The organism is Algoriphagus formosus (assembly GCF_002807035.1).
In the GTDB taxonomy this organism is placed as follows: domain Bacteria; phylum Bacteroidota; class Bacteroidia; order Cytophagales; family Cyclobacteriaceae; genus Algoriphagus; species Algoriphagus formosus.
Map to the genome: position 1 here is coordinate 954,938 of NZ_NIUC01000002.1, position 57,671 is coordinate 1,012,608.

Here is a 57,671-nt window from a genome sequence, read left to right on the forward strand (position 1 = left end):
TTACCCAAACATACCTGCCTGAGTTATGATCCGGTAAAAACACCGTATACTCTCCTTGCTGCTCTGTTCTTCCCTTCAAAATTTCCAGCTTCTCATCCGTAGATGCATTCACCCATTGGCTTTTCTCTTCGGAAATCAAAAGCAAACTATCCAAAACCGGAAATGAAACTATTGTCTTTCCGCTCTTTGGGTTAAAAAAATGACTGTAAGGTCCAAGATTGGGATCATCATAATACTCTTTGAGCTTATCTGGAAAAGAAAAAGTAATGTGACTGCTAGTCTGATCATCGAGATTATATCGCAAGATCCAATTTTGATAGTCCATAATTTCCTCCTTCAAAACGAAAGGTACATCTGCGATAAGCAATTCATTTCCGATTTTGGAAATTGGATTATTGGGAACGGTAGTATAATTCACATACAGCCTTTCGGAGGGAACTCCAGGTAACTGCCATCGAGAAATGACTTCTCCTTCGAAATTTGCCTGAATCAACTTTGTCTCTGCATCTATGATAAAGATCCCTTCCTTGGTAATGACATGCTTGAAGGGACTATCTCCTACTCCATCCGGACCTTCCCGCATATAAAACTGCTCTGATACTTTTTTACCCTCCGGAAAGCTCCATCCAAGCAATTGCCTATTTTGAAAATCGAATAAATAAGCTCCCGAGTCTGTATCCATATAGGTCAGTGACTGAGAAATATTGGCGACGCCCTCATCCTTTTCCAGAACCAAAGTATCGACAATCAGGTCCTTAAAACTGAAAACCGGACTTTCCTTTTCTGGCTCCGAACATGAAAAAGCAATGACCACACATATCGCACCTACTACTTTCCCTTTCATCCTAAAGTTTGATAAACTCAAAAACTGACCAATTTTCCAATACCCTCAGGTCTGTATCACTTCCAAATAATGGATCTCTTAGCATCAACTTTTCCACTCGAATCTGATATCGACCAGGACTTAAATAACTTACATCAATAAGTGATTGATAAACCCGTTGTCCCGATCCAGCCAGCCGATACTTTGCCCAGCCATTCACAGAAATAAGCGAATCATTCACATAAATCCGATGCAGATCCGCTGTTTGATTTAACGCATGCCATTGTAAGGAATCAAGTGTTGAAGAGAAATCACTCTTAATCAATTCCATCATTTTTTGATCCCCTTCGTATCTGGCAACTCCTAATCTCAAATGCTTATCCGACACCTCTTCACTAGATAAAAAAGCCCGTGGAAATCGTTTATCTGATTCATGCTGAGACTCAAAATAGAGATTTTTTGCCGGCCAGTCTACTTCATGATCGAGCATATTTCGCTCATTAAAAAACAAGGTAAAATCTCTTACATCAGTCACGATGATGGGAGCTGCAAGCATAAAAATCAATACTATATACCCTATGGAATACCATTTGCCCAGGTTACTTTGATAAATCGCGGAAATGGAAGAAACGATAGATGTGGAATACCAGGATTTAAATTTTGTCTTCTTTTTGCTGAGCATCAATAGGGCAAAAAGAACCAATGTGATCATAAAAAAGAGATAAACCTGTAAAAATGTAAGGTCCAACCAAAGGTAAATAGCGACCAGCAAACCCAGATATAAGGTGATGGCCAAGAATGTTATAGATAGTGAAACGGGAAAGGCAAAGGTAGAACTACAGATTCGTTCTAATCGAAGAACCATAGCATCAGGTGAATGATAATCAAAGCCCTGGCCGGACTTAAATAGCTTTTCTTGAATGACCCCTTTTGGAAATGCATAGCTCAAGCCTAAAAGTCCAGCCCACATAAAGCGCAAACCAAGATGGACTACAAAAAAAATTTTGAACACACTGATAATGGCAGTCAGGTAGATTAAAACCAACCAGCTAAGCATACTACCTACTCCCACTTCCTGAATCAGAAATGCAGCGAATTCATAGACCCTAGAAGGAAACGCGAATAAAAAGGCGAGGATTATACCCGAAATAATGACCTCCGGCTCCCAGCTATTACGCTGCAATTGTTCGAGCCAGCTTAGCTCTTCATTCTTTCTGCTACTATCCGAATTGGAATTCATTTTTAAAAGTTAAGTCCTAGACTCTATATATCCCAATCATTGATCAAGCCAAGCCTTAAATTCACTCACTTTTTCCCTACTGACAAGAATATTAGGATCTTCACAACCCTGTAATTTAATCTTAAGGCGACTGTTGGAGTAGGTGAATACCGCTTCGATCGCTTCCAAAGAAGCGAGGTATTTGCGATTCAGCCTGAAAAAGCGAGTTGGGTCGAGTTGACTCTCCGTTTGCTCCAAAGTCTGATCAATGACATACTTTTTCCCAGCCCAGGTTTGCAAAAAAGTCACTCGCTCTTCACTGAAAAAGAATGCTACCTCATCTAAAGGCACACTTTGTATTTTGTCTCCAAAACTCACCAAAAATCGGGATTTGAAGCGTATTGATTGGGGTTTGAGTAATTGCTCGAGAAGTCGTCCGTCTAGCTGACTAGGAAGCTGGTTTTTCCGATATTTATCGACCGCCCGAGCCAATTCTTCCGGATCGATAGGCTTGAGCAGGTAGTCTACGGCGTTTACTTGAAATGCTTTAATCGCATACTGGTCAAAGGCCGTGGTGAATATTACAGGTGAAGAGACTGGGTTTTTCTGAAAAATCTCAAAACTCAGTCCGTCCGCCAATTGAATATCACAAAAAATCAAATCCGGCTCTGAATGTTCAGATAACCAACTCAGCGCCGAACGAACGCTATCCAAATTGCCTTCAAATTCTGCTGAAGGAAAATGGATTTTCAGCAAAGAAAGAAGCCTCTTCGCCGCAGGATTTTCATCTTCAATGATAAGTATTCTCATTGCTCAATCTTTATCAAAGGTAGGATTACTAAAAATTCGCTTTCACCTTTTTTGATGGTAGGAGCCTTTGCATTAAGAAGCTTATAGCGCTTCAAAATGTTTTCTAAACCTATTCCTGTGGAGCTTTCCTCAACTTGATTTTTGAGTTGTAGCGTATTACTTACCCATAGTTCATTCCCCTTTTGGCGAATATCGATAAACAAGGGGTTTTCCTTGGAAGCCACGTTATGTTTGATGGCGTTTTCGAGAAGCAACTGAAGAGATAAAGGCGGTAAATAAAACTGCTGTCCCTTTTCCTCCTTCATTCTAAATTGGAGGTTTTCTTCAAAGCGGATTTTCTGTAAATCCAGAAAGTTTTTAGCAAAGTCCAACTCCTTTTCCAAGGAGACTAGCTCCTCTTGCTGCACTTCTAGCACATAGCGGTAGATTTTGGAGAGTTTTTGGATAAAAGCAGCAGATCGATCGGCATCTTCATAGACCAGATTGGTGAGGACATTCAAGGAATTGAAGAGAAAATGAGGGTTAAGTTGATCCTTGAGACTTTGATATTGACTGGCAAAACGCTCCGCTTTCAATCTCTCAGCTTCCACGGCTGATTTGCGCCACTCACCCAGCCAAGACCAAGTGGTAAATATTGCCATGATGATCAGAGCCACTTGCATGGGGAAAGCAGTCAAGCGGAAAATCTCACCCCAAGGGATATTTTGTATCGCTAATTGCCCAGTCAGCCAGGCAAAGACAAAAACAAATACGAAGGAGACCACGAAGGAATAAGCCATGTAGATGCCAACCGTGGCGAAAAGCCTTCCAAATGGATAAACCACCCAAGGGATCTTTCGATCAAGCCAGCGAATAATCACCGTCCCTCCATAGCTTAAGGCGGATGAAATACAAAATGAAAAAGCAAAATCGGGAAATATTTGCTTTAGTCCCTCCAGAGATAAAAAGCAACTGGGGCAGGTGCTCGCCATCAGTACGAATGCAATGAGCAAGTTGATCCAAATAAAAGGACCCACTCGGGTAAAGAGGTCTTTGTGTGTCTCTGGTTTGTTTAGCTCGATTTGCATTGGTGGAAATTAAGAATAAAACCCAAACCAATGAACTGCTGGAGCATATTCATCAGCTTGGGTATTGTGGCTGGTTCTTATTGGCAGTTTTCAATTAGTGCTTTCGCAGTATTTGCTCCCCATGTTGGCAACAAGTAGTTTTCATCCACTTTCTGAGATTCTTTTCGGAAAAGCTCATCGGCCATCCGAGCCATACCACAGGCTTTTTCTGGACCTTGACCAAAAAACTCAGCCATTCCCAATTCCATCTGTGCCATCAAAACCACTGCACGTGGGTTTGCCCGATCTTGGTTGATTGCTGTGCCGTAGAGTTGCATTACTTGTGGGCTGAGGTTTTGTCCTCTGGAGACGGGGTCGACGGATACTTTTCCCATCAAGGCATATCCATGCAGCGCAGTCAACTCAGAATTATTTGGTGATACTTCCTTTGCTTTTTGTACGAGGTCTATTGCCTCGTCAAAGTATGCGTCCTTGTCCACATCAAAGCGGAAGGCAGTTTCGATTTTTGTCAGCGCAGCATAGTAAAGGGGTAACCATTCTCCGGATTCTGCCTCTGAAATTCTCAGAAAGGAATTGCTCACTTCCTGGGCCGATTCAGGGCTGTCGATTTGCTGCATAGCCTGAATTTGCGATTTGATAGCAGTCTCAAAGGCTCCATTGGATTGAGAAAAGGCTGAAAATGAAATAAAGACGAAGGCGAAGATTAGATTAAAGATTTTCATAAGAATTAGATTTAGAGGTTATTTAATTGATTAGCGTTTTTGTCTTTAGAAAGGGTCAGAAATAGGCCTAAGAATAGGAATCTTGGGGCAGGCTGACCGATAGCTCGGGATTCATAGACCCCTTGAGCATTGGGAGTGGCTGAGAAATCATATCCGAAAATATTTTCACGCCCCAGCACATTGGTGATCGCACCGTGGATAATCAGATTAGGACGGGGCAGGTAGCTCCAACTAAGGCTTAGATTTTGAAATCCAGGTGTTTTACTATTCATCTCACCGGGTAGATTAGGATTGGTATAAGCATAGCCGTCATTCACTGCGAGACTGGCTCCCAATTGAGACTTAAGACCGGTGACAAAGTGCTTTACTACCACAGAAAGATTATGCTTGGGAGCAAATCCAGGCTGAACTTGGGTGGTGAATTGCTCAAAGCTTCGCTTGCTGTCTACAAAGCTATAAGTCACCCAATAGTCTGTATTCTTTAGGGTTTGACGATCACGGAAGAATAAATCAAAACCTCGGGCGAAACCACTTCCTTCATTTCGGAGGTTCACAGGAGCCATGGGTACACCTTCAAATCGGATCAATTCAGCGTATTCTTTGTGAAAAGCTTCTGCACGGAAAGTAATCCCATCCTTATTCCAGAAATAATTCAAAATCAAATGATCAGCCTGTGTATTTTTCAAGTCATTGTTTAGGGCTCGATAATTCTCCAACGGAGCTTGTGAAAATTTTCCTGCTGCCAAGGACACCTGTCCATTTTTTGAGACCTGATAGGCAAAAGAGACTCGCGGATCTAGCCACTTTTCTTCGGAAAGCGAACTTAAGCCCCCTCGAAGCCCACCGCGTACCACTAATTTTTTGCTGAGATACCAATCCCACTCGGTGTACAAGTAGGTCTGACCATCCTGAAAGTTGCGCTCCAGACCTTCCAAAGGAAGCCCTTCGGCATAAGTGTTGATAAAGTGCTCCACTCCCAGTTTCATGGATACCCGATCTGAAAAATCCCGGATGGTAGATGCTTTCAAATGTGCCAGTTTATTGTCTCGAGTGGTCTGAATACTATCAAAAGCAATCTCATCTGAATTGGCGGAGATAGAAGCTCCCAAAAACCAAGTCCAACCATTTGGGCTAATTTTAGACCAATTACTTTGAGCGTAGCTATACTGATTTCGAAGATCAATCAGTGCACCGGCCCCTTCCTGCCCTGGCTCAGGCTGGCGGATTTTCATACCTCCCGATTCTGTCCGGCCCAAAACCTTCAAGAGTCCATCTTTGCCGAGCTTCTTTTGAGCCGCCACTTCTAAGTCCCATCCGAAAGGAGCCCTTTCGAAGTCAAAATCCTGCTTGACCAATCCTTGATAAGGTGACAGATCAAAATAATTTCCCGTGAGGGTAATACTCTGCTCCTCATTTGCTAAGGTGTGCGAATAGCCTCCACCAACCGACATCAGGCTTAAATCACCCTGATCGCGAATAGAAAGATCTTTTGTATTCAAAGCTAAAGCCGAAGAAAGCGCCTGTCCATATTCTGCAGAATAGCCTCCTGTGGAGAAAAATGTGCCTTTGAAAAGATTGGGATTGAAACGGGTACGAGTCGGAACATTTCCAGCGGTAGTGCCATAGGCATTGGCCACTCGAAGGCCATCAATGTAAATTCCCACCTCGCTAGCATCTCCTCCTCTTACAAAAAGTCGTCCGTCATTTCCTACGGAGCTCGTACCAGGCAAGGTCTGTAGGGCTCCGACAATATCTCCGACTGCACTAGGTGTGGTGACGATATCCAAGGGACGAAGTACAACCGACTTTTTCTCATCGGAAGCCTCCATAGCTCCAGCAGAAATAGTTACTCCACTAATGTCGGTGATGGATTCTCTTAATTCCTGATCAGGTATTTGCAAGGTTTCCCCTTCAACCGCTACCGGGATTTCTAGGGTTTTGAAACCCATCAATCGAAAAACCAATACCTGCATTCCGCTCTTTTCGGTACTGAATTCAAACTCTCCCTCCACGCCAGAAGTCGTCCCGTCATAGCTGCCTTTGAGCAAGACATTGACTCCAGGGAGAGGTATGCCTTTTTCATCCAAGACTCTTCCTGAAAGAACTGTCTGTCCAAAAGCCAAGCTTTGAAGTAGAAACAGGTAGCAGAAAAGTATAAGTCGAAGTTTCATAGCGAATCGTATTTGATCCAAAAATGAACTCCGAGACTGAGTTCAGGAAATCAACCTGACTGAAGTGTAGAAATCTTAGACTGAACTGTCAAAAATTGAGACTGAAAAATATCACTTTTAGGCATTTACTGTTTCAAAAACCTCAAAAGCACCTATCATTAAAAACAAATGCTTATCTTTAACGTTAGTATCTCTATTCGTTAGCATGATTGTTTCATTTGGTTCAAAGGATACAGAAAAAATATGGAACGGAGAGCGTGTCCAAAAAATCCCAGCTGAAATACAAAAAGTCGGTAGAAGAAAATTGAGAATGATCAATAACTCTCAAAACTGGTCTGACCTGAGAATTCCTCCATCAAATAAGCTTGAGAAACTGAAAGGTTCAGATTTTTTTAGTATTCGAATAAATGACCAATGGAGAATTGTGTTTCGTTGGATAGACAATGGTGCTCACGATGTTGAGATAATGGACTATCATTAAAAAAGAAAATTAAAATGGAAAGACTACCAAATATTCACCCGGGAGAAGTTTTGCTTGAGGAGTTTCTACGTCCACTAAATATCACAGCGTATCGACTATCAAAAGACACAGAAATCCCTCAAACCCGAATTTCACAAATCATCAAAGGTAAAAGAAGAATTACTGCTGACACCGCACTTCGATTAAGCTCCTATTTTGGAAACTCTGCGAACTTCTGGCTAGGGCTCCAAGATGATTATGATATCGAGGAAGCACAAGTAAATAATGAAGACTTATTGGAAAGGATTAAGAAAAATGCCCCAAAACAAATGGTTTAATCCGGAAAAAGCGATGAATCCATCCCAGGTACGATCCTCAGCGCATTTTTATAATAGACCTTTTTGAGTACCTCATCAGGAAGATTCAGACCATACATTCGCCAGAAGGCATGATACTTTTTGTAATAGGGGAAATATTCGTCAGCTGTCTCCAAAACTCGGAAGTAGGTATGAAATTCCTCTGGATTGTACGCGTCTTTTCCAAATAACAAACGATCCTGATTTTTAATAAAAAACTCCCGGGCTCTTCTCGGCTGTCTTCCGAATTCGGCGATGACAGCTCCAATGCCAAAATTGACATTAGGATATTTTGCCAGATGAGCTTCAGCTTTGTCCAGGTCATTAGCCATCCAGCCCATGTGAGCATTGATAAAGGTCGTATTCGGATGCTTTTCGAAGACATGGTGCTGCTCAGCAATGATTTGCTCGAATGGGGCAGGGTCTGTAGCAGATCGCTGACGTCGGGGATGCGTCTTGAGTTCAAGCCAACGCTCATTATTCGCATCCATCGGCTGCCAAAACTGAGCGGGATCCGCAGAGTGAATCAATACGGGAATTCCAAGCTCACCTGCTTTGGCCCAAACAGGATCCAAATCGGGATGATCGACAGGTACACGGTTGCCTTGGATGTCCGTCACATTCAAACCTAGACTCTTGTAAATCTTCAAGCCTACCGCTCCGGCTGCTACATCTTCTTCTAGTTCCTTGACGGCAATTCGGCTCCAGTTCTCATCTCCAAACCCTGCAAAATTCAAGTTGGTGAAAACCATAAATCTTCCCGGTGCGTGAGTTTCAAACTCCTTGAGCATCCCACGGATATACTCTTGCTGGCTATTGGAATCACCTCTGCCAAATCCTCTACCACTCAAATTGACTAGAACCCCCATGTTCAATTCCTTCATGTCCGAAAGAAGCTGATCAATTTTCTCCTTGTTGACACCGCCCTGATGGCTGTGGATATCCACGAATGGAAACTTGGCCCGGGTGACGATGGTCTCCTCTACTTTTAAGGTGGATGGCGGATTATATTCTTCAAAGCTCATCTCTTGCCCCTGAGCAATTCCAACAGCACTTGATAGAAAGATTACCGAAAGCAGGATTCGAAAGATTTTTTTCATGTGTTTATAATTTGATTTTCAAAAGCCACATGGAATCTTTGACGATTAAAATAATCATTTCCCTGTGTGTTTAATGATGATTTTAATCGTGTCGATTTCATAATAGTTTCAAATGGATTTGGGGAAAGAGTTAAAAAAAATCCCGATCTCTAATTGAAATCGGGATTTGAAAATTTTATCGAGTAGTACCTCCATTGATCACCTGACCAAAGAAGATTGCGTTTAGATACAGCTTATTCGTACCAAACCAGAAAGCACGGAAATTCATATTATCAGCAAAGGCCACGACTCTTCCTCGCCCGATACCCCGAACTTGGATTACAGATCCATTTTGTAGTCCAGGCAGATTGCTTGGGTGCAAATAGCCAGAAGCAAGCGGGTTTGAAGTATATACCAGTGGGTTTGCATATGGATTTTCGGCAGGCTCCAAAAACAGATTATCATTTCTGAAGGTATGAATCGCCGAATCGGTGTAGCCATATCCCAAAGGATGAGTTAGGTCCAGATTAGCATTAAATATGGCTCCTCCGGTCACCTTGGCTCCGGTGGCATCTCGGTAAATCGCATAAGGCTTCTGAAGTCCTTTTTCATCATTATCCACCGATCGGAATTTGATGTCAATGACTTCATTTTGTGCTAGAAAGCGAAGCGCTCCGCCTTTGGCTACAAGGGTATTTCCTCTAGCAGCCCAAGATCTCAAGGTGCTTGCACCGGATTTGCCTAAGCTTCCGTAATTGCCATCAGGCATTAAAATGACATTGTAGCGATCAATAACACTGGAGCTGACTCGATCTACAGGCAAAAGTGTGATAGGCATTTCGATTCGCTGATCCAGCAGGTGCCAAATTTCTCCTGCTTCGTATCCATCTACGCCATTTTCCACCAACAAAGCAACTCTCGGAATTTCCAGAGGTGTGATAAAGGTAGATCCCATATTGATACCTGCTGTATATCCAGTACTGATAGCATGAATATCCACAGTAGACGAAGAGGCAATTTCTTGTAGCTTTTGAAAGAAAGCTGCATCAGACAAATCAGTCTCTCCCTTATCGATTAGAATAGTGCCTCTGCCAAAGCTTTTACCTTCAGGTGTGGAAAACTCTGCATTGGCCACCCGCACACGGAAGCCTTCCTTCATCAACTTGTAGGCTGCTTTCGGAGCGTAGTAGTCTGTCCACTCCATGGCATATTGGTAGGCTCCCACCCCACCCATGACTTGGCCAGGCTTAAGCTGAAATTCATTCTTATTGATCTCACGTACGTTTGCCAAATTCAAAATTCGGCTATTCAAAGCCATGTAATCCAAATTGAAAGCCATCGGATAAGTCCAAGCTGAAATGTCATAGAAGAGTGAATCCTGAAACTCCGTTCTAGTTTCAAACATGGCTTTGATCAATCGGTACTGCGGCTGATCTACGGGGACGATGTAGGCATTTTCCTTTTTGAAATCCTTTCCATTGACCGTAATATCTTCCTCTAGGCTAAACACCTTAATGTCATGCTGTAGAATCAAATCTGCTAAGTGAAAGCTACGGGCATCATCCTTCTCTGAACCAAAAATGTACGCTTTGTTGACATCCGCCGCAGTTTCCTCAGCTATTCCAACATAAAAATCACGCATCCACTGGTTGAGTTCTTCACGCATCTCTTTTGCAGCTTCGTAAGAAGAAAGGTTTGCGGTGAATTGATTTCGAATCGTGAAAGGAAAACTCAACATCCCATTGGCTGATTCTTGAAGGTGTCCTCTAGAACTTGCCTGCTCAAAGAGAATACCTATCGATCCCTGCACATCCGGATAGGTAGAGCCTTTTCCGTAGTAGAAATCATCGTAGTTTTCTTGATTGTAATAAAGCGAACCGATCTTGTCGAGAGCCTTGGCGTGATAGGTTCCTATTTTTTCGGTTAGCTCAAAGTTTTTATCCGGGGTAAGCGGATGGGTACGCGAAGGAACACCAGGTTGGAAGAAAAAGGTACTGTTTGTTCCCATTTCATGAAAGTCCAAGTGAATATTAGGCAACCAGCTTTGAAAGACTTTTACCCGATTTCTTGACTCTGGATGTTGCACAGGCAACCAATCCCGATTCAGATCAAACCAATAATGATTCGTCCGGCCTCTTGGCCAGGCTTCATTGTATTCCCTTCCATTAGGATCGCCATTAAGATTGTAAGACTTGTGGGAGTTGACCCAAGAAGCAAATCGATTGAGACCGTCAGGATTGATCGCTGGATCAAGAAGCAAAACCACATTTTCCAGTTCAGCTTCTATTTCATTTGCCGCAGCAAAATGGTAAGCGGCCAAAAGGGAAGCATTTGCCCCACTTGCTTCATTTCCATGCACGGAATATCCCATGAACATCACCACCGGCATAGACCCTATGGAAACACGCTGATTGGGATCCCGGAGTTTTTTACGATCCGCCTTGATTTGGTCCAGTCTCGCTAGGTTGGCAGGAGACGAAATGGTCAATAGTGTCTGAGGGCGCTTTTCATAGCTTCTCCCCGTCTCTTCAAAGACCACTCGGTCCGATGCTTCAGCTACTTCCTTCATATACATCACTAGCTGGTCATGCGTGACGTGCCATTCACCTACTTCATAGCCAAGAACCTGCTTGGGAGTAGGTATGGATGGATCATAGGTATAGCCTTCCGGCAAATAGTAACTGAGATCAACTTGAGCCGTGGCCCAGGAAGACATAAATGTGAAAATCAGGAGAAATAGGATTCTTTGCATGTAAGTATGATTAAAACTTTCGGCTAAATTCTTATTTATTTCTCGCAAAAAAAGCTATTTTGGAACAGTGGTAAAAATAATTGAAGAGAAGCAATGGATTTAATTACGCCCGGACAAGGACTATGGATTTGGCAAGCTGGAGGTGCTTTTCTTTTATTTGGTTATGCTGCTTTTTGGCTTTACGCCATGATAGATTTGATCAAAAGTGATTTTCGTGCTCACAATGAGAAATTGATGTGGTTGTTGATCTTGCTCTTTACTACCCCATTTGGAGTTTTTCTTTATTTGGCTTTAAGCAAAAATCATAAAGAAAAGCGAAAATTTAAACCAAATTTTTCAAGTAGACTTCAACGATAAAAACTTTGCATATGGTGTTCATTCAAAATATGGGCGGTGGATTTATCATCCTCTTTTTATTTAGTATTCTTTATTTCATTTTCTGGGTTTACTGCCTAGTTGATGTAATTCGTTCAGAATTCAAAGACCCCAATATGAAAATCGTATGGGTCTTGATTCTTGTCTTTGCCCAAGGAATTGGGCCTATTGTGTACCTAATTTTAGGAAAAAACGGAAAAAAAACGATTTATTAAATGTTTGGACTAGGAATCATCGGGCTAGCAATCTATGCATACACCATTTACGATGTGGTGATTAGTAATTTTGCCAATGAAACGGACAAATTGATTTGGCTCCTGATCGTTGTGCTTGTCCCTTTCTTGGGCACGATACTTTGGTTTGTGATAGGGAGGACGAAAAGGCTCTGAAAATTACTTCTTAAATAAATCCAGTAGTGCACTTTTTAGATCCCCAAATTCAAACTCAAACCCGGCTTTCTGGATTTTTTGACTGGAAACCCGATTTCCACCCAGGACCATATTGGCCATTTCCCCCAACATCAATCGGAGCACAAAACCCGGAACGCCTATACCCAAATACGGCTTTCCCTTTGCTCTTGCCGCTTCTTGGGTTAGGTGTTGGTTGGTGGCAGGATTGGGTCCGACTGCATTATAAATCCCCTGCAAGGTTGTTTTCTCCAGGGCAAATACAAACAATCTCGCCAAGTCTTCGATATGAATCCAACTCATCCATTGGTCTCCATTTCCGAGCGGAGCAGCAACAGGCGGCTTGAGCATTTCGCCCAGGGCTCCACCTTCGGCGTCTAAGACGATCCCGATTCGAAGCAAAACGGTTCTGAGATGCAATGATTCTATCTTCTTGACTTCCTTTTCCCAAGCTATCACCACATCAGCTAAGAAATCACTCCCGGCCGGACTGTTTTCATCGAGTAATTGTGAACTGGTATCAAATCCATAATATCCAATCGCAGAAGCAGAGATAAAAGTCGTCGGTTTTTCTTTCGCAGATTCAATTGCTTGGTAGAGCAATTGAGTACTTTGGGTCCTGGATTCCAGAATCTCTTTTTTCCGCTGAGGAGTCCATTTTTTGTCTGCCACTCCAGCACCGGCCAAGTGAATCACCGCATCAGCCCATTCCATTGGCTCTGCATCAATTTGCTGATTGGGAATATCCCAGGTAAACGATTTTCGTGATTTTGCAGATCGGCTCAGCCAAGCGACTTCCATCCCCTTTTGCTCCAGCAATTGAGTGATGCGCTGCCCTATCAGGCCTGAGCCACCGGTGATAAGTATATTTTTCATTTTAATGGATTTTTTAAATAACCACTCCCTCCCATGAATAGTTGTAAGCGATCGGACTGTGCTTCAAAATTCAATTTCTATTCCTAATTTGCCCATCCCAAGAACAAAAATCTAAATTGACTTTCAAATCATTTGGCATTTACTTTTTTCAATGGCTCCTAGGAGGGCTTCTGATAGGACTTATGACAGGTTCTGCTTCCGCATTTTTCCTGATATCCTTGGAATGGGCTACCGATTACAGAGAGTCTCATCGATGGATTATTGCGCTCCTTCCACTTGGTGGTTTTTTGATCGGTTGGACTTATCACAAAATTGGGCAAAACTCCCTCAAAGGAAACAACTTGCTTCTAGACGAACTGAATGCCCATAAAAGCCCCATCCCGCTTAGAATGACTCCTTTGGTGCTTTTTGGAACTATCTTGACACATTTTTTTGGTGGCTCGGCCGGGCGAGAGGGAACTGCCGTACAGATGGGGGGATCTCTTTCCGATCAATTGACCAAATGGTTTGGACTAGATCGTGAAAATCGGCGTTTAACGCTCATAGGAGGGGTTGCAGGTGGATTTTCGTCAGTTTTTGGGACTCCACTGGCAGGTGCTATTTTTGCGCTGGAATGGATGCATACAGGCAAATTTCGTCCTCAATCTCTTTTCCCAGCTTTTTGGGCGGCTTTTGTAGCTGATTGGACTTGCGAGTTGCTCTGGGGAGTGGGGCATACCCAGTATTTCATTCCCGAAGTCGCTGCTCATTCTTTCACCAATTTACTGTGGATCATCCCAGCTGGAATAGCCTTCGGCCTCTCGGGCAGATTATTTGCGGAGACCACTCATTTCTTTTCAAAATTATTTTCAAAGACCTTCTCCTATCCTCCGCTGAGACCGGTCATAGGCGGACTGGTGATCGCCGTTTTTGTATGGATTTCGGACAGCACCACCTACATTGGATTGGGAATTCCCCGAATTGTGGAGGCATTTGAGCAGCCTCTTCCCTGGTACGACTGGCTCGCCAAAACGGGCTTGACCGGATTTACCTTGGGTGCAGGGTTCAAGGGCGGTGAAGTAACTCCCTTGTTTTTCACAGGAGCTACGTTAGGAAATGCTTTGAGTAGTTTTATTCCTTTGCCTTTAGCTCTACTGGCAGGGATGGGCTTTGTTGGTGTATTCTCAGGGGCCACCAATACCCCAATGGCCTGCACGGTAATGGGCATGGAGCTTTTTGGCTGGGAAGCTGGAATTTTCCTGGCGCTTGCCTGTGGAATCGCCTATGTATTCAGTGGAAAAAGAAGCGTTTATTCCTCTCAGGATTTAGGCTGGAAAAAGAGCTGGTTTTATTGATTTTCATGCATTAAAAAATAGGCTGAAAATCCACTGGAGGACTTTTTTTCTTAGTAAAGTCCAGATTGTGGTAAACTGAAAGACGGATCAAATCTCGGTTGTTATAATTGATACCAGAAGCTCGTTGCTGCCAACTTTTAGCGTAGCCTACCTGAAACTGAATGTTTTCATTCAAAATATATCCCAAGCCTACAAAAGCCCGGTTGTCCTCAAAAGGATTGCGGATGATCGTCTTACCAGTCTGGATAAACACTTCATTATAAACCGACAGAAAGTAAGTCCCTGGCTGAAATTTATAGGAGTTCAATGGAATGTAAGAGGAAATTTTATAGCGCCATCGGTAGGTAAGTTCGAAAGGTGAATCGACATAATAATCCCTCCTCCACCGCTGCTCGGTTCGGATCTGATGGTAGAGTTTTGCCTTTCCGATTGGCTGGATGAATAGTGCTTGCTGCCAGAATCGGAATTGATTGACGATATTGTCATACGGTCTATCCTGATCGGCATACTCGGGTGGTGCCCAATAAAATGGGGTGACGATCCCCCCGGTAATTTCCAAATTTTTATTGATGATATAGCTAAGGCCAAACCGGAGATAGATTTGTCCCATATTTTGGACCAATTGATCTCTGGTCCGAAGGTGATACTCTCCGTAGTAGAATAGTTTCTCGCCTATTCTATACTTTGTGTAAAAGCCATTCCAAAGCTCGGAGCGACGAGCGGTGATCCGCTCCTCTTCTTCGGAATCTTCCTGAGACTGGGCCGCAAAAGGCCAGCCTATCAGAAACAAAAACAAGAGAGGCGCCTTCATCCTGCTTAACAAAGCTTTTAAAAAGTCAACCCTCATATCGATAATAATTTTTTAAGCTGATTGATATTGCCAGAGACTTTCCTGATATTTCGCTCTAGTCTTTTGGTGTTTCTGCCTTTCAATTCCAAAAGGCGGGACTCAAGGGCATCTAGGTTAAGTAAGTGAACCTGAACATCCCGAAAATCTTCCGAGCGCATAATCAAATCAAGCTCATAGTCAATAATTGATTCTGCTGCTTGAACAAGTCCCGGCTGACGCAGCACTTCAAAGTCCGTCTCAAAGGTGAATGGATCCAAGGTCTTTTCGGTAAATTCCTGACGCAGAGACTTAGAAAGATTTTCATAGCGCTCCAACTCTGGCAGATTGTTTTCCAAGAAGCGAAACAACTCGATCAGTTCATCCCCGATCTCAGCTTTTTCCAAGAAACCTTCCGTCTCATTATACGCATTCAATAGTCGCTGGTAATTTCCGGAACTGAGATTCTGGTAGACCGAATCAATAAGAACCTGATGCCGTTCATTGCTGATTTCGAGTGATTTCCATAGACTGGCTACCCGTTGTTTCTCCTTGAGAATTCGATCTTCCAGCGCATCCAACTCCGTGGTTTGCCTGAAATTGACTTGCTGTTTTTGGATATAGGATTGAACCGACTCAAAGATCTCCAACTCTCTTTCAATGTGTGTAAGTAGATCCGTCGACAGCTTTTTTGCTTCGGAAAGTGCCGGAAAATCCAGAGTCTTCTGGAGCAAATCGGTATTATAGGTATAACTGATCTGCTCCTCCTGATTCAGGAAGTTCAAGCCATCCCGAAGGTAATTTTCTGTGTCGAAGTATCGGATTTCACCATTTCTCAGCAGCTGGATGACTTGTTCGTAGTTTTCGATTTTCTGTGTGAGGTACTCAAAATAAGCTCCGCTAAAGGCCAATGAGTCAGACGTGTTCTGATTTAGCGATAGAAAATCTAGAGTGGCTTTTTGATTGGATTGGATTTTCAACCGGTCGTATATCTCAATGATTTCATCATATCGACTTTGATCCTCCTCCGAAATGGCGTAGACAAACCTTCGGGTAGATAGGGGGAATTTTTGGAGTTTACCCTCTTCTGAAAAGAATCCTTCTTCAAACTGCAATATTCGACTCAATGCATCTTCCAACAAATAAGTACCTAAATATTGCTCCTGAAACTCGTCACTTTCTTCTGCGTAGCCATCATTGAATATTAGTCCAAATGCCTGATCCGAAACACGGTAATCCACTTCAAAGCCCTGATTAAGCGAATCGAGTTTGACGATAGCGTTAAAAAAGACTACTTCATCGATTTTCTGATTGGTGAGGCTGTTCACCTTAGACAAGCCGATCAAAAAACCTTGTTCGTACCGGCGAGTCTCATGAATCGTGAGACTGCTATCCATGGGATAGAAAAACTCCCAATTCCCCACCATCAGGCCTTCCTTATTCACCTGGCCAAAGATTTGATAAGGCTGTCGGGGATCTTTGGATTCAAATTTGACTGCTCCTCGAAGGCTGTCATTCTCAAAAGTCAAGCTCTTTGCTTCAAATACATCCAAGTATTCTTCCTCTAGCCATTTTTTCTCTGAATAAGCCCAAGAACCCATTAGGGCTCCTTTTTCATAATTCGCATTGAGCTGGATCAAATTAGAAGCAAGCGAAGCTTTTATCTCCCGATTTAATACATCCTGAATAACAATTTGGTGGATTTCTTGCTGATAATCCCATTTACCCGTTTTTTGATCTTCGGCATAGTTTCCTGACACCTCTAGCTTTCTAAACAACCCCCTTTCCAGGCTATCCATTTTGCTGTAAGAAAAGTTGAAAGGGCCGTTCAAAACAGGCTCCATTTCATCATCTAGGGAGTACTCAAGCTCGGCCGTTCCCCGAAATCCCAAAAAGGTAAACCCTCCTTTGTAGGGTCTGGTATCTTGTGAAAAGACTCCTTGAGCGTACAGGAGAAACGTAAAAAAAACCAAGATGCTATTTTTCATAACCATGTGCGTGTGTCCAAAAGCCTGCCAAAACAAATTCAGTTAAAACGTTTCGGCAGGCCATGAAATTTCCAAATTTTGAAAGAGCCTACAATACCAAAATATTCTTTGGTATTCCAGAATTCTCGCTAAAATCAAACTTTATTTCTGGAATTTCCCCCTATAGAATTTTTCTCAAAAATCTTATCTTAGGGAATGGTAAACTATTAAAAAATGAAACTTTTCAGAGCTTTTTAGCCTCATTCCAAAAGACATCCATTTCTGCTAATGTCATATCAGCCAGATTTTTACCGGATTTTTGGGCTGCCGATTCCAGATACTGGAATCGCTTAATGAATTTCAAATTTGTCCGCTCCAAAGCTTCTTCAGGATTGATATCGATAAAACGGGCATAATTGATCATTGAAAAAAGCAGATCCCCAAATTCAGCTGTAGCTTTCTCTTGGTCTATTTCCTGGGCATCAGAAGCATTAAACTCCTCCTTAAATTCCTGCATCTCTTCCTCTACCTTTTCCCAAACCTGATGCTTTTCTTCCCAGTCAAAGCCCACACCTCGGGCCTTTTCCTGAATCCGCATCGCTTTAATCAAGGCAGGAAGAGACTTAGGTACTCCCCCTAGGACAGATTTATTCCCTTTTTCCTTCAGCTTAATTTTCTCCCAATTTTGACTGACGGTTTCAGCATCATTTGCTTCAGTATCTCCATAGATGTGAGGGTGACGGCGGATGAGCTTTTCGCAAAGCGAGTTGGTCAAAGTGGCTATATCAAAGTTGCCTTCCTCAGAACCGATTTTGGCATAGAAGACAATGTGAAGAAGTATGTCCCCCAGCTCTTTTTTTATTTCGTCGGGGTTTCCTTCAAGGATAGCATCCGAAAGCTCAAAAGTTTCCTCAATGGTCAAATGCCTGAGACTTTCCGTGGTCTGCTTCTGATCCCAAGGACACTGCGCACGCAGCTCATCCATGATGGTCAACAATCGATCGAAAGCAGCCAACTGCTCGGCACGGGTACTCAAATTAGACATGATTTGGGAAACTATGTGGAAATGATAGTCGTTTTCGAAGTAAAGCTTTAAATTTGTACAAAATTATCCGTTATGGCAACCCTACTTATTACACTTGGCTTTCTCGCACTGTTCTTCGTACTGATGTCAGTCAGGTTATTATTCTTGAAAAATGGGGAGTTTAAAGGCACTTGTGCTTCTCAAAACCCTTACCTCAACAAGGATGGTGGGACTTGCAGCTATTGCGGCAAGACGGTGGATTCCAACAGTAGTTGTGGGAATCCCGACAACGAAGTCGATAAAGTACTCGCAAAATTCAAATAAATCTCAATCCTGCCTCTCGGCGGGATTTTTTTAGATTTTTCAACAAACAAATTACTGTACGTGTCACTGATTAAATCAATTTCTGGAATACGGGGAACTATCGGTGGGAAAGCCGGAGAAGGTCTCACCCCGATTGACGTAGTGAAGTTTACCGCCGCCTATGGCGCTTGGGTATTGGAAAAAACCGGAAACTCAAAAATCGTCATCGGAAGAGATGCACGACTTTCTGGGGAAATGGTATCCAAATTAGTTTCTGCTACTCTTCAAGGCCTTGGGATTCACGTGATCGACTTAGGGCTAAGTACTACACCGACCGTAGAGCTTGCTGTTCCAGCTGAAAAAGCAGATGGAGGAATCATCCTGACTGCCAGCCACAATCCGATCCAATGGAACGCACTCAAACTCTTGAACGCAAAAGGAGAATTTATCTCCGATGCGGAAGGAAAGGATATTTTGGAAAAGGCAGAAACAGAGGACTTTTCCTTTGCAGAGGTAAAAAAACTGGGGGCCTACACTGCCATTGATGATTACCTTGATCGTCACATTCAGCATGTATTGGATTTGGAATTGGTAGATGTAGAGGCGATTAAGGCCCGTGGATTCAAAGTGGTAGTAGATGCCGTGAATTCTACCGGAGGGATCGTGGTGCCAAAGCTTTTGAAAGCGCTGGGAGTAGAAGTAGTGGAAGAAATGTATTGTACACCTGACGGTCATTTCCCGCACAATCCCGAACCACTCCCCGAAAACCTTCGCGACATTTCTCAAAAACTGGAAAAAGGAAATTTTGACTTGGGAATCGTCGTAGATCCCGATGTGGATCGCTTGGCCCTGATCAACGAAGATGGGTCTCCTTTTGGGGAGGAATATACCTTAGTAGCCGTGGCAGACTATGTCTTGTCACACACCAAGGGAAACACGGTATCCAACCTTTCCTCCACTCGTGCACTCCGAGACGTGACGGAGAAGCGAGGCGGAACCTACACGGCAGCAGCAGTGGGAGAAGTCAATGTAGTCAGTCAGATGAAGGCCGTGGATGCAGTCATTGGGGGTGAAGGAAACGGAGGAATTATCTATCCAACCTCTCACTACGGACGAGACGCCTTGGTTGGGATTGGGCTGTTTTTGACTCACTTGGCCAAGTTTGGGAAGTCCATCTCCAGACTTCGGGCGACCTATCCGAATTATTATATTTCCAAAAATAAAATCGAACTTACCCCGGAGATCAATGTGGATAAAATCCTCTCAGAGATCCGTGAGAAGTATAAAAAGCAACCAATCAATGATATTGATGGTGTTAAAATTGAATTTGAAAAGGAGTGGGTGCATTTGAGAAAGTCAAATACCGAACCGATTATCCGAATCTATGCGGAATCTGATTCTGAATCCAAAGCCGAACACCTGGCCAAGAAAATCATGCAAGACATCAAAGAAGTCGTCAGCGCTTCCTTGATTTAAATAACCCAAAAAGAAGAAAAGATGAAGGTCTATTTGGACAATGCTGCTACTACAGCCATGGACGATCGAGTCATCGAAGCCATGCTCCCGTTTATGAAAAATCACTACGGAAACCCCTCTTCGGTTCATAGCCACGGAAGAGAAGTCCGTACTGCCATCGAACGGTCACGCAAAAAAGTGGCAGAACTGCTCAATGCAAGCCCTTCAGAGATTTTCTTCACTTCCGGAGGAACTGAGGCAGACAATACCGCCTTGGTTTGCGGAATCGAAACACACGGGATCAAGCATGCCATTACCTCTCCTATCGAGCACCATGCAGTATTGCATACGCTGGAAGTATGCGCCCAAAAAGGAAACATTCAGCTACATCTATTGGATGTGAATGAAAAAGGAGAAATCGATTTGGGGCAATTGGAGGAATTGTTGAAAACATATCCAAATGCGCTCGTTTCCTTGATGCAAGCCAATAATGAAATTGGAAACTTAAACGACCTCAATCAAATCGGTCAGTTAGCTCAGGCTCACGGGGCTTTTTTCCACTCGGATACCGTACAGACTATGGGGCATTATGTGCATGATCTGAAGAGTTTACCGATCGATGCTCTTGTCGCTGGCGGGCATAAGTTTCATGGTCCAAAGGGTTCCGGGTTTTTGTATGTGCGAAAAGACAAAAAGATCCACCCATTTATTCATGGCGGAGCTCAGGAGCGAAATATGCGGGGTGGAACGGAGAATGTGATCGGAATCATTGGGATTGCCAAGGCTTTGGAAATAGCATACGAGGATATGAGTGGCCATGAGGCACACATCAAAGCCTTGAAAAAACATTTCATCGAATCAATCAAAGCAAGCGTTCCAGGGGTGGAGTTTAACGGAATGTCTGGAGATATTGACCACTCCCTCTATACGGTCCTTAATGTGAGTTTACCTCCATCTGAGGCCAATGCGGGGATGTTGCTGTTCAATCTGGACTTGGCTGGAATTTCCGCATCCGGAGGTTCTGCCTGCAGTTCGGGCGCTACAGTTGGATCACATGTACTTCGAGCATTAAATCACAATCCCGAACGGGATTCGGTAAGATTCTCTTTTAGCCGATTCAATACTATTGAGGAAGTAGACTACACCGTGGAGAAATTGAAAGAGTTATACGCGGTGGAGGTTTGATAAAAAGACTTATCACTCAAAAAAAGCTCATTTTCCTAGCAGATCAACGCAGAAGAAAATGAGCTTTTTTATTTAGAATTTGTAAGGAAAACTTCAATCCTTTTTCGCCCCGGGATACCCGATCGCGTAAGGGGTCCAGATTTCATAGATTGGGTTTCCCGTAGAGCTTAGCCCGCTGTGATGCCACTCTCCGTCAATGACCTCATAATCAAAACCCAAACTTGCTCCCACACGTGAATTGTCTCGGGAGAAAAAGGTGATATTCTCGGTATATTTTCCATCTTTTGCCGTGTAAGTACCCCCTCCAGAACCACTAAATTCCTTAGTCTCCGAATTGAAGGCTACCCACTGAAATCGCCCTCCGGAAAGAATCTTGATCGTCCTTCTGGCTCCTGGAGTAGATCGGCGAATTTCATCATCTCGCTTTCTACCTGTGATCACCCAATTGCCCGTCAAATCATCCTGTGCATCAGAAACTCGCTCCCAAATTTCTACGAGCATTCGCCCGTTGATTTCCGATGAAATGACGATTTTCCCATCTACCCAATCCAATTGGTACTTATTAACTGTCCCAACCTGAAAGGGATCTAAGGTAAAAAAATCCAAAGTCTCTGTGTATGTATTTCCATCCAATTCAAAAGGACCTCCACCTGCGCCAACAAAGGCATTATCAGCGATCTTTTTAGCCCCAAAGGCAAAATAATCATCCTGATAAATCTTGATATATTCTACATCTGTAACTTCCTCACCATTTTGATGAGTCATCTTCCAAGCTCCCTCTATGGATTGCGCCTGAACCCATCCGAAGCAAAATAAAAGAGCAAAAGTGATTAGAGTTTTCATACGTTTCGAGGTTTGGAGTAAGTTACCACTTCTTACCCGCTAAATCCAAAATTTTATTTTGAAGGGTAAAAATCTGATTTTTACACTGCTATGAAGAAATTTCAACTAGGTCAGACAAAGGAAGGTGCCATCGATCTTTTCCCAGAAAAAGTCATCAAACGAGTGAAGCTTGGCAACAAAGAAATCGGGATCGTCCGGGTAGGGGATCACTTTTTTGCATTTGATAGCCTCTGCCCGCACCGGGGAGCATCGCTTATTCAAGGCAGCATCAATGGCTATGAGGAAATTATCTGCCCACTTCATCAATACCGCTTCGACCTGAAAACAGGTGCACTCCAATCAGGCTCTTGTTCCGATTTGGAGGTTTATCAGACGAGTCTCACCGATGAGGGACTGATCATTCAGCTCAATAGCGGAAATTGAATTTGGCCCCGAAATAGACATTTTGTGACGGTGCTGGCTGATAAAACCTGCCTCCAAAGGGATTCAGGTCATTTCCCAAGGAGTAATCCACATCAAACAAATTATCCAGACCAAAGTAGATTTCCATATCAAGCTTTTTGGAAATCTGCTCGAAAAAGCCCATTCGGAGATTCACTAGGTTAAAAGGATCCTGATAAACCGTATTGGCGTCATTCAATGGAATTTCATCGGTAAACTGGTGGGTCAAATTCAGGTAAACATTTCCGGCAAAGCGGAAATCCAGGGTTTGAACCACAGTGTTGGGAGCCACTCCCGTCAACTGGTTTCCGGAAAAATCCTGATCTCGTTTTTGGTATTCTCTAAACTCAAAATAATGTCCGGTGTAAGCTACTCCGTAATCCAGACCCCGTAGAAAACCACCCATTCGCTGTACCAACTGATAATCCAAAGCCAACTCGATTCCTTTTTGATCGGTAGACCCGGCATTTCTAAAGAGAACTACGCCCTGTTCATTGGTGAAAGTGGTAATGGTCTGATTGAGTCTAAAGTAAAAGGCTGTCAGATCGACATTCAATCGATTCTTACCCAATCGATACCCCAGCTCAAAATTTGTTCCCCGCTCAGCCTCCAAGTCCAAATTCAGGCTTCCCTCATTGGTACGAACCTCATCGATAGTGGGCGGAGAGAAACCACTACTTACAGATGCTCTCAAAGCCGAAAAATCATTTAAACTGAAATTGACTGCGGCTCGGGGAATTAAAATAGGATCGAATTGTCTTTTCTGAAGGCCTGTAGGACCTCCACTTGCATCAATCAAACGATCGATTTCAAAAGAGGAAAAATTCTGACTCAAACCTAATGTCAGCAACCAGCGCTCAGTAAACTCCCATTCGGCTTGCTGGAATAAAAATGCTTGGGTCGCCCGTAGCTTATCAGCGAAGCGAACGGTATCAGCCACTCCACTTCGGTTCCCGAAATTTTGAGCATCGGTGAGACTGGTTTGATATTCCCCACCGACTATCAAGCGAAGTGGTCTCCCGCCAAGATTCCAGTCAAAGGTAAATCGAGTCCTTCCTCCACTCCCAAAGCCCAATTCCTTTTTGTAGTCCAAAATGAAGGGATTCTCAAAGTCATTGGTGTTTACATAAAATGTCGTGTTGTTTTCAATCTTATCAGAAAATCGATAGCGGTGACCAAAAGTCGCTAAAAGCGCTCGCTGTGAAATAGAGCTATTCTGATCTACCGATCCGGGACGAGCCTGAGTGGGGTCTTCCGCTAGCTGCTCGGCATTCAAAGCACCGGGAATTTGATAATCTAGATCGGATAATAAAATCTGTGTACGTATCTCCTGTTTTTCATTGACAGGAAAGTAGCCTCCTACCTGTAAAACTGTCCGGTCCATAGCCGAATGCTCACGGTAGCCGTCACTTTCCTGATTGACGATCGCTACTTCAATGCCTCCTTTTCCGATTGGTTGGGTGATGGCAAACCGTCCCTTATTTAATCCAAAAGATCCGGCAACCCACTCCGAGGTCAGTTTACCGCTTTGTAAGTCCGCAGCACTGCTAAGGTTGATGACCCCACCATTTCCAGCTCCGTAGATACTTCCGGACGGTCCTTTGATCACCTCGGCTGTACGAATATTGCTAAGGTCCAGCAAATTCAAAGCAGTCGTCCCATCGGGAGCCGTAATCGGCACTTCATTCCAATAGACCTTGACATTTCTGACTCCAAAAGGAGCTCGAAGAGAACTCCCTCGAATGGATACCCGGTAGCTAGCCGGTGCTCGTTCTTCGATTCGCACACCCGGTTTGGTGTTAAAGGCATTGACTATGGAAGTTTCATTAAAGCGATACAAATCGGACTCCCCGATCAAACTGATGGAGGCAGACTGCTCCAAGAGTGGTCGCTCTGTTTCAAAAGCCTTGACAGTAACACCCGAGAGTGAAATACTTTTTGGGAAAAGAAAAAAGGTGCTTTCCTCCGCATTCACTGTAACCTCGAGCGATTCATATCCAGGCTTGAAAAGAATGACTGAGAAAGGAGTCTTTTGATCAAACGTGGCCAGCCCAAGTCGATCTGTCTGAAACTCTTCGCCTGTTTCTAAGCGAATCAAAACCTCTGATAGCGGATCATAATTTAGCCCATCCCGTACCGTGATTTCTACTTGAGCTTTTAGAGAAAGTGAGCCCAAAAGCAGAGCGAAAAGAATAAAATACCTCATACCTCGAAAATACAATGAAAGTGGGGTAATAGTTTCCCGTTTTTTCCAAATGGCAGAAAAGCCTTGCTGAACAGGACTTTTCTTTTCCAATTCCATCGAAAATTCTTAGAATGCTGCTTCAAATTCGACTTATGAAAAAACTGCTCGCCCCACTCCTTTTAGTTCTTTTTTCACAATGCAAGCAAAAAGCCGCTCCACCTGCGCCTGTATACCCGGTTCCCCATGAGCGACAGGTTGCATGGCAGGAACTGGAGTTTTACGGTTTTGTCCATTTCAATATGAATACTTTTTCAGACCGGGAATGGGGATTTGGAGATGAAAAACCAGAACAGTTTAATCCCACAGCTCTCGATGCAAGGCAGTGGGCAAGGATCGCCAAGGAGGCAGGAATGAAAGGGCTAATCATCACCGCCAAACATCATGATGGCTTCGTGCTTTGGCCATCGGCCTATACGGAACATTCGGTGAAAAACAGTCCTTGGCGAGATGGAAAGGGCGATTTGATCCAAGAATTCGTGGATGCCTGTCGGGAATACGGGCTGAAAGTCGGAATTTATTACTCTCCTTGGGATCGGAATCATCCCGACTATGGCAAGCCTGAATACATAAGCTACATGCGTAATCAACTGACCGAATTGCTGACGAATTATGGGGAGATTTTTGAAGTATGGTTTGACGGGGCCAATGGAGGCACCGGTTGGTACGGCGGTGCCAATGAGGAGCGAAAAGTCGATAAACTGACCTACTACGATTGGGAAAATACGCATGCCTTGGTTCGAGAACTCCAACCCAATGCCATGCTATTTAGCGATGCGGGACCGGATGTACGCTGGGTTGGAAACGAGCATGGCTTTGCCTACGAGACCACTTGGTCCAATCTGATGCGAGACTCGGTCTATGCAGGCATGCCTGAGTATTCGGAAAAGTGGGCATCTGGACAGGAAAATGGTACGCATTGGGTGCCTGCTGAGTCTGATGTGAGCATTCGGCCGGGATGGTATTATCATGCCTATGAGGATCACAAAGTCAAGACCCTCCCCCAACTGATGGAGATTTTTTACAAAAGCATAGGTCGGAATTCTTCTTTGCTAATCAATTTCCCTGTGGACACTCGCGGCTTGATTCATGAGAATGATGAAGAAGCCATCTTAAAAATGGCAGCAAAAATCAAAGAAGATTTTCAAACCAATCTAGCGATTGAAGCGGCCATTTCATCCAGCGCAGATCGGGGCTATGGCTACGAAGCAAGTAGGGTGATTGATGGAGACTATGAAACCTATTGGACTCTTTCTGATGGAGCGGGACCAAAAGCCAATTTGGAATTGGACTTTGGAAAAGAGGTTTCTTTTAATCGCTTGCTTCTACAGGAATACACCCCTCTTGGACAGCGGGTGAAAGCCTTCACACTCGAAGCTGAGATCAATGGATCTTGGGAAAAAATTGCGTCTGGCACTACCGTCGGTTACAAGCGGATTTTACGGTTTCCGGATGTAAGCACACAAAAAATCCGAATCGCATTTGAAGATGGAAAAGATATTCCCCTGATTTCAGAGCTTGGAATCTACTATGCCCCAAAATTACTTTTGCCTCCTCTGGTCGAGCGGGAAAAGTCAGGAAAGTTAACCTTGCTTTCTCCTGACGAAGGCTTGGAAATCCGCTATTCCTTGGATGGATTAGAACCATCGGAACTTTATACCAATCCTTTGGAAATTCAAGAAGCCTCCACCTTAAAAGTTATATCCATTGATCCAAAGACAGGCGAAAATAGTGACATGCTTCAAAAAGAGCTGGAAATCGCCAAAGCAAAATGGAAGACCGAAGATGAAAAAGCAATCGACGAAAATGCTAGCTCTTATGCCACTTTAAGTTCCTCCAAAATTCAGGTAAACCTGGGAGAAGCGGTAACCCTAACTGGCTTTACCTACCTCCCTATGCAGGCGCGATACCCAAGTGGCCATATCACTGAATTTGCTTTCCGCATCAGTCAGGATGGGAAGAACTGGACAGAAGTCGCTAGTGGTGAGTTTGACAATGTGGTCAATAGCCCAATTGAGCAGGAAATACGCTTTGACGCGATTTCAGCCAAGTGGATAGAATTGGAAGCAATCAAGACCGCAGATGGTAATCCTGCTACCTTGGCTGAAATAGGAGTCCTGACCCGGTAGATTTTCACTTCAGATTATTCAACCACTAATCGCATCATTTCCTCCAAAAGCATGGATAAGGTGGGATTTTGAAAGAAAAATCCCTACTTTTTAATCCAGTTGCTTTAAACCCATTAATACCCATGAACAGAAGACACGCATTGCGGCATATTGCCCTGATTTCAGGGGGACTTGCCTTGATTCCTTCCTGCGATTTTGGAAAGGAAGATATCCTCGCTGCCTACGATAAACTCCAAATCACACCATCACTCAAAAAGCTTCTTGCAAGTATATCCGACACGATCATTCCCGCCGGAGAGATCAAAGGTGCTTTAGACCTGGAAGTCCATGATTTTATTTTAGTGATGGTCAACGATTGCTTCAATGAAGAAAATCAGAAAAAATTTTCTCAAGGCTTGCAGTCCTTTTCCAGCTATGTAAAAGAAAGCAGTGGCAAAGCTTTTGATCAGTTGACCACCAAAGAAAAGGAGGCAATGGTGCTAGAAACGGCCCAACTCAAAGGAGATGATTCCGAGGAAGGTCGCACCAAAGAATCCATCGCATATTTCGTCAATACCGCCAAGCGATTTACTATACAAGGATATATGGCTTCCGAATACATCCAAACCGAAGTGGTGCCTTACTCCCTCATTCCAGGTGAGTACAACGGGGCAGTCTTGATTTCTGACCTTCAAAAACCTCGAGTCAATGGCTAATCTAAATATCAAAAGTAAACAAGATCGAACCTATCAGGCCATCGTCATCGGCTCGGGTATCAGTGGAGCTTGGGCTGCCAAAGAGTTTTGTGATTTGGGAGTCAAAACCCTGATGCTGGAGCGAGGTAGAAATGTTGAGCACATCAAGGATTACCCGACGACTAACATGCTTCCATATGAATTCCCGCATCGTGGTCAAATTCCGGAAGATATCAAAAAAGAAAATCCCGTCATCAGCCGATGCTATGCCTTTCGGGAAGATGCCATGCATTTTTTCGTGAAAGACACCGAGCACCCCTACGTTCAGGAAAAGCCATTCGATTGGATTCGGGGCTATCAGGTCGGAGGAAAATCCCTTCTTTGGGCCAGACAAGTACAGCGCTGGTCAGACTTTGATTTCGAAGGACCGGCTCGGGATGGATTTGCTGTGGATTGGCCGATTCGCTACAAGGATATTGCGCCTTGGTACAGCCATGTGGAGAAGTTTGCAGGAGTCTCAGGCAACCGAGACGGTATTCCTCAATTGCCAGACGGCGAATTTTTACCGGGATACGAACTCAATGTGGTCGAGAAACACTTCGCCGCTCAACTCAAAAAGCATTACGGAAATGACCGCCACATGATTTCTGCCCGATGTGCGCACATCAACGGAAACTTAGATTTCTATGCGCAGCAAGGCCGGGCCAAATGCCAAAATCGAAACCTTTGTCAGCGAGGTTGCCCTTTCGGTGGATACTTCAGTTCTAATTCCTCCACCATCCCTTGGGCTCTGAAAACCGGAAACTTGACTCTTCGCCCTGATTCCATCGTTCATTCTATTATTTATGATGAAGAAAAAGGGAAAGCAACGGGAGTCCGAATCATCGATCGCCTGACCAAAGAAATGGAAGAGTTCTACGCGGATGTGATCTTTGTAAATGCAGCTGCCTTGAATACCAATGCCATTTTGTTGAACTCGACGTCCAGCCGATTCCCTAACGGTCTTGGCAATGACAATGAGCTACTTGGTAAATATGTGGCCTTCCACAACTACCGGGCACGTGTCTCCGGAGAATATGAGGGACATTCCGAATACACCACAAGCGGCGGAAGACCGACAAGTGGCTATTTTCCGAGATTCCGAAATGTCTTCAAGCAGGAGACGGATTTTCTCCGAGGCTATGCGGCAGGATTCTCTGCCAGCCGTGGTGCAGGCGCAGATACAAGCGGCGTAGGAATGGATCTCAAAAACAGCCTACTCAACCCCGATCAATATGGACCTTGGAGAGTAGGTTCGCATATGATGGGCGAAACCATTCCGAAGGAAAGCAATTACGTCGTGCTTGACCCCAATCTCAAAGATGAATGGGGAATGCCGCAGCTCAAAATCTCGGTGGACTACGATGACAATGATGAAAAAATGGTCAAAGATTACATCGAGCAAATGACGGAGATGTTTACCAAGGCAGGATTTACCAATATCCGATCCAGCGATAGCAAGCAAGCGCCAGGTTTGGATATTCATGAAATGGGGGGCGTGCGAATGGGCAAAGACCCCAAAACTTCCCTGCTCAATGCCAACCATCAATTGCATGCCGTACCCAATGTCTATGTGACCGATGGCGCCTCGATGACCTCTACTTCGACGCAGAATCCATCATTGACTTATATGGCCTTTGCGGCGAGAGCAGCACACCATGCGGTGGCAGAGAGTAAGAAATGATAAATTGAAAATGTTGAATTGAGAATGGCCCAAGTCGAGAGATTTGGGTTTTTTCATTTTGTGCCAACTCAAACTTGGAATATCAATTTCTATCCCTTCCTCCCCCAAATCAATAAGTTTCCTTAATTTTGCGCCCTATGGCAAAGACAGCGACTCCGGCGGAAAACGCCCAACTGAAAGATATTATTTCCCATGCTAAGGAGTATGGGTTTGTGTACCCAAGTTCCGAGATCTATGACGGGCTGCAGGCGGTCTATGACTATGGGGCTTATGGGGTTGAGTTGAAAAACAACCTGAAGCGCCTGTGGTGGGAAACCATGACTCGCGTCCACGAAAATATTGTGGGAATCGATGCGGCGATCTTCATGCACCCAACCACCTGGAAAGCTTCCGGTCACGTGGATTCGTTCAATGATCCCATGATTGATAACAAGGACAGCAAAAAACGCTATCGCGCCGACGTCTTGGTCGAGGAGCATGCTGCCAAGTTAGAGAATGAGGGAAAAGTAGAAGAAGCCAAGCAACTCACTGCTGCTTTGGCGAGATTACTGGAAGCAGAGGACTTGGCTGGAGTTCGGGACTTGATCGTGAATACCGGGATCACCTGCCCCCTCAGCGGCACGACGAATTGGACCGATGTGCGTCAGTTCAACTTGATGTTTTCTACTCAGGTAGGTTCTGTAGCCGAAGATGCTTCTACCATTTACCTACGCCCAGAGACGGCTCAAGGGATTTTTGTCAACTTCCTGAATGTGCAAAAAACTGCCCGTATGAAGGTTCCTTTTGGCATCGCCCAGATCGGGAAAGCCTTTCGAAATGAGATCGTAGCCCGCCAGTTTATTTTCCGGATGCGTGAATTTGAACAGATGGAGATGCAGTTCTTCGTGCGTCCTGGCACCGAGTTGGATTGGTACAAGCAATGGGCAGAGACTCGGATGAACTGGCATTTGGCTTTGGGTACTCCAGCGGAAAAGCTCCGAAAGCATGACCATGAGAAATTGGCGCACTATGCCAATGCAGCCATGGATATCGAGTACGAATTCCCCTTTGGTTTCAAAGAAGTTGAAGGAATTCACTCACGTACAGACTTTGACTTGAAGTCTCATCAGGAATTCTCTAAGAAAAAGCAGCAGTACTTCGATCCAGAGGTCAATCAGAATTACATTCCTTATGTGATCGAAACGTCAATTGGAGCGGATCGCCTTTTCTTGCTGACGCTATGCAATGCCTATACAGAAGAAAAATCCGAGGAGAAAAGCCGAACTTATTTGAAATTCCACCCGGCGATTGCTCCTGTGAAAGCAGCGATTCTACCAATTACCAAGAAAGACGGATTGCCTGAGAAAGCGCAGGAAATCGTGGAATTGTTGAAATATGATTTTAATATCATTTATGAAGAGGCGGCATCTATCGGAAAGCGCTATGCGAGACAGGATTTGATCGGGACGCCTTTCTGTATCGCCGTGGATCATCAGACTTTGGAAGACAATACTGTCACCATCCGTCATCGGGACACTACCGAGCAGGAGCGTGTGGCTATTTCTGAATTGCATGGGCGAATCGCTGAGGCGACGAGCTTTAGAAGGGTTTTTGAGAAGATATAATGTCGGATGCTTGATGTCCGATGACCGTTGAAAAAGCCTTGAGAAATTATTTCTCAAGGCTTTTTGGATTTATGGCTCAAGTTTCTTCGAATTGGAAATCCCTCAACAAGGCCTAGGATTTATAAAATAGGAGGAACTGATGTCCGATGACCGAACGCTACGCAGCCTCTGGAGAAGCAGCATTTTTTTTGTTTTTGGGCTTTTTCCAATTTTCTACCAACTTCCCGGCCGATTGTGTAGTTTAGAAGCAAAACAGTATCCATGTCTCAAAAAGCCCTCATTGTAGGTTCCGGTATAGCGGGTATCGCCGCCTCCATTCGCTTAGCTGTCCAAGGCTATCAAGTCGAGGTCTTCGAAGCGAATCCCTATCCGGGAGGTAAACTTTCCGAAATCACCCTAAAAGGCTACCGCTTTGATGCAGGACCCTCGCTTTTCACCTTACCCGAGCAGGTGGAAGAACTATTCCGATTGGCAGGAAAGGATCCCAAGGATCATTTCGATTACGAAAAACTGGAAGTAGCCTGTCATTATTTTTGGGAAGATGGGAAGCAAGTCAAGGCTTGGGCAGATATCAATCGCTTTGCAGAAGAAGTAGAAACGAAATTGGGTGAACCTGCCAAAAATGTGCGGGAAGCACTGCGGAGCTCAGCCTTTATTTATGAGCATTTGGCGCCCCTATTCATGCACAGATCCCTGCATCAACTCGGTACCTGGACTAATCCGCAGGCGCTAAAGTCCTATTTGAAAATGGGGAAATTGGGGATTTTCTCCACCATGAATCAAGCCAATGAGCGGCAGTTCCAGAATCCAAAATTGGTTCAGCTTTTCAACCGCTATGCTACCTACAACGGTTCGGACCCCTATCAGACTCCTGCTACACTGAATATCATCCCTCATCTGGAATTCAATATCGGAGCCTATTTCCCCAAAAAAGGCATGCACGATATCACCATGAGCCTTTATCGGCTAGCTCAAGACTTGGGTGTTGAGTTTCACTTCATGGCCAAAGTGGAGGAAATCCTGGTAGAAAAGGGACGGGCAGTTGGAGTAGAAGTCGATGGAAAAACGCATCAGGCCAACATCATCGTGAACAATATGGACATGGTGAATGCCTACAAAAGTATTTTGCGCAAGCAGAAGCAGCCCAAGAAGTTGCTAGAGCAACCCAAATCCAGTTCAGCATTGATTTTCTATTGGGGAGTAAAGAGGGAGTTCAAGGAACTGGGACTTCACAACATTCTTTTTTCGGAAGATTATAAAACTGAGTTTGAACATATTTTCAAAAAGGGAAGCATCTACGAAGATCCGACGGTTTATATCAATATTACCTCCACTCACAAATCCGACGATGCTCCCAAAGGCTGTATGAATTGGTTTACGATGATCAATGTCCCCAATAATCAAGGCCAGGATTGGGATAGTTTGATACAGGAAGCGCGGAAAAACATCATCTCCAAAGTCAATCGGGTGTTAAAAACTGATTTGGAATCCTTGATCGAGGTCGAGGAAATTCTAGAACCCCGAACGATTGAGTCCAAAACTTCCAGTGCGAATGGGGCGCTTTATGGCAACTCTTCCAACAATCGATTTGCGGCTTTTCTTCGGCATGCCAACTATTCCTCCGACATCAAAAACCTCTATTTCTGTGGGGGATCGGTACATCCGGGTGGCGGTATTCCGCTTTCCTTGCTCTCAGCGAAGATTATGATGGGGTTTGTGAAAAATTAGAAAATTGAAAAAATGAAAAATTGTCTCAAAATGAGTTGAAGTACTTTAGCTTTTGGTTGGAAGGTTGTAAAGTGGAAAGTTGGAAAGTTGGGCAAAGACTCGCAAATCCACTTCAAATCATACTCTGCCGCTCGTATTTGGTACTTCTTACCTCGTATTTCAAAAATAGCGACAATCCAAAATCGCCATTCATATTTCGTTTCTGCTACATCCTACCTCACAATAGTGAATCTATTGCTTCCTGAACTAGATCTTGCTCAAATCCCCGCTGCATCAAATAGCCGACAACCTTAAATCGCTTTTTGTACAGGTCGGGTTCTTTGGTCTTCTCCCATTTCTTTTCTGTCTCTGAAAGAAGCGTGTCATAGTACTCCGTTGGGTCAATTTCCAGCAAGCCTTTTCTGATTAGATCCTCAGGAACTTGCCTCATTTTTAGCTCCATTCGAATCCGGTTTTTACCCCATTTTTTCAAGCGGAATTTTCCCCGGGCAAAAGCCCTAGCATAGCGCCCCTCATCAATAAATTTCTCCCGAAGAAGAAAACCTATCAGCTTTTCAATCTGCGCTTCAGCGATCCCTTTTTCATAAAGTTTACGCCGTACTTCCCAGATACATCGCTCCTGATAGGCGCAGAAAGCGGCGATTTTTTCCTCAGCCTCCTCGACCGTCCATGTGGTTTTTCGGACTTGCTTTGGGTTATTTCTTCCCCAACCAGACATTTTGATTAATTTTATAGAAAATTTTGTCCTTAGTTTTTCTCAAACCTAATAAAAACTCTTACGATGCGAAAGAAAATCATAGCCGGAAACTGGAAAATGAACATGACCTACGAAGAAGGTCAAATACTTACTTCTGAGATCGTGCAAATGGCACAGGATGAACAGTTGAAAGATGTCAGCCTTGTGCTTAATCCTCCCTTTCCTCATCTTCACGTAGTGAAAAAACTGATCGGCGGGGCACCCAATGTTTTTGTGGGAGCTCAAAACTGCTCTGATAAGGAATCAGGAGCATACACCGGTGAGGTTTCGGCACCAATTTTAGCTTCATTTGGAGTGAATTTCGTCATCATTGGACATTCGGAGCGAAGAGAATATTTCAAAGAAAATAATGAAATGCTCACCGAGAAAGTAAAGCAAGCCCTGGCAGCTGGACTTCAACCCATCTTCTGCTGCGGTGAATCATTGGATATCAGAGAGGCCGGAACCCATGAGCCTAATGTCAAGTTTCAGCTCACGGATAGCCTTTTTGAACTTAGCGCTGAAGAAATTTCAAAAGTCACCATCGCATACGAACCCATTTGGGCAATTGGTACAGGAAAAACAGCTTCCGCTGAGCAAGCTCAGGAGATGCATGCGGCTATCCGAAAGCATTTGGCCAGTAAGTATGGCAAGGAGGTGGCTGATTCAATTTCCATTCTTTACGGTGGAAGTATGAAGCCGTCAAACGCTGCCGAACTTCTTGCTAAGCCCGATGTGGATGGAGGACTTATCGGAGGGGCTTCTCTGAAATCCCGCGACTTTATCGATATCGCCAAATCCTACTAAGCTTGGATGGACTACCGGGAATTCAAATTCACTTGCTCCGAAGATTTTCGAGAGATTTTAATTGCTGAGCTTTCTGAGATAGGTTTTGATGCCTTTTTGGAAACAGATGAGGGCTTTGAGTGCTACTCGCCCTTGGATTCGTTCGACCGGGAAGCCTTTGATGAGATTCTGAATCGCTATCAAAGTCATGCAAACATCAGCTTTTCGGAGAATCTCACCAAAAAAGTCAACTGGAATGAGGAATGGGAGAAAAACTACGACCCCATTGCCGTCGGTGACTTGGTATTCGTCAGAGCATCTTTTCATGAGCCAAGACCAGGGTTTAAATACCAGATAGTCATCAATCCCAAAATGTCTTTTGGGACGGGTCATCATGCTACTACCTTTCAGATTCTCCAGCTTCAGGGAAAAATCGACCATCAAGGTAAGCGCGTCCTGGATGTAGGTTCAGGTACCGGAATCTTAGCGATTATGGCTCACCTCCTCGGAGCTTCATCCGTAGAAGCCTTTGATATCGATGACTGGTGTGTGGATAATGGGAATGAAAACTTTCAGCTCAATGAAGTCCCGGCAACCATGGGGCTAGGCAGCATTCGGGATGTAAATCCCAAGGGGCCCTTTGATATCATTCTCGCCAACATCAACAAAAATGTGCTTTTGGACGAAATGGAGATATATTCCCGTCTGTTGGCACCTCATGGGTACTTACTTCTGAGTGGTTTTTACACCCATGATATTGCCGATATCCAATCGGCTTGCGAAAAGCTTGGTCTGGAATTGGTCAATCAAAGCCAAAAAGATAACTGGGCCGCGTTGGTCTTCACCAAAAGCTAAGATGGAGGAACTCTTGATTTATGCGGTTTTGTTTTTACTGCTCTTAGGGCATACGCTCTTGGCAGGAAAAATGTACCGGACTGTTCACGCAAATTCCCATCTTTCGATCAAGGAAAAAAATGATTGGAAGCTCAAGGCATTGATTTTTCCCGCTTACTATTGGTTTCAATACCAAAAAGAAGTTAAACAATCCTGAAAAGGGGTATTCACAATACACGATCGAACCCGATCGTCAAATTCTTTCGTAATTTACACCCATGGAGTACGTCTGGAAACCTAAACCAATAGCATCTCAATCTGCACTCGAAAAACTCAGCAAGGAGATCAATGTCAATCCGACTTTGGCCAATGTGCTGATCAATCGGGGCGTTGAGAGCTTTGAGCAGGCAAAGGATTATTTCCGACCAAGCCTTAGTCAGCTTCACGACCCTTATCTAATGAAGGGGATGCAGGAAGCTGTCAATAGAATCGAAGAAGCCATTCAGTCAGAGCAAAAGATCCTAGTTTATGGAGACTATGATGTGGATGGCACCACGGCAGTTTCGCTGGTCTATGGCTTTCTAAAAGGCATTTATCCACACGTTGACTTTTATATCCCTGATCGCTACAAAGAAGGCTATGGGATATCCGAAAGAGGGGTCAGATATGCCTCAGATGAAAATTTCTCTTTGGTCATTGCCCTAGACTGTGGAATCAAAGCCATCGAAAAAGTGGCATTAGCCAAGGAACTGGGCGTAGATTTTATCATTTGTGATCACCACACACCCGGGGAAATTCTTCCGGCTGCAATCGCCGTTTTGGATGCCAAACAGACGGACTGTCAATATCCCTACAAAGAATTGAGCGGCTGTGGGGTCGGTTTCAAGCTGATCCAGGCAATTGCCAAAAAAAGAAATATAGATGAATCCGCACTTTACGGATACTTGGACTTAGTCGTCGTCAGCATTGCAGCAGACATAGTACCTATCACAGGTGAAAATCGAATTTTAGCCTACTATGGTCTCGATCGAATCAATAATACTCCCAGACCCGGACTCAAAGCCTTGATCCTTCGCAGCAAAATCGAAAAGGACATAGGCATCTCTGATATTGTCTTCAAAGTCGGTCCAAGAATCAATGCTTCCGGTCGCCTAGAGCATGCGAAAGCATCTGTAGAGCTTCTGATCTCTACCGAACTGGACGAGGCTCTTGAGCGCGCCAAAGTAGTAGATGAAGTCAATGCTACCCGCCGAAATTTCGATGAAAACATCACCCGAGAAGCATTTGAAATGATTGCGGCTAGGGAAGAGGAGCAAACCTGGAACTCGACGGTTCTATTCAAGGAAGACTGGCACAAGGGTGTCATCGGGATTGTAGCGAGCCGTTGTATCGAAAAGTACTACCGTCCAACCATTATACTCACCGAATCCAATTCCAAAGCAACCGGAAGTGCGCGGTCTGTTGTAGACTTCAATATTTACGAAGCGATTGCAGAATGTAGCGATCTCTTAGATCAATTTGGAGGTCACAAGTATGCTGCAGGTTTGACACTTTCGGTGGATAAGGTTCCTGCCTTTCAGGCAAAGTTTGAGGAGGTAGTTCGAAACCGAATCGAGGAAGTTCATCGAAAACCAGTCATCGAGATCGATGGAGAACTCCTGCTGGACCAAATCAATTATCGCTTATACAATATTCTAAAGCAAATGGCCCCTTTTGGCCCTGGAAATCCCGAGCCCATTTTCAAGATTTCCAATGTGCAGGCCGAGGATGTGGTCGTTTTGAAAGAAAAGCATCTTCGGTTCAAAATTGTGCAGGATGGCCAACTCACCACTCCGGTTTGTCTTGGCTTTGGAATGGCAGATCGAGCTAAGGACCCAGATTTGACTACAGTGAATTTCCTTAGATCCCGAATGCGTTTTGACTTAGTGGCAGAAATGCGAGAAAATTTCTTCCGGGACAAAAGTAGTTTGCAACTCTACGTGAAAGATATCAAATTCGACTAGTATGGAACTTCGAGCAGAGCATCTCATAAAAATATACAAAAGCCGAAAGGTGGTCAACGATATCTCCGTTGAGGTAAAGCAAGGGGAAATTGTCGGGCTTTTGGGTCCAAATGGAGCAGGAAAAACCACCTCGTTTTACATGATCGTGGGCCTGATTCAACCGAATGAAGGCAAAATCTTTTTAGATAAGGAAGATATCACCAGCCTACCGATGTACAAAAGGGCTCAATTGGGTATCGGTTATTTGGCGCAAGAAGCATCTGTTTTTAGAAAGCTTTCCGTAGAAGAAAATATTCTGGCAGTCCTCGAAATGACCAATATGCCAAAGCAGCAGCAAAAGGAAAAAGTGGAAAGCCTACTTGAGGAATTCAGCTTAACCCACGTCCGAAAAAACCTCGGAATGGTCCTTTCGGGTGGAGAAAGAAGACGCACGGAGATTGCCCGCGCATTGGCAGTTGATCCTAAATTCGTATTGCTCGATGAGCCATTTGCCGGGGTAGATCCGATTGCCGTTGAGGAGATCCAAACCATCGTAGCCAAGCTTAAAACCAAAAATATCGGGATATTGATCACCGATCACAATGTAAATGAAACCCTATCCATCACGGATCGGGCCTATTTGATGTTTGAGGGAAGACTTTTGAAGGCAGGTACTGCTGAAGAGTTGGCTGCCGATGAACAAGTAAGGAAGGTCTATTTGGGCAGTCAGTTTGAATTGAAACGCAAAACTTTTTCAAATTAATGGAGGTAATCAACAGCTTTATGACCTGGGTCTTCAAAAGCCGCCTGGGACAAATCGAATATTTCAAAAAAGCCCCACATGCGGCTCAGGACAGCGTGTTGAAAGACCTTATTGAAGCTGGAAAACAAACCAAATTCGGAAAGGAATTTGACTTTTCAAGTTTTAAGAGCTACCAAGATTTTGCTAAAAATGTGCCTCTAAACGATTATGAAGGCTTCAAGCCTTACATCGACCGAGTCATGAAAGGAGAGCAAAATTTGATCTGGAATACAGAAATCGAATGGTTTTCCAAGTCATCAGGTACTACTTCCAGCAGAAGCAAATACATTCCCGTCACTGAAGAAAGCCTTGAAGAGTGCCACTTTAAAGGCGGAAAGGATATGGTCACTATTTATGTAAATAACTATCCGGACTCCAAGCTTTTTTCGGGTAAATCCCTGACAATCGGAGGTTCTTTGGAATCCAACCCACTTAACTCAAATGGCAAAGCAAAAGCGGGTGATATCTCAGCTGTCATCATGCGCAACCTTCCCATCTGGGCACAATTCGCCAGAACTCCCTCGCTAGAAGTCGCTTTGATGAATGAATGGGAAGCCAAAATCGAAAAAATGGCTCGCGAAACCATGGACGAAAACGTCGTGAGCATTGCGGGTGTTCCCACCTGGACCATCGTCTTGCTGAGACGAATCATAGAGATCAAAAAAGCAAAAAACATCCTGGAAGTCTGGCCTAATCTGGAGGTCTTTTTTCACGGAGCGGTAGCCTTTGGCCCCTATCGCAACCTTTTTAAAGAACTCATCCCTTCTGACAAGATGCGGTACATGGAAACCTACAATGCATCGGAGGGATTCTTTGGATTGCAAGACCAAATAGATTCGGACGAATTACTATTGCTTTTGGATTATGGGATTTTCTATGAGTTTATCCCCATGGAATCCTGGGAGGATGAGAATCCTACCGTACTTCCGCTATGGGAGGTGGAAGTAGGAAAAAACTACGCCTTAGTCATCTCAACAAATGGTGGGTTATGGAGATACAAAATCGGAGATACCGTCCGATTTACTTCAACCAAGCCCTACCGATTCAAAATTTCCGGAAGGACCAAGCATTTTATCAACGCTTTTGGAGAAGAAGTCATTGTGGAAAATGCAGAAAAGGCGGTAGAATTTGCAGCTGAAAAGACTGAAGCTACCATCGAAAACTTTACCGCTGCCCCTGCCTACTTTGGAAATAATGGTGAAAAAGGAGCACATGAATGGATCATTGAATTTGCCAAAAACCCGACTGACCTTGCTAAATTCGAAGAGCTATTAGATCAGCACTTGCGGGAAATCAATTCCGATTATGACGCCAAAAGGCACAAAGACCTAGCACTGGTAAAACCAATTATTCATATAGCCGAAAGTGGCCTTTTCCAAGAATGGTTGCGCAAAAAAGGAAAGCTTGGTGGCCAAAATAAAGTCCCCCGACTATCAAATAGCCGCGACTATTTAGACGAGCTTTTAGCGATTATGAAGTAAGCTTAATCAGTGCGCCAAAACTTCCTCGACAAAAGCCCTAATATCCTTTGCCAAGGCTTCAAAGTCCTCTCTGCGATTGTACATCATGTGGCCTGCCTCGTAGTACTTCATCTCAATACGGTCTTGAGGAAAATCATGTCTCGCAAAAGTAAATTCTGCATCAAAGAAAGGAGTAATCAAATCATAATAGCCATTGGCCACCATTACTCTCATCTTTGTATTTCTATGCATCACTTCGCTAAGTGCTCTCGCAGTACTGACATAGGAAGGCTCCCAATAGCTGCCATCTGGAACTGGTCTCCAGCGCCATTTACCGCCAATTTCTCTGTTGGAAGACAAATAAGGAATCTCCAGCTCCACACCCAATTCATTGAGTAAGTATGAATTGAAGGCTGCGGTGTAAGCTCCTTCTGTCATGTAGTCACTCGGATCTCCTAGTACCGGACCTTCTGCTACTTGATCGGTTTCTACTGCTGCAAATCGTCCATCTAAGGTCCCTATTGCCATCCCATCTTCTCTCAAAAGCTCCTTTTTGAAGCGATGCATCAAAATCTGATTATCAGACCTAAGAATATATTTTTGATCTAATCCGGTGAAATAAGAAAGCTTTTCCGCAATCTCCTCTTTTCTCTCTTTGGATAGATTTTGACCTTCGAAAAGAGCAGGAAGGTATTCTTGATAGGCAAAGTCTCGGGCTTCTTTGGCAAATTCCTCTATGCTTTTTCCCTCTCCGGCTTTCCCATGATACCGGGCTGTCACAGCCATGGATGGCAAATAGGTAAAAAATGAGGTCAAATTATCTGGCCAAGAAGATGATCCTGCATAATCCAATGCCTGAGAAATCAGAATTAGGCCATTCAAAGCAACGTGCTGACCATCTCCCTCCAAAACTTCAGCGACTTTGGCGGCACGTGTTGTACCAAAGCTTTCCCCTGCCAAGAACTTGGGAGCCTGCCAACGATTATTTTCACGAATCCAAATCCGAATGAAATCAGCAACTGACTGTGCATCTTCGACCAAACCCCAATAGTCTTCTGCTTTCCCTTTTTCTGATACTCGACTGAAGCCTGTTCCGATAGGATCCAAAAAAACCAGATCAGCCAGATCCAGCAAAGCCATTGAATTGCTTTCAACAAGGTATGGAGCAGCTCCATCATCCGCTTTGGCCTCAGAGTCTACCCGCACTACCTTCGGCCCAAAAAATCCCATGTGAAGCCAAATAGAAGCTGAGCCTGGCCCTCCGTTAAAAATAAAGATCACAGGCCGATTTTGGTCAGCTCCCTCCTTGATGTAGCTAGTACTCCAGAATGAGGCCGTCACTTCTCCCTTTGAATTCTTGAGAAATGTTTCTTTGACAATGGACTGATAAGAAATTCTTTGACCATCAAACACCCCGGTGTGGCTTTTTACAAATTGGCGAGGGCTATGCGATGCAGTATCAGACTCTTGGGCGAAAGAGGACTGGTAGGTAAATAAAAATACAACAAGGAGAATAGATGAGATTTTTTTCATGATTTAATATAGTTTGGCTCCGTTGGCAACAATTCGCTCGGTAGAAGTAAGAACTACCCGTCCTTTTTCGTCTGGAAATCCAGTGATCAAAACTTCAGACATAAAATCCGCAATCTGTCTAGGTCGAAAATTGACTACACATACTACCTGCTTACCTTTCAGCTCGGCTTCTGAGTAAAGATCCGTAATTTGTGCAGATGACTTTTTCACACCGATTTCAGGTCCAAGATCAACCCAAATTTTATAGGCAGGTTTCCGTGCTTTTTCAAAATTTTCAGCTCGAATAATGGTACCAACACGAATATCTAATTTGGCGAATTCTTCGTAGTCAATCGTTTGCATAGTGATTTTTTTTACTAATTTTATGAACCTTTTAAAATGCCCTAAGTTTAAGATAAGGTAACGAACTCAAAATGCTTAATAAACCTACATTTCCTTTTGGTAAAATTGGCTTCATTCTGACCTCTGTGTTAGCATTATGCCTTTTTTCAGGTGAATCACTGGCGCAAAATGAGCAAGAGAAGCCAATTGAAGTCCCAAGACAATCAGACCGACCTGTTGTAGAGGAAGATGGATCCTTTCATCAGAATTTTAATTCGGATCAAAATGATATCAAAGCTAACGCTGAATTAAAAGTTAATCCAGTTCCAATTCCTACCACTCCTATCAGAAGAGAAGTAGTCATCGGACCTGAAGGAAAAAAATCCAGTGAGCCTTCATCAACATTATCATTTAATATCTTTCTCTATGTTTTAGAGAAATTCAAAGCAGACTAATTTGTGTTTTCTTTTAAAAGCAAAAAGGGACTTTTTAGAAAGTCCCTTTTTTTATGATTCTGCTAGAAATTTTTCCAGATCTTGTACACTAATCATTCCTTCATAAAAGGCTCGTCCAAAAACAGCAGATTGTACTCCTACGTCTCTTAGCGCCTTGAAGTCGTCAATCCCTCTCACCCCGCCACTTGCTGCAATATGCAACTGGGGAAACTTCTCCTTCACCGTTTTATAAAGCTCAAAATTGGGACCTTCCATGACCCCATCTCGAGTGACATCCGATACCTTGAGATATTTGAGGCCTCGCTCATAAAAGAATTCAATATGTTCGTAGAGATCAATACTTGTTTTTTTGAGCCAACCACGGATTTTAATTTTATTATCTGATGGGTTGGTATCCGCTGCAAGATTGATTTTTTCACGCCCATAGGACAGGATAAACTGAGCGAAACGCTCCGGGTGATTTGCCGCCGCAGAAGATATCGTTACCGTCTTTGCCCCAAACTCTAGGCATTTGATCACATCTCCATCAGTCGTAATTCCTCCGGTGAAATCAACCTTCAAATCGGTATATCCGGAGATTGCCTCCAAAATATGGTAGTTTTTTGGCTCACCCCGTCTTGCACCATCCAAATCCACCAAGTGCAAGCGCTTAATGCCAATAGACTCAAATTGCTGAGCAATCGCGAGAGGATTATTGGAAATGACTTCCTGAGTGGAAAAGTCTCCACGCTTCAGGCGGACACATTTGCCATCAATAAGCCATATTGAAGGTATTATTTCAAACATTTTAATTTCGATAGAGGTGTCTAGTAAAATAAGCAGAAAAATCTGAATCCTAAAGATAACACAGAAGACTACTATCTCTCCAAGTAAAGTGGCAAAACTTTACAATTTTTTAAATTTACTCAAGGATTCAATGCAAAAGATGAAATTAGAATATGAACTTAGGCAATTCATCCAGCACCCTAATTTTCTTTGCTAATTGAGCTGCATACTTCGGTTTCGCTCAGTACAGGCGTCGAAAGAATGAGGGCATAAGCATTCGAAATCTAAACCTCTAAGCTTATTCTAGCCGGTATTTTTTTTATTTTGCGGAAAAGCGAATAATCGGAAATTCAATATAGCAACTTCGCTATTTTTCCATCTGGACCAGATGCCCAAATACTTCCTGTTGACGTACTCAAAGAAACTGCATGAAAGGACATGTCTGAAAAGCGTTCCCAAGTTTTGCCACTATCTTTAGAAAAATCTGATCCGCTAGGTCCAACAGCTATCAACCATGAAAATCTCGGGAAGTATTGTACACCGGATCGATAGCCACTTGGCCCTGTAGTATTTTCTTCAGACCAGTTCATAGTCGGAGTCAAAAAGAGTCCAATATTCCCTTTTTCTGAATCGGGCTCTAAGTAGTCCCCACCCACAGCTACCAATTCTCCCTTTTTCGTATAAGTCATTGAAAAAATTCCCTGCGAGGACTCTCCTTGAATGAGTGGACTCGGATGAACCATCCAGGTTTTCCCACGATCCGGTGAGTGGTGGATATTTGAATAACTACCGCCACTCCCGAGCCAAATATTATCTTCTTGTGCAAGGAGTGAACTAGCCGATGCCGCAAAACCTGCTTCGCCTTCCTTGGCTTGCGGAAGGGAATCCAATAGACTCCAAGTTAAGCCTGCATCTAAGGTTTGATAGATCATCCAAAAGCCATCTACAGGATCTCCGAAGACATAACCGCGCTTTTCATCTGCAAAGTTGATTCCATCAAAAAATGCCTTTTTGGACTCTTCTAACTTCAACTCCCAACTTTCCCCACCGTCTGAAGTACGATAAATCCGAGCTGGTTGTCCAGCTGTCACCACTATGGCTTCTTCAGCATTAAAAGCATGAATCGAACGGAAATCTACCGAATCCAAGCCGTCAATAACGCCAGAACTCCATGAGCTCCCTCCATCAACTGATCGAAGCCAAATGCCCTGTGAACCGCTTGCCCAAATTATATCAGAAGTGACTACACTGAGACCACGAAGAGATGATTCGGTTGGTGTATTGACTACTTCCCAAGCCAATGGTTTTTCTGGAGGCTCCTGACCTGATTTATTTTGACAAGCAGAAAAAAAAAGTGAATAAACGATGGCAAGCGTGAAGCTCAGCCGATTCTTGAAATTGAAGTTTTGCACAAATACTTTTTTATCGATAGAATTTCAGACTAGGCCAAATGTAAGAAGCTAAAGCCTTAGAGCCTTATATTTTTATGCTGGGATATGAAATACCCCAGCACATGACTCTGAATAATTTCCCTAAACTTTCACGTCTACTTTTCGATACGCTTCAATAAGTGCAAGCTCACCTTCTTTTCCAGGCATCGCATTGCCATGCTCCATTCCCATTACCCCCTTAAATCCTTTATCATGAATGTATTTAAATACATTTTCAAAATTGATTTCTCCAGTTCCTGGTTCTTTTCTTCCCGGATTGTCACCGATTTGGATATAGGCTATTTCATCCCAGCACTTCTCCATATTAGCGATTAGATTTCCCTCATTTCGCTGCATATGGTAGATATCGTATAGAATCTTACAAGCTGGACTATCTACTGCCTGACAAATCATAAAGGTCTGGTCAGCATGTCGAAGAAAAAGATCCGGATTGTCGCTGAGAGGCTCCATTACCATGGTCAATCCATGTGGTTCGAATATCTCAGCACCCCGCTTCATCGCTTCGATGACATTGGCAGTTTGAATTCCCATCGGCAGGTTTCTATCAAAATACCCTGGTACAACCGTCATCCATTTGGCATTGACCCGCTTGGCCACCTCCACTGATTCACGACAGGTTTTGAGAAAAGTATCCATAAATTCCTGCTTTCCTGTTGCTAAAGAAGTCTTCCAATTATCCCCACCTTCGATCACAAAAACACCCATTCGCATCCCCAGTTGATCTAGGGTCTTTCCGATTTGCTCTTGCTCCTCAACAGATCGCTTGAGCATACCATTATCTTCCAGAGAGCGAAAACCCTGATCAGCCATAAACTTCAGCTCATCGATGATTCCTCCCGGGGCGTGATTTCTAAACATCCCGAAATGCGGAGCAAAGTCCATGTTAAAAGTTGGAGCCGTCTGGGACTCTTTGCCCATGGCCTGAAAACTCATCCCTCCGGTAAGCCCTAAAAAGGTACTTCCAAGACCTACTTTTTTTATAAATCCTCTTCTTTCCATAGCTTAGATCACTTTAGTTTTACCGGGAACGGCATGTGGATAAAACCCATCCTCATTAGGAAGTATTTTTGGAAGGGCATCCCAGGCAAGTTTTTCAGGGAATAAATCTACAGATCCATTCAAAGCCTCATCCCAAGAAATGACTTTTCCCGAATAGGTCGCATACCTTCCCATAATGGAAGTCATGGTACTTTTTGCTGCATTTTCAGCATCGGCAAATTTATAGTCTCCTTTTACCAAAGCCGCCCAAAGTTCGTCGTGCTCGACCTGGTAGGGATTGGCATTGTTTTCCCGATCATGGGTATAAATGGAATTCCCTTTCCAATCACTCAGATTACCGTGATTTCCGGCACTGAGATAGACTTTCCCTTTCGTGCCTTGGAAGGTTTCATCCACCCGATTAGCTGCTCCGGGGAAGTGCCTGCATTCACTGTGAATCACCGAGCCATCTTCGTAAGTAAAAGTGATTACATGATGGTCAAAGATTTCACCATGATCTTTTCCGGTACGAACCTGACGTCCTCCTGTACCTTCCGCTTTCACGGGATAGCCTTGCTTGACCCAATTGGCCACATCGATATTATGCACATGTTGCTCAGTGATGTGATCTCCGCAAAGCCAGTTGAAATAGTACCAATTCCGCATCTGATACTCCATTTCAGTCTGGCCAGGTTGTCGTTCTCTCACCCATACTCCCCCATCATTCCAATAGACCTGTCCACCTACAATATCTCCTATTGCTCCATCGTGAATCCTTTTGATAGTTTCACGGTAGTTGGCTTGGTAGTGCCGCTGTAAACCAACCACTACATTCAATTTTTTTTGTTTTGCTACCTCTGCAGCGGCTAAAACTCTGCGGATTCCAGCAGCATCGGTGGCGACAGGCTTTTCCATAAAAATCTGTTTGCCTTGCCTTACGGCCTCTTCAAAGTGACTGGGGCGAAAACCAGGAGGTGTCGCTAAAATAACCACATCTGCTTCGGCTATTGCTTGTTTGTATCCATCAAATCCTACAAACTGTTTCTCTTTAGGAACCTGAACCTTTTCTGGACCATATTTATCCAAAATAGGCTTCAAACTTTTATCTAATCGATCCTGAAATGCATCTGCCATTGCAACCAATCGAATGGGATGTCCTGTCTCAAAAGCCTGGAATACAGCTCCCGTACCCCTACCTCCGCAGCCAATGAGTGCCAGCTTGAGATAGTTGTCAGAAGAGGCATAAGCCCCGGGTACGACGAATGGGGAAGTCAGGACACCTCCGGTCAAAATGGCGGAAGTCTTAATAAAGTCCCTGCGAGAATTTTCGGTTTTCATATTTTGGGTTGTTTTAGGTTTAATAGTCATCGATTGGTGCCTGTCCATAATAGGCTTGAATCTCTTCTTCAGATGGAGTTTCTAAGGGTCTAACCAGACGAATCCCCAAAAATGGCGCTTCAGGAAACCACCATTGGCTTTTGGGAATTTGTGGATCAATCTGTTTCCATTTTGGATCAGTGGCAAATCTTCTGCTAGCACTGATTTCATCTGCAGAATGCTTGAAACTACCTCCACGAACTACCCTTGGATAGAGGTTGGTGGAAGGGTTTAAGGGGTTTATTTCGGAGGATTCCTTGTAAAAATTCGGATCATAATGATCCATGGTCCATTCCAGCACATTTCCGTAGATATCGTAAAGCCCCCATGGATTTGGCTTTTTGAGGCCTACTTTCTGAGTGGACTCTTCCGAATTTTCTTTAATCCATGCGTAATCACTCAAATCAGAACTCTTTTCTCCGAAAAAATACCGGGTATCTGATCCTGCCCTTGCCGCATATTCCCATTCAGCTTCGGTAGGCAATCTGTAGAATACACCTGTTTTCAGATATAACCAATGGCAAAATTGGATGGCTCCATACTGTGTCATACCTACAGCAGGCTTGCTTTCCTTACCCATCCCGAAAGTCATATCTAGATAAGGTAGAGAAGGACGAGAAAGACCATCCACTTGATGCCCAATAGGACCTTCGGAAATAGCTAATTCATAATTCTTATCAACAAATAGCTCAAAGATATCCCAAGTAACCTCATGAGCGCTCATCCAAAATGCATCAATCTGAACAGAATGAGCTGGTTTTTCATCCAAAAAACCCGAATTATCAGAGCCCATAATGAAACTGCCAGCGGGAATTGGTACCATAGAAAAATAGAGATCAGTACCCTCAATAGACTGATCATAGGCATTGAATTCCGAATAGTCCTTTTCGCCTAAGGTCAGGAAAAGCAGAATAATAAAAACCCATGTCTTGCTCATGCCCATTTGATCTCAATTACATCCTTTTTACGACTTCTTTTTTGGGAATCTTGATGGACCACATCCCGCGAAGATCTCCGATTTGATGCCCTTTTGCTTTATCCTCAGGGTATAGCTCATTTAACTTCTGTAAGGTCTCTTCACTGATTTCCTTGCCCGGTTCACCATGGCAATTCAAGCAAAGTCCCCCGGGAATTACAATCGCTTTAGTGTAAAGCAACTCCTCACCTCCATTTAGTTTTTGGAGATTAGGTGCCAATTCATTTCCGTTTTCCACATCATACTCGTAGGTTTCCAGATAGCGCAACTCCATTTCAGTAGGCTGGTCTGCAGGATTTCGATAGCGATTAGAAGCTCTTCGTACCTCCACTCCGTATTTGTCCCCTACTTCTTTCAAAATAGGAAGGGCTTGAACATTACAAAACTCAATAGCTCCAGGTACTCCTTTCTCGGCAATGGCTTTCTGAAGGCTTCCCATGAGTTGCTTCTGAGCCTCCAAGCTGATTGAATCCCCCCATATCATGGCTTGTTCGAGTATTTCAGCTTCATTTAGCTTTTTCACTTCCATGGCTTGGTTTACTTCCTCAAAGACTTCTTTGGAAACTCGCTCGCCCCCTCCACAAGAAGCCAAAATGGTGATAAGGAAAATAAGAGTCAGATTCCGAGTCATATCTATTATTTGGTTTGCTTTTGCTAAATCTACTAATCAATCCTAATAAATGATAGGAAAGCCTTAATTTAGGCATTCAAAATTGAACTTTGACAAGTGCGGAATTCACTTAAATTTGTTTGTATTCAAAGCAAATGATGAGAAAATACCTACTCTTTATTTTTACCATATTTATGTTCTCCAGCTTTGCAAAGGGACAAACCTTTTCGCAATTACAAAGCTGGGGCTTAGACTTTGAGTCAATACATTGGACATCTAATCTTCATGGAGTTATTGTAGGTGAGCAAATTATTGCAGTCACAGAAGATGGAGGAGAAAGCTGGCAGGAAGTTCCTAGAAATTTTGATTTCAGGTTTTTTGATTTGACATTTCTTAGCGAGAATACCGGAATTGCGGTCGGTGAACAAGGTCAAATTTATTACTCTTGGGATGGGGGGAAAACTTGGGAGTCGTCTGACTCCGGTACTACAAAGGATATTTTTAGTGTTTCACAAATTAATGAAACGGAGGCAATTGCTGTTGGAGCTGATGGTTTAATAATTAAATCAACTGATGAAGGAAAAACCTGGGTAGAAGTGGATTCCAATTTAAGCTCAAACCTCAATGAAGTGGATTTCTCGAGTAGTGGGCTTGGAGTTTTAGCTGGAGATCAGGGACTTGTTGCCCAATCCAAGGATATGGGTGAAACATGGGAAATCACCTCAGTAGCCACCTCTGAGAATTTAAAGAGCATAAAAATCTCAGCTTCGGGTAAAGTTTACGCGGCAGGGGAAGCAGGAACTATTATCCATTCCCTTGATACTGGTAAAACATGGACTAGTATTCAAACGTCCGAGGCTGTAGATTTTTACAGCCTAAGCATCGGAGAATTGGATGAAAGGATAATTAATGTCGCGGGAGCTAATAATGCATTATTTAGGTCTGTTAATTCGGGAACAAGTTTTTCAAAAATCAACCTGCCTGCCCAAGGCAATGAAAGAACAATTAAGGAACTAGGCTTCAAACCAGATGAAAACACGATTTACGCTGTCGGTCAAGATGGATATTCCATCACATCTACTAATGCTGGAAACTCTTGGGCATTAAAACTTTTGGGTAATCGTGTAGATTTTTATACTCTGGAATTTCTATCCAACACCTTTGCGATAGCTGCAGGAACTGAAGGGAAGTTTTTCGTAACCACCAATGCATTTAGATCAGTAATTGAAAGGCCCATTCCGGATAAAATCTCAATTCTTACCGCTGATTTTTGGAACGGAAATTACGGTTTTGTTGCTGGAGAAAACGGTAACATTTATAGAACGTCCAATGGTGGACAATCATGGACGCCACTTCCGATCCAAACAAATCATTCTCTGAAAGGAATTCATTTATTCCTTCCCGAATTCCCCTATCTGTCGGGACAATCTGGCCTGATTGTGCGTTCTTCTGGCACTAGCGGCAACTCCTGGGAACTTTTTCAGCAGGAAACCACCGATACCGACCAAGATATAAATGACCTTTTAGGTTTTGATCTTCAAAACGCCATGACGGTAGGAGAGGGTGGCTACATCAGTATTTCTAATAATGGCTCAGATTGGCCAAGAATCGAATCTGGAACAGAGAATGATCTTTACTTCACATCACAACTGAGCGATTCAACTGCAATTGTGGTTGGTGAAAAAGGGACCATTTTAAAAACAGAGGACCTAGGCAGGTCTTGGAAAAAGATACCGACTGAGTATGAAATAAACTTTTTAGGAGTTGATTTTTTTGATGATAAAACAGGTTTTATTGTAGGAAAAGAAGGCCTATTTCTGATCAGCGTCGATGGCGGTGAGTCATGGACCGAATTCGATTCAAAAACAAAAAGAGATTTGCATGCAATCCAATCAGTGAATCCCAATAAAGCATTTGCAGTGGGGAAGGATGGGGTTGTTATTGGATACGATTGTGTACCACCTTCTGGAGGATTGGCAGAAATTTCAGGTCCTAGCTTTACTTGTCTGGAAATGAAAACATACACAATTGCTGATTCCCCTGCACCTGGATCAGAAATCACCTGGCGTGTAGACGGAGGCAATATCATTTCAGGTCAAGGCACTTCCGAAATCGAAGTGGAATGGACTGATCCGGGTAGAAAAGGGGTCTTCGTCAGTCGCCAGAATTTCTGTGGATCTGGAGAAACCTCATACATGGAGGTAATTGTCTCTGATATCCCACCTCAAAATCTTCAAATCCAGGGAGAAGGAACTACCTGCGTGGATCAAACAGAGACTTACGCAGTCCCGGCACTAGAAGGTGTAACTTATACCTGGAATGCAGCAGGTGGTACCATCATCTCAGGACAAGGGACTGCCGAGGTTGAGGTAGAGTGGACACAAGCTGGCCAAACTACACTGACTGCTACACCCGAAAATAGCTGTGGTACCATTGATCCAGTCCTTCTTCCTATTCAAGTGATCGCAAGCCCTAGCCAACCTGGCGAAATTCAAGGCGAAAGTATCTTGGCTCCGGGAAATTACTTTTATGAGGTTCAAAATCAGCCCAACTTTAATTTCCAATGGCAAATAGAAGGTGAAGGAAGGATTTTGAACGGTCAGGGGACCAACAGAGTAGAAGTATCCTGGGTGGAAGAGGGGGAATATAGCCTGACAGTAGCTGCCCAAAATGCATGTGGGTTTGGACCAGAGAGGAGCTTGCCTGTCATTGTCAGTCTAGTGACATCATTGGAGCCTTCACCTGATATCAAAGGATTGAAAGTCTTCCCAAATCCATCCACAGGAAGAGTGTTCATTGAGGCAGAATTTTTAGACCAGTGGAATTCAATTGATATTTTTGATCCCAATGGAAAATCCATTGAAATGCTTCCAATCAATAAGGGACAAAAACGGATCGAAATTAAAGATCTTCGGCCGGGATTGTATTTTATCCGAATGACGGGGTCTGCTGAACTGGTAGTCAGAAAAATTCTTGTTCAATAGAAAAAAATTCTCACCACATAGAATTTTTTCACTTGACTTATTTTTTCGAGAGAACCAAATTTTATTTGGCGATTGTAAAATTATATCTTTTTTATTCTATATTTTTAAAATATCATACCGTATCATATAATTAATCCAAATTATATTAGGTTTTTTCATTTGGGAATTCCGAAAATTTTTTGATGATTTGAGAAGAATATAAACCCAAATTTTATGCATTCACTTGCCCCAGAGAGTTTGATGATGTCGTATGGCTACAAGCCAGAATGGTCAGAAGGAGCTGTCAAATGTCCCATTTTCCAGACATCCACCTTCGTTTTCAAAAGTGCAAAAGAAGGAAAAGAGTTTTTTGAAATCGCCTATGGAAAAAGAGAAAAATCACCAGAGGAACAACCGGGCCTAATCTACTCCAGACTGAATAATCCAGACCTTCAAATTCTGGAGGAACGGCTGACACTATGGGATGGTGCAGATGAATGCGCTGTTTTCGAAAGTGGCATGTCTGCGATTTCGACTGTTTTACTAGAGTTTTTGAGACCTGGGGATGCTTTGCTATATAGTAAACCTGTCTATGGAGGAACGGATCACTTTATCAACAAAGTCTTGCCTCAATACGGGATTGAAGGTGTAGGTTTTACCAACGCCATGGATGAGGAAACTTTGATATCCATAGCTCAAGGGAAAAATGTGAAACTGATTTACATCGAAACTCCCGCTAACCCTACCAATGCCCTTTTCGATCTGACCCTTTGCAAAAAGGTAGCTGACCGGCTAAGTACCCCAGAAAATCAAGTTTATGTCGTAGTAGACAATACCTATATGGGGCCTCTTTGGCAACATCCTCTGAAGTTAGGAGCTGATTTGGTAGTTTATTCAGCGACCAAATATATTGGAGGGCATTCGGACTTGATAGCCGGTGCTGTCCTTGGGCGATCTGAATTAATGCAACGAGTACGAACGCTCCGGACTTTTTTGGGAAATATGGCAGGGCCATGGACCGGTTGGTTATTGATGAGAAGCCTAGAAACGCTGAAAGTAAGAATGACACAGCAGGCAATAAATGCCGAAAAAGTAGCCGATTTCCTTAAAAATCATCCAAAAGTAAGTAAGGTTTACTATTTAGGACATTTAGAAGAAGGTGACCCTCAATATGAGATTTTTAAGCATCAGCTGTCCTCAGCAGGTGCAATGGTCTCTTTTGACATAGAGGGAGGAGAAGAAGCGGCTTTCCGATTCCTAGACAACCTCAAACTCTTCAAACTAGCAGTTTCACTAGGTAGTACCGAGTCTCTTGCAGAACATCCGGCCACCATGACTCACAGTGATGTAGATGAAGGAGACCGGGCAGAAATTGGTATTTCTGAAAACCTAGTCAGGCTTTCTATCGGGGTGGAATATTTTGAAGACCTAATTTGGGATATCTCTGAGGCACTTGAAAAAGCTTAGAAAACGAAAAACCAAAATTCAAAGAGTACCCTTAACACTTGATATTTGCTACTAAATACTGGCTACTAAACATCACTCTTCCCCTCTGATTTTTACATATTGAAAAAGGTCTCCTACGGTTCCTCTTTTAACGTAGGCCTTTTTCAATATGGCTTCGGGAACATAGCCTGCCTTTTCTAGCACATTCATAGACTCTCCATTGTAATCAAAAACCTGGGCAAAAACCCGCTGAATATCAAAGCGCTCAAAAAGGTAATCGGTATAAAGTCTAACTGCTTCGGTAGCAATTCCTTTTCCCCAAAAAGGCTCTCCTACCCAGAACCCCAATTCCACGTTTGTTCGTAATTCATCTTTGCCTCGCTCCGAACCTATAGCTCCAGCTAACTTGCCCTCGAATTCGATCGCGAAGTTTTGCGGGGGATTAAATTTTTGATTATGCTCAATCCAGTGACGGGCATCATGGATGGTATATGGTTGCGGGAAACTGTCCCGCAAATTCATCGCTATTTTGGGATTATTAGCCAAAGGATATAATTGGTGGAAGTGATTTTCATTCCACGTTACCAGCTTAATTTCTTTTTCTCCTGCAAGTATCATAACAGCAATTCCTAACAATCAGGGAATATAACTCCCTATCCAAGCAATCTACAAAAATAGCCCCAGTTTTACGCAAAAGGTCAATTTATTCTTCCAGACCAGAGTTTTGCATTTTCTCAAGGTTTTCTGCCAAGCGCAAGGCAGAAATAAACTCTTCAATATTCCCATCCATCACTTCGGGGAGATTATAGACGGTCTTGTTGATTCGGTGATCAGTCACCCGAGACTGGGGATAGTTATAGGTTCGGATTTTATCTGATCGATCTCCACTACCTACCATGGATTTACGCTGCGCTCCCACGGATTCATTGTGCTTGGCTAGTTCGATCTCATATAGTCTGGATCGAAGGACCTTCAGCGCTTTCTCAAAGTTTTTGATTTGAGACTTTTCATCCTGACAGGTCACCACCAATCCTGTGGGATTGTGGGTCAATCGAACCGCCGAATAGGTAGTATTGACAGACTGGCCACCTGGACCGGAGGAGCAGTAGGTATCCTTCCGAATATCATTCATATCGAGATGAACCTCAACTTCATCCATTTCAGGTAGCACGGCCACTGAAGCGGCAGAGGTATGTACCCGACCCTGAGATTCTGTAGCCGGCACACGCTGCACTCGATGTACTCCGGATTCATATTTGAGCATGCCATACACATCTGCCCCGGATACCGTAGCAATGATCTCTTTGTAGCCTCCTGCAGAGCCAAAAGTCAAATCTAAAACGGTCAACTTCCACCCTTGCATCTCACAGAATCGCTGATACATTCTGAATAAGTCGCCTGCAAAAATCGCTGCCTCATCGCCTCCTGTACCACCTCGGATTTCTAAAATACAGTCCTTAGAATCGTTGGGATCTTTAGGAATCAAGAGTTGCTTGAGATGCTCTTCCATCGAATCCTTACGCTCTCGCAATTCATCCAGCTCAGATTTGGCCATTTCGCGAAAATCAGGATCTTTTTCCTTTTCTAAAATCTCCTTTGAGCTATCAATATTTTGAAGAATCAACTTGTACTCGTCATATGCTTCCACTACCTTTTCAAGGTCTTTATACTCCTTGGTGAGCTTGGCATACTTACTCATATCCGACATGGATTCGGGCAGGATGATGAGTTGTCCAACTTCTTCAAATCTCTCTTTTAGGGCCTGTAATTTATCTAGCATGGTTTTTTCTTCGCTTTGCAAAAGTAAGGATTAATTCTCGCTTGGGAAGAAGAGACAATATTCCAGATGTATCATTTTCGAACTCCTTTTCGTTCCAGCACCATAGATTGACTCATATGAAGGTATTCCAGAATGCTAGCTTTATTTTTCTTGTTTTACTTCTAGCAAATTGCTCGGAGGACACCCAAATTCATGATTGTATCGATCGGTCTAAAATCAACCTAGATGCAGCGTGCATTACCCTCTATGAACCTGTCTGCGGTTGTGATGGAAAAACCTACAGCAATGAGTGCAATGCCATTAATTCAGGAGTCACCAGCTTTTCCTCAAGAGCTTGCGATGAAAAAAATTAAGGCTCCGTTGATTTGGAGCCTTATTTCTTATTCGACTGTAACAGATTTCGCCAAATTTCTCGGCTGATCCACATTACAACCACGCATCACGGCTATATGATAAGAGAGCAGTTGTAGTGGCACAACGGCGACTAGTGGCGCAAAAGCTTCGTGGGTTTCAGGAATTTCAATCACGTGATCTGCCATACCCCGCACCTGTGTATCTCCCTCAGTGACTACTGCGATGACCTTTCCTTTTCTGGCCTTCACCTCCTGAATATTAGAGACTACCTTTTCATAAGAGCTATCCTGCGTAGCAATAAAAATTACAGGCATTTCTTCATCAATCAAGGCGATCGGACCATGCTTCATCTCTGCAGCTGGATAGCCTTCCGCATGGATATAAGAAATCTCCTTCAACTTCAAAGCACCTTCCAGAGCAACCGGAAAATTATATCCACGGCCTAGATAAAGGGCATTTCGTACATCTTTGTATTCTGAGGCGATGTACTCAATTTGCTTATTGGATTCCAATGCCTTTTCTACCTTAGAAGGAATGGCTTCTAGCTCATGAAGCAACTGGATATAGCGTCCTTCAGGCAAAGTACCACGCTGATAGCCCAACTTAAGCGCCATCATCGCCAAGACTGAAATCTGAGCAGTAAATGCTTTGGTCGAAGCCACACCAATTTCTGGTCCTGCGTGAGTGTAAGAACCAGCATGCGTCGCCCGGGGGATGGAAGATCCCACCACATTACATACACCAAAAATGGTAGCTCCTTTGGACTTGGCAAGCTCAATAGCTGCTAAGGTATCAGCTGTCTCTCCGGATTGGGAGATCGCAATCACAAAATCTCGATCATTGATCACCGGGTTTCGGTATCGGAATTCCGAAGCATATTCTACTTCGACCGGGACCCGGGCAAATTCCTCAAATAAATACTCAGCGACTAGCCCTGCGTGCCAAGAAGTTCCGCAAGCCGTGATTATGATTCGTTCGGCATTCTGGAATTTATTCATGTAATCACGCAAACCGCCCAAAACTAAACGGCCTGACTTTGCATCCAATCGTCCTCGAAGACAGTCAGCGATGGACTTCGGCTGCTCATAGATTTCCTTCATCATGAAATGCTCATAGCCACCTTTTTCGATAGCCTCAAGCTCCATTTCCAGCTGATTGATGTAAGGATTGGTCTCCACATTTTCAATTGTCTTGACCTGAAGACGTCCATTTCGGATCACTGCAATTTCGTAGTCATCCAGATACACCACCTTATTGGTGTATTCAATGATGGGGGTAGCATCAGATGCCAAAAAGTATTCATCCTCTCCCACTCCTATCACGAGAGGGGAACCCTTTCTGGCCGCTATCAAGGTATCCGGTTCTTCCAGATTAATCAAAACGATAGCATAAGCACCGACTACTTTATGAAGGGCAAGTCGTAATGCCTCTTCAAGCGAACACTGATTGTGTTTTTGAATATCTTCGATAAACTTGATAAAAACTTCCGTGTCCGTTTCGGACTGAAAAGTATAGCCTTTTTGGAGAAGGTCTTTCTTTAGGACCTCGTAGTTTTCTATGATCCCATTATGGATCATGGCTAGTTTCTCCGAAGAAGAATAATGGGGGTGTGCATTGACATCATTAGGCTCTCCATGAGTAGCCCAACGGGTATGCCCGATTCCTATTTTAGACTGGATAGCTCCATTCGATTCAAGATGCTTTTCCAGTTCAGAGACTTTTCCTTTCTTTTTGTAAATACTCAGGCCTTTTTGATCCAACAGGGCTACTCCGGCACTGTCGTATCCTCGGTATTCCAAACGCTTGAGTCCTTTGATAATGATGGGCAAAGCTTCCTGCTGCCCCACATACGCTACAATTCCGCACATATTGAAAAATAATTTAAGGTAAATTGAACTTCCACAAAGAAACAGCTTTCATGCCAAAAAAAAGAATCCACTTTCTTAAAATTTGAAAGTGGATTCTAATTACTTTTTCGAAAACGATTGCTTATCGAATTTTCGAGTAAATCACTCTGACTTTTATATTGTTATCCCTAACCTTAAACTGTCTAAACGAGCGTTTAAAGTCATCACCAGTAGTCTCAGGAGAGTTGCCGTACAATAACCAATCCCTGTTCAAAATTTCACCCCTAAAAACCGCATTCAAATAAGAAGTGATTCCTAATCGATAAATATTTTCATTTTGATTATACCTAGCGATGGCAGGAGCATTGAATGAGGGTAGAATTTGCCCGCTCTCATCCTCTTCAGTCTGAGGTAACCCATCTCGCTGAACCGTTATCGGTTGACCATCCGATCTGGTCAAAATTTCATTCGTATCATCAGTAAAGTAAGCGACAAAGCTTGAAGGAGGATTTTGGCCATCAGGAACTGATTCAATTTCACCCAACTCAAAAACAACTTGCTTAAAGATCACGCCTGAGAGAGTATCTAAAAACTCATCCACAGGATCAGTGTTGATCTTGATAGCCATACCCAAATTGGATTTCATTCCAGATAAATCACCTGTCTTGTATGCAACTTGGTTTTCAGTTACTACAGCTGTGGGAGTCCCAGATCGATCACTTTTCACAGAATTGAAGCTTCTTGAAGAAGCGGTACTGATCTCATAAGTAGTCGCTACCGTATCTCCCGGGTAGTGAAAGAAGGTGGTGATGCCTGTTTCAAATCCCAAATTGACACCGATGGTTGTATTATCACCTTCACGCGCCTTGATGGCTACTCCAGGAAAATACTCACGGAAAGTAAAAAGATTGTTGAACTCTGTGCCACGCTTCATTTTACCGAAGAGCTCTTCTGCGAAAGCTTCAGTCACAGGGATCATCAAAGTCGTATCCTTGGTTTCACCAAATTCAATCTCAGAGCTAGCTATTGGATTCTCTTCAAAGCTCAACTCATTGAAATTGTAATAGAGTGTATCTTGGAGCTGCTCGGTCAGCCGGTGGATGCTGTAGAATTTTGGGTCTTCTAAACCCTGTCCATTGACAGATACCACATCCAGGTTGAAGAACATGGAGTCTAAAATAGCCTCAGATTCCGGTCTTTTTTCCACGGCATTGATAAACAAACGGGTGAAACCCATTCCGGAAGTCTTACCGAAATAATCATCCTGCTCTTCCCCTACGACCAAAATACTTTGATTGGTCGTGTTAAAAGAGTCCAATAACACGACTTCCGCAGGTAGCTCGAAATCCACAAAGAAAACTCCCACTTGGTTGTTTCCCGGTGCTAATTCGATACCCACGGAAGACGGGTCAGAACAAGAATTTAAGAAAATGGTAAATACCAGCGCAAAAGCGAATGCTTTAGCCTGCCAAATTGGTGTAAATATCGTAGAGCTCTTCGTGAGCCTGCTCCTCTTCTTCAATACTGATTTCAAACTTCTTGTCTTTAGAGAAATCCTCGATTAGTTGGTTTAGATCTTTCGATACTTCACCGCCTTTGACTACTAGGTCGGCATATTCC

At 43.6% G+C, this 57,671-nt stretch carries 53 protein-coding genes (2 of these 53 running past the window's edge); 25 read left to right on the forward strand and 28 right to left on the reverse strand.

What is annotated here, in order from left to right; translation table 11 throughout:
• The 6 genes from CDH51_RS10295 to CDH51_RS10320 all read right to left on the reverse strand — a co-directional run.
• Positions 1–844: the 5' portion of a DUF4221 family protein gene (locus tag CDH51_RS10295; RefSeq protein WP_100628501.1), read on the reverse strand. It extends 257 nt beyond the left edge of the window; 844 of the gene's 1,101 nt are visible here — the first part of the coding sequence; it begins with the start codon at positions 842–844; its stop codon lies beyond the left edge, outside the window.
• A gap of 1 nt (position 845) precedes the next feature.
• On the reverse strand, positions 846–2,063 hold the full coding sequence (locus tag CDH51_RS10300) for a hypothetical protein (RefSeq protein WP_100628502.1): 1,218 nt from the start codon (positions 2,061–2,063) through the stop codon (positions 846–848).
• A gap of 36 nt (positions 2,064–2,099) precedes the next feature.
• A complete protein-coding gene (locus CDH51_RS10305; protein ID WP_100628503.1) occupies positions 2,100–2,852 on the reverse strand; it encodes a LytR/AlgR family response regulator transcription factor in 753 nt (250 codons plus the stop codon).
• Positions 2,849–3,919: a sensor histidine kinase gene (locus CDH51_RS10310; protein ID WP_100628504.1), complete on the reverse strand. Its 1,071-nt coding sequence runs from the start codon at positions 3,917–3,919 to the stop codon at positions 2,849–2,851. The genes CDH51_RS10305 and CDH51_RS10310 overlap by 4 nt, the downstream gene beginning before the upstream one ends.
• A 77-nt stretch (positions 3,920–3,996) precedes the next feature.
• Positions 3,997–4,641, reverse strand: coding sequence for a hypothetical protein (locus CDH51_RS10315; RefSeq protein WP_100628505.1), 645 nt, complete (start codon positions 4,639–4,641; stop codon positions 3,997–3,999).
• Between the two features lie 11 nt (positions 4,642–4,652).
• A complete protein-coding gene (locus CDH51_RS10320; RefSeq protein WP_100628506.1) occupies positions 4,653–6,812 on the reverse strand; it encodes a TonB-dependent receptor in 2,160 nt (719 codons plus the stop codon).
• 205 nt (positions 6,813–7,017) lie between these two features.
• Here CDH51_RS10320 and CDH51_RS10325 point away from each other — a divergent pair, with 205 nt between their 5' ends.
• Positions 7,018–7,293: a type II toxin-antitoxin system RelE/ParE family toxin gene (locus tag CDH51_RS10325; protein WP_100628507.1), complete on the forward strand. Its 276-nt coding sequence runs from the start codon at positions 7,018–7,020 to the stop codon at positions 7,291–7,293.
• Positions 7,294–7,307: 14 nt separating this feature from the next.
• The gene (locus CDH51_RS10330) at positions 7,308–7,610 is read left to right on the forward strand and encodes a HigA family addiction module antitoxin (RefSeq protein WP_100628508.1); all 303 of its coding nucleotides are present in this window, start codon (positions 7,308–7,310) and stop codon (positions 7,608–7,610) included.
• On the opposite strand, the gene CDH51_RS10335 is transcribed toward CDH51_RS10330, so the two are convergent.
• Positions 7,607–8,728 carry an amidohydrolase family protein gene (locus CDH51_RS10335; protein ID WP_100628509.1) on the reverse strand — a complete coding sequence of 374 codons (1,122 nt, stop codon included), beginning with the start codon at positions 8,726–8,728 and terminating at the stop codon, positions 7,607–7,609. The two genes, CDH51_RS10330 and CDH51_RS10335, sit on opposite strands and share 4 nt — an antisense overlap.
• 175 nt (positions 8,729–8,903) lie before the next feature.
• Positions 8,904–11,459, reverse strand: a complete 2,556-nt coding sequence (locus CDH51_RS10340; RefSeq protein ID WP_100628510.1) for a M14 family metallopeptidase — start codon at positions 11,457–11,459, stop codon at positions 8,904–8,906.
• Between the two features lie 93 nt (positions 11,460–11,552).
• Here CDH51_RS10340 and CDH51_RS10345 point away from each other — a divergent pair, with 93 nt between their 5' ends.
• The 3 genes from CDH51_RS10345 to CDH51_RS10355 are packed head-to-tail and all read left to right on the forward strand — an operon-like array spanning position 11,553 to position 12,223.
• Positions 11,553–11,816, forward strand: a complete 264-nt coding sequence (locus tag CDH51_RS10345; protein ID WP_100628511.1) for a PLD nuclease N-terminal domain-containing protein — start codon at positions 11,553–11,555, stop codon at positions 11,814–11,816.
• Positions 11,817–11,845: 29 nt separating this feature from the next.
• On the forward strand, positions 11,846–12,049 hold the full coding sequence (locus CDH51_RS20420; protein ID WP_394335574.1) for a PLDc N-terminal domain-containing protein: 204 nt from the start codon (positions 11,846–11,848) through the stop codon (positions 12,047–12,049).
• Positions 12,050–12,223 carry a PLDc N-terminal domain-containing protein gene (locus CDH51_RS10355; RefSeq protein WP_100628513.1) on the forward strand — a complete coding sequence of 58 codons (174 nt, stop codon included), beginning with the start codon at positions 12,050–12,052 and terminating at the stop codon, positions 12,221–12,223.
• A gap of 3 nt (positions 12,224–12,226) precedes the next feature.
• On the opposite strand, the gene CDH51_RS10360 is transcribed toward CDH51_RS10355, so the two are convergent.
• A complete protein-coding gene (locus CDH51_RS10360) occupies positions 12,227–13,117 on the reverse strand; it encodes a TIGR01777 family oxidoreductase (RefSeq protein ID WP_100628514.1) in 891 nt (296 codons plus the stop codon).
• Between the two features lie 116 nt (positions 13,118–13,233).
• Between CDH51_RS10360 and CDH51_RS10365 the strand changes: the two genes are divergently transcribed.
• Positions 13,234–14,451 (forward strand): voltage-gated chloride channel family protein, encoded by a 1,218-nt coding sequence (locus tag CDH51_RS10365; protein ID WP_232724794.1) that lies wholly within the window; start codon positions 13,234–13,236, stop codon positions 14,449–14,451.
• A 10-nt stretch (positions 14,452–14,461) separates the two neighbouring features.
• On the opposite strand, the gene CDH51_RS10370 is transcribed toward CDH51_RS10365, so the two are convergent.
• The 3 genes from CDH51_RS10370 to mazG form a co-directional block, all read right to left on the reverse strand.
• Entirely contained in the window at positions 14,462–15,262 is an 801-nt protein-coding gene (locus CDH51_RS10370; RefSeq protein ID WP_157807083.1) for a DUF2490 domain-containing protein, read from the reverse strand.
• A gap of 32 nt (positions 15,263–15,294) precedes the next feature.
• Complete coding sequence (locus tag CDH51_RS10375; RefSeq protein ID WP_100628516.1) at positions 15,295–17,265, reverse strand: hypothetical protein; 1,971 nt, start codon at positions 17,263–17,265, stop codon at positions 15,295–15,297.
• Positions 17,266–17,488: 223 nt separating this feature from the next.
• Positions 17,489–18,289, reverse strand: coding sequence for a nucleoside triphosphate pyrophosphohydrolase (mazG, locus tag CDH51_RS10380; protein WP_100628517.1), 801 nt, complete (start codon positions 18,287–18,289; stop codon positions 17,489–17,491).
• A gap of 72 nt (positions 18,290–18,361) precedes the next feature.
• Here mazG and CDH51_RS10385 point away from each other — a divergent pair, with 72 nt between their 5' ends.
• From CDH51_RS10385 to CDH51_RS10395, 3 genes are read left to right on the forward strand one after another with little or no spacing between them, the layout of a single operon-like run.
• The gene (locus CDH51_RS10385; protein WP_100628518.1) at positions 18,362–18,592 is read left to right on the forward strand and encodes a hypothetical protein; all 231 of its coding nucleotides are present in this window, start codon (positions 18,362–18,364) and stop codon (positions 18,590–18,592) included.
• Positions 18,593–18,652: 60 nt separating this feature from the next.
• The gene (glmM, locus tag CDH51_RS10390; RefSeq protein ID WP_100628519.1) at positions 18,653–20,047 is read left to right on the forward strand and encodes a phosphoglucosamine mutase; all 1,395 of its coding nucleotides are present in this window, start codon (positions 18,653–18,655) and stop codon (positions 20,045–20,047) included.
• 21 nt (positions 20,048–20,068) lie between these two features.
• The gene (locus CDH51_RS10395; protein ID WP_100628520.1) at positions 20,069–21,211 is read left to right on the forward strand and encodes a cysteine desulfurase family protein; all 1,143 of its coding nucleotides are present in this window, start codon (positions 20,069–20,071) and stop codon (positions 21,209–21,211) included.
• Positions 21,212–21,304: 93 nt separating this feature from the next.
• Here CDH51_RS10395 and CDH51_RS10400 read toward each other — a convergent pair whose 3' ends face one another.
• On the reverse strand, positions 21,305–22,054 hold the full coding sequence (locus tag CDH51_RS10400) for a hypothetical protein (RefSeq protein WP_100628521.1): 750 nt from the start codon (positions 22,052–22,054) through the stop codon (positions 21,305–21,307).
• A gap of 90 nt (positions 22,055–22,144) precedes the next feature.
• Here CDH51_RS10400 and CDH51_RS10405 point away from each other — a divergent pair, with 90 nt between their 5' ends.
• Positions 22,145–22,477, forward strand: coding sequence for a Rieske (2Fe-2S) protein (locus CDH51_RS10405; RefSeq protein ID WP_100628522.1), 333 nt, complete (start codon positions 22,145–22,147; stop codon positions 22,475–22,477).
• Here CDH51_RS10405 and CDH51_RS10410 read toward each other — a convergent pair.
• Positions 22,461–24,791, reverse strand: coding sequence for a TonB-dependent receptor family protein (locus CDH51_RS10410; RefSeq protein ID WP_317045936.1), 2,331 nt, complete (start codon positions 24,789–24,791; stop codon positions 22,461–22,463). The two genes, CDH51_RS10405 and CDH51_RS10410, sit on opposite strands and share 17 nt — an antisense overlap.
• 41 nt (positions 24,792–24,832) lie before the next feature.
• Here CDH51_RS10410 and CDH51_RS10415 point away from each other — a divergent pair, with 41 nt between their 5' ends.
• The 5 genes from CDH51_RS10415 (at position 24,833) to crtD (ending at position 32,595) form a co-directional block, all read left to right on the forward strand.
• Positions 24,833–26,866 carry an alpha-L-fucosidase gene (locus CDH51_RS10415; RefSeq protein WP_100629411.1) on the forward strand — a complete coding sequence of 678 codons (2,034 nt, stop codon included), beginning with the start codon at positions 24,833–24,835 and terminating at the stop codon, positions 26,864–26,866.
• 122 nt (positions 26,867–26,988) lie between these two features.
• Positions 26,989–27,561 carry a gluconate 2-dehydrogenase subunit 3 family protein gene (locus CDH51_RS10420; protein ID WP_100628523.1) on the forward strand — a complete coding sequence of 191 codons (573 nt, stop codon included), beginning with the start codon at positions 26,989–26,991 and terminating at the stop codon, positions 27,559–27,561.
• A complete protein-coding gene (locus CDH51_RS10425) occupies positions 27,554–29,263 on the forward strand; it encodes a GMC oxidoreductase (RefSeq protein ID WP_100628524.1) in 1,710 nt (569 codons plus the stop codon). Before CDH51_RS10420 ends, CDH51_RS10425 begins: the two co-directional genes overlap by 8 nt.
• Positions 29,264–29,400: 137 nt before the next feature.
• Entirely contained in the window at positions 29,401–30,867 is a 1,467-nt protein-coding gene (locus tag CDH51_RS10430; RefSeq protein ID WP_100628525.1) for a glycine--tRNA ligase, read from the forward strand.
• A 261-nt stretch (positions 30,868–31,128) separates the two neighbouring features.
• Positions 31,129–32,595 (forward strand): 1-hydroxycarotenoid 3,4-desaturase CrtD, encoded by a 1,467-nt coding sequence (gene crtD, locus CDH51_RS10435; protein ID WP_100628526.1) that lies wholly within the window; start codon positions 31,129–31,131, stop codon positions 32,593–32,595.
• 217 nt (positions 32,596–32,812) lie between these two features.
• Here crtD and CDH51_RS10440 read toward each other — a convergent pair whose 3' ends face one another.
• Positions 32,813–33,313: a regulatory protein RecX gene (locus tag CDH51_RS10440; protein WP_100628527.1), complete on the reverse strand. Its 501-nt coding sequence runs from the start codon at positions 33,311–33,313 to the stop codon at positions 32,813–32,815.
• 63 nt (positions 33,314–33,376) lie between these two features.
• On the opposite strand from CDH51_RS10440, the gene tpiA reads away from it, so the two are divergent.
• The 6 genes from tpiA to CDH51_RS10470 all read left to right on the forward strand — a co-directional run bounded on the left by tpiA (position 33,377) and on the right by CDH51_RS10470 (position 39,216).
• Entirely contained in the window at positions 33,377–34,138 is a 762-nt protein-coding gene (gene tpiA, locus CDH51_RS10445) for a triose-phosphate isomerase (protein WP_100628528.1), read from the forward strand.
• 6 nt (positions 34,139–34,144) lie between these two features.
• A complete protein-coding gene (gene prmA, locus CDH51_RS10450; RefSeq protein WP_100628529.1) occupies positions 34,145–34,972 on the forward strand; it encodes a 50S ribosomal protein L11 methyltransferase in 828 nt (275 codons plus the stop codon).
• A gap of 1 nt (position 34,973) precedes the next feature.
• The gene (locus CDH51_RS10455) at positions 34,974–35,168 is read left to right on the forward strand and encodes a hypothetical protein (protein WP_100628530.1); all 195 of its coding nucleotides are present in this window, start codon (positions 34,974–34,976) and stop codon (positions 35,166–35,168) included.
• Between the two features lie 61 nt (positions 35,169–35,229).
• Complete coding sequence (gene recJ / locus CDH51_RS10460) at positions 35,230–36,954, forward strand: single-stranded-DNA-specific exonuclease RecJ (RefSeq protein ID WP_100628531.1); 1,725 nt, start codon at positions 35,230–35,232, stop codon at positions 36,952–36,954.
• A 1-nt stretch (position 36,955) separates the two neighbouring features.
• On the forward strand, positions 36,956–37,696 hold the full coding sequence (gene lptB / locus CDH51_RS10465; RefSeq protein ID WP_100628532.1) for an LPS export ABC transporter ATP-binding protein: 741 nt from the start codon (positions 36,956–36,958) through the stop codon (positions 37,694–37,696).
• Entirely contained in the window at positions 37,696–39,216 is a 1,521-nt protein-coding gene (locus CDH51_RS10470) for a GH3 auxin-responsive promoter family protein (RefSeq protein WP_100628533.1), read from the forward strand. Before lptB ends, CDH51_RS10470 begins: the two co-directional genes overlap by 1 nt.
• A 6-nt stretch (positions 39,217–39,222) precedes the next feature.
• On the opposite strand, the gene CDH51_RS10475 is transcribed toward CDH51_RS10470, so the two are convergent.
• Both CDH51_RS10475 and CDH51_RS10480 read right to left on the reverse strand, forming a co-directional pair.
• On the reverse strand, positions 39,223–40,728 hold the full coding sequence (locus CDH51_RS10475; protein ID WP_100628534.1) for a S10 family peptidase: 1,506 nt from the start codon (positions 40,726–40,728) through the stop codon (positions 39,223–39,225).
• Between the two features lie 3 nt (positions 40,729–40,731).
• The gene (locus CDH51_RS10480; protein WP_100628535.1) at positions 40,732–41,070 is read right to left on the reverse strand and encodes a tRNA-binding protein; all 339 of its coding nucleotides are present in this window, start codon (positions 41,068–41,070) and stop codon (positions 40,732–40,734) included.
• A 125-nt stretch (positions 41,071–41,195) separates the two neighbouring features.
• Here CDH51_RS10480 and CDH51_RS10485 point away from each other — a divergent pair, with 125 nt between their 5' ends.
• The gene (locus CDH51_RS10485) at positions 41,196–41,504 is read left to right on the forward strand and encodes a hypothetical protein (RefSeq protein WP_157807084.1); all 309 of its coding nucleotides are present in this window, start codon (positions 41,196–41,198) and stop codon (positions 41,502–41,504) included.
• A gap of 51 nt (positions 41,505–41,555) precedes the next feature.
• Here the strand turns inward: CDH51_RS10485 and CDH51_RS10490 are convergent, their stop codons facing one another.
• The 6 genes from CDH51_RS10490 to CDH51_RS10515 all read right to left on the reverse strand — a co-directional run bounded on the left by CDH51_RS10490 (position 41,556) and on the right by CDH51_RS10515 (position 47,682).
• Positions 41,556–42,290 carry a 1-(5-phosphoribosyl)-5-[(5-phosphoribosylamino)methylideneamino]imidazole-4-carboxamide isomerase gene (locus tag CDH51_RS10490; RefSeq protein ID WP_100628537.1) on the reverse strand — a complete coding sequence of 245 codons (735 nt, stop codon included), beginning with the start codon at positions 42,288–42,290 and terminating at the stop codon, positions 41,556–41,558.
• Positions 42,291–42,619: 329 nt separating this feature from the next.
• The gene (locus CDH51_RS10495; RefSeq protein WP_100628538.1) at positions 42,620–43,681 is read right to left on the reverse strand and encodes a WD40/YVTN/BNR-like repeat-containing protein; all 1,062 of its coding nucleotides are present in this window, start codon (positions 43,679–43,681) and stop codon (positions 42,620–42,622) included.
• A gap of 120 nt (positions 43,682–43,801) precedes the next feature.
• Positions 43,802–44,719: a hydroxypyruvate isomerase family protein gene (locus CDH51_RS10500; protein WP_100628539.1), complete on the reverse strand. Its 918-nt coding sequence runs from the start codon at positions 44,717–44,719 to the stop codon at positions 43,802–43,804.
• Positions 44,720–44,722: 3 nt separating this feature from the next.
• Complete coding sequence (locus CDH51_RS10505) at positions 44,723–46,036, reverse strand: Gfo/Idh/MocA family oxidoreductase (RefSeq protein ID WP_100629412.1); 1,314 nt, start codon at positions 46,034–46,036, stop codon at positions 44,723–44,725.
• 19 nt (positions 46,037–46,055) lie between these two features.
• Positions 46,056–47,012 (reverse strand): formylglycine-generating enzyme family protein, encoded by a 957-nt coding sequence (locus tag CDH51_RS10510; protein WP_100629413.1) that lies wholly within the window; start codon positions 47,010–47,012, stop codon positions 46,056–46,058.
• 16 nt (positions 47,013–47,028) lie between these two features.
• Positions 47,029–47,682, reverse strand: coding sequence for a Tll0287-like domain-containing protein (locus CDH51_RS10515; protein WP_100628540.1), 654 nt, complete (start codon positions 47,680–47,682; stop codon positions 47,029–47,031).
• A 134-nt stretch (positions 47,683–47,816) separates the two neighbouring features.
• Between CDH51_RS10515 and CDH51_RS10520 the strand changes: the two genes are divergently transcribed.
• The gene (locus CDH51_RS10520) at positions 47,817–50,645 is read left to right on the forward strand and encodes a YCF48-related protein (protein WP_100628541.1); all 2,829 of its coding nucleotides are present in this window, start codon (positions 47,817–47,819) and stop codon (positions 50,643–50,645) included.
• A 213-nt stretch (positions 50,646–50,858) separates the two neighbouring features.
• Positions 50,859–52,091: a cystathionine gamma-synthase family protein gene (locus CDH51_RS10525; protein ID WP_100628542.1), complete on the forward strand. Its 1,233-nt coding sequence runs from the start codon at positions 50,859–50,861 to the stop codon at positions 52,089–52,091.
• A 72-nt stretch (positions 52,092–52,163) separates the two neighbouring features.
• Here the strand turns inward: CDH51_RS10525 and CDH51_RS10530 are convergent, their stop codons facing one another.
• Both CDH51_RS10530 and prfA read right to left on the reverse strand, forming a co-directional pair.
• Positions 52,164–52,688: a GNAT family N-acetyltransferase gene (locus CDH51_RS10530; protein ID WP_024284367.1), complete on the reverse strand. Its 525-nt coding sequence runs from the start codon at positions 52,686–52,688 to the stop codon at positions 52,164–52,166.
• Between the two features lie 85 nt (positions 52,689–52,773).
• Positions 52,774–53,850, reverse strand: coding sequence for a peptide chain release factor 1 (prfA, locus tag CDH51_RS10535; RefSeq protein WP_024284366.1), 1,077 nt, complete (start codon positions 53,848–53,850; stop codon positions 52,774–52,776).
• 116 nt (positions 53,851–53,966) lie between these two features.
• Here prfA and CDH51_RS10540 point away from each other — a divergent pair, with 116 nt between their 5' ends.
• Complete coding sequence (locus CDH51_RS10540; protein ID WP_100628543.1) at positions 53,967–54,203, forward strand: Kazal-type serine protease inhibitor domain-containing protein; 237 nt, start codon at positions 53,967–53,969, stop codon at positions 54,201–54,203.
• A 27-nt stretch (positions 54,204–54,230) separates the two neighbouring features.
• Here CDH51_RS10540 and glmS read toward each other — a convergent pair whose 3' ends face one another.
• The 3 genes from glmS to CDH51_RS10555 all read right to left on the reverse strand — a co-directional run.
• Complete coding sequence (glmS, locus tag CDH51_RS10545) at positions 54,231–56,072, reverse strand: glutamine--fructose-6-phosphate transaminase (isomerizing) (RefSeq protein WP_100628544.1); 1,842 nt, start codon at positions 56,070–56,072, stop codon at positions 54,231–54,233.
• Positions 56,073–56,193: 121 nt separating this feature from the next.
• On the reverse strand, positions 56,194–57,450 hold the full coding sequence (locus CDH51_RS10550; protein ID WP_157807085.1) for a DUF4270 family protein: 1,257 nt from the start codon (positions 57,448–57,450) through the stop codon (positions 56,194–56,196).
• A 61-nt stretch (positions 57,451–57,511) separates the two neighbouring features.
• Positions 57,512–57,671, reverse strand: partial view of a glycogen/starch synthase gene (locus CDH51_RS10555; protein WP_026946331.1) — the final stretch only. The gene runs 653 nt beyond the window's last position; only the last 160 of its 813 coding nucleotides appear in the window; its start codon lies off the right edge, out of view; the stop codon is at positions 57,512–57,514.

Bases quoted from the DNA above. Each gene is read 5' to 3' on its own strand.
- CDH51_RS10300 (WP_100628502.1), bottom strand. From the start codon at position 2,063: ATGAATTCCAATTCGGATAGTAGCAGAAAGAATGAAGAGCTAAGCTGG.
- CDH51_RS10305 (WP_100628503.1), bottom strand. From the start codon at position 2,852: ATGAGAATACTTATCATTGAAGATGAAAATCCTGCGGCGAAGAGGCTT.
- CDH51_RS10310 (WP_100628504.1), bottom strand. From the start codon at position 3,919: ATGCAAATCGAGCTAAACAAACCAGAGACACACAAAGACCTCTTTACC.
- CDH51_RS10315 (WP_100628505.1), bottom strand. From the start codon at position 4,641: ATGAAAATCTTTAATCTAATCTTCGCCTTCGTCTTTATTTCATTTTCA.
- CDH51_RS10320 (WP_100628506.1), bottom strand. From the start codon at position 6,812: ATGAAACTTCGACTTATACTTTTCTGCTACCTGTTTCTACTTCAAAGC.
- CDH51_RS10325 (WP_100628507.1), top strand. From the start codon at position 7,018: ATGATTGTTTCATTTGGTTCAAAGGATACAGAAAAAATATGGAACGGA.
- CDH51_RS10330 (WP_100628508.1), top strand. From the start codon at position 7,308: ATGGAAAGACTACCAAATATTCACCCGGGAGAAGTTTTGCTTGAGGAG.
- CDH51_RS10335 (WP_100628509.1), bottom strand. From the start codon at position 8,728: ATGAAAAAAATCTTTCGAATCCTGCTTTCGGTAATCTTTCTATCAAGT.
- CDH51_RS10340 (WP_100628510.1), bottom strand. From the start codon at position 11,459: ATGCAAAGAATCCTATTTCTCCTGATTTTCACATTTATGTCTTCCTGG.
- CDH51_RS10345 (WP_100628511.1), top strand. From the start codon at position 11,553: ATGGATTTAATTACGCCCGGACAAGGACTATGGATTTGGCAAGCTGGA.
- CDH51_RS20420 (WP_394335574.1), top strand. From the start codon at position 11,846: ATGGGCGGTGGATTTATCATCCTCTTTTTATTTAGTATTCTTTATTTC.
- CDH51_RS10355 (WP_100628513.1), top strand. From the start codon at position 12,050: ATGTTTGGACTAGGAATCATCGGGCTAGCAATCTATGCATACACCATT.
- CDH51_RS10360 (WP_100628514.1), bottom strand. From the start codon at position 13,117: ATGAAAAATATACTTATCACCGGTGGCTCAGGCCTGATAGGGCAGCGC.
- CDH51_RS10370 (WP_157807083.1), bottom strand. From the start codon at position 15,262: ATGAAGGCGCCTCTCTTGTTTTTGTTTCTGATAGGCTGGCCTTTTGCG.
- CDH51_RS10375 (WP_100628516.1), bottom strand. From the start codon at position 17,265: ATGAAAAATAGCATCTTGGTTTTTTTTACGTTTCTCCTGTACGCTCAA.
- mazG (WP_100628517.1), bottom strand. From the start codon at position 18,289: ATGTCTAATTTGAGTACCCGTGCCGAGCAGTTGGCTGCTTTCGATCGA.
- CDH51_RS10385 (WP_100628518.1), top strand. From the start codon at position 18,362: ATGGCAACCCTACTTATTACACTTGGCTTTCTCGCACTGTTCTTCGTA.
- CDH51_RS10395 (WP_100628520.1), top strand. From the start codon at position 20,069: ATGAAGGTCTATTTGGACAATGCTGCTACTACAGCCATGGACGATCGA.
- CDH51_RS10400 (WP_100628521.1), bottom strand. From the start codon at position 22,054: ATGAAAACTCTAATCACTTTTGCTCTTTTATTTTGCTTCGGATGGGTT.
- CDH51_RS10405 (WP_100628522.1), top strand. From the start codon at position 22,145: ATGAAGAAATTTCAACTAGGTCAGACAAAGGAAGGTGCCATCGATCTT.
- CDH51_RS10415 (WP_100629411.1), top strand. From the start codon at position 24,833: ATGAAAAAACTGCTCGCCCCACTCCTTTTAGTTCTTTTTTCACAATGC.
- CDH51_RS10420 (WP_100628523.1), top strand. From the start codon at position 26,989: ATGAACAGAAGACACGCATTGCGGCATATTGCCCTGATTTCAGGGGGA.
- CDH51_RS10425 (WP_100628524.1), top strand. From the start codon at position 27,554: ATGGCTAATCTAAATATCAAAAGTAAACAAGATCGAACCTATCAGGCC.
- CDH51_RS10430 (WP_100628525.1), top strand. From the start codon at position 29,401: ATGGCAAAGACAGCGACTCCGGCGGAAAACGCCCAACTGAAAGATATT.
- crtD (WP_100628526.1), top strand. From the start codon at position 31,129: ATGTCTCAAAAAGCCCTCATTGTAGGTTCCGGTATAGCGGGTATCGCC.
- CDH51_RS10440 (WP_100628527.1), bottom strand. From the start codon at position 33,313: ATGTCTGGTTGGGGAAGAAATAACCCAAAGCAAGTCCGAAAAACCACA.
- tpiA (WP_100628528.1), top strand. From the start codon at position 33,377: ATGCGAAAGAAAATCATAGCCGGAAACTGGAAAATGAACATGACCTAC.
- prmA (WP_100628529.1), top strand. From the start codon at position 34,145: ATGGACTACCGGGAATTCAAATTCACTTGCTCCGAAGATTTTCGAGAG.
- CDH51_RS10455 (WP_100628530.1), top strand. From the start codon at position 34,974: ATGGAGGAACTCTTGATTTATGCGGTTTTGTTTTTACTGCTCTTAGGG.
- recJ (WP_100628531.1), top strand. From the start codon at position 35,230: ATGGAGTACGTCTGGAAACCTAAACCAATAGCATCTCAATCTGCACTC.
- lptB (WP_100628532.1), top strand. From the start codon at position 36,956: ATGGAACTTCGAGCAGAGCATCTCATAAAAATATACAAAAGCCGAAAG.
- CDH51_RS10470 (WP_100628533.1), top strand. From the start codon at position 37,696: ATGGAGGTAATCAACAGCTTTATGACCTGGGTCTTCAAAAGCCGCCTG.
- CDH51_RS10475 (WP_100628534.1), bottom strand. From the start codon at position 40,728: ATGAAAAAAATCTCATCTATTCTCCTTGTTGTATTTTTATTTACCTAC.
- CDH51_RS10480 (WP_100628535.1), bottom strand. From the start codon at position 41,070: ATGCAAACGATTGACTACGAAGAATTCGCCAAATTAGATATTCGTGTT.
- CDH51_RS10490 (WP_100628537.1), bottom strand. From the start codon at position 42,290: ATGTTTGAAATAATACCTTCAATATGGCTTATTGATGGCAAATGTGTC.
- CDH51_RS10500 (WP_100628539.1), bottom strand. From the start codon at position 44,719: ATGGAAAGAAGAGGATTTATAAAAAAAGTAGGTCTTGGAAGTACCTTT.
- CDH51_RS10505 (WP_100629412.1), bottom strand. From the start codon at position 46,036: ATGAAAACCGAAAATTCTCGCAGGGACTTTATTAAGACTTCCGCCATT.
- CDH51_RS10510 (WP_100629413.1), bottom strand. From the start codon at position 47,012: ATGAGCAAGACATGGGTTTTTATTATTCTGCTTTTCCTGACCTTAGGC.
- CDH51_RS10515 (WP_100628540.1), bottom strand. From the start codon at position 47,682: ATGACTCGGAATCTGACTCTTATTTTCCTTATCACCATTTTGGCTTCT.
- CDH51_RS10520 (WP_100628541.1), top strand. From the start codon at position 47,817: ATGATGAGAAAATACCTACTCTTTATTTTTACCATATTTATGTTCTCC.
- CDH51_RS10525 (WP_100628542.1), top strand. From the start codon at position 50,859: ATGCATTCACTTGCCCCAGAGAGTTTGATGATGTCGTATGGCTACAAG.
- CDH51_RS10530 (WP_024284367.1), bottom strand. From the start codon at position 52,688: ATGATACTTGCAGGAGAAAAAGAAATTAAGCTGGTAACGTGGAATGAA.
- prfA (WP_024284366.1), bottom strand. From the start codon at position 53,850: ATGCTAGATAAATTACAGGCCCTAAAAGAGAGATTTGAAGAAGTTGGA.
- CDH51_RS10540 (WP_100628543.1), top strand. From the start codon at position 53,967: ATGAAGGTATTCCAGAATGCTAGCTTTATTTTTCTTGTTTTACTTCTA.
- glmS (WP_100628544.1), bottom strand. From the start codon at position 56,072: ATGTGCGGAATTGTAGCGTATGTGGGGCAGCAGGAAGCTTTGCCCATC.